Annotated in this window: 65 protein-coding genes and 1 pseudogene (2 of these 66 only partly in view); 53 read left to right on the forward strand and 13 right to left on the reverse strand. The window is 64.5% G+C overall.

The window, feature by feature from the left end:
* The 27 genes from rplD to JQ580_RS29290 all read left to right on the forward strand — a co-directional run.
* A protein-coding gene (gene rplD / locus JQ580_RS29160; protein ID WP_020508797.1) for a 50S ribosomal protein L4 crosses the window boundary here: on the forward strand, nt 1-532 show its 3' portion. It extends 89 nt beyond the left edge of the window; the window shows 532 of its 621 coding nt (coding positions 90-621); its start codon lies beyond the left edge, outside the window; the stop codon is at nt 530-532.
* On the forward strand, nt 529-831 hold the full coding sequence (locus JQ580_RS29165) for a 50S ribosomal protein L23 (RefSeq protein WP_063195096.1): 303 nt from the start codon (nt 529-531) through the stop codon (nt 829-831). The genes rplD and JQ580_RS29165 overlap by 4 nt, the downstream gene beginning before the upstream one ends.
* Before the next feature lie 12 nt (nt 832-843).
* Nucleotides 844-1,677 carry a 50S ribosomal protein L2 gene (gene rplB, locus JQ580_RS29170; RefSeq protein WP_212284086.1) on the forward strand — a complete coding sequence of 278 codons (834 nt, stop codon included), beginning with the start codon at nt 844-846 and terminating at the stop codon, nt 1,675-1,677.
* A 12-nt stretch (nt 1,678-1,689) separates the two neighbouring features.
* On the forward strand, nt 1,690-1,968 hold the full coding sequence (rpsS, locus tag JQ580_RS29175; RefSeq protein ID WP_008136357.1) for a 30S ribosomal protein S19: 279 nt from the start codon (nt 1,690-1,692) through the stop codon (nt 1,966-1,968).
* A 10-nt stretch (nt 1,969-1,978) separates the two neighbouring features.
* Nucleotides 1,979-2,365, forward strand: a complete 387-nt coding sequence (gene rplV / locus JQ580_RS29180; protein ID WP_008136353.1) for a 50S ribosomal protein L22 — start codon at nt 1,979-1,981, stop codon at nt 2,363-2,365.
* 17 nt (nt 2,366-2,382) lie between these two features.
* Nucleotides 2,383-3,108: a 30S ribosomal protein S3 gene (gene rpsC / locus JQ580_RS29185; RefSeq protein WP_008136351.1), complete on the forward strand. Its 726-nt coding sequence runs from the start codon at nt 2,383-2,385 to the stop codon at nt 3,106-3,108.
* Nucleotides 3,109-3,140: 32 nt separating this feature from the next.
* Nucleotides 3,141-3,554, forward strand: coding sequence for a 50S ribosomal protein L16 (gene rplP / locus JQ580_RS29190; protein WP_008136349.1), 414 nt, complete (start codon nt 3,141-3,143; stop codon nt 3,552-3,554).
* A 5-nt stretch (nt 3,555-3,559) separates the two neighbouring features.
* Nucleotides 3,560-3,766: a 50S ribosomal protein L29 gene (gene rpmC / locus JQ580_RS29195; RefSeq protein WP_026202715.1), complete on the forward strand. Its 207-nt coding sequence runs from the start codon at nt 3,560-3,562 to the stop codon at nt 3,764-3,766.
* A gap of 13 nt (nt 3,767-3,779) precedes the next feature.
* Nucleotides 3,780-4,028: a 30S ribosomal protein S17 gene (gene rpsQ / locus JQ580_RS29200; RefSeq protein WP_007603028.1), complete on the forward strand. Its 249-nt coding sequence runs from the start codon at nt 3,780-3,782 to the stop codon at nt 4,026-4,028.
* 83 nt (nt 4,029-4,111) lie between these two features.
* Complete coding sequence (gene rplN / locus JQ580_RS29205; RefSeq protein WP_007603030.1) at nt 4,112-4,480, forward strand: 50S ribosomal protein L14; 369 nt, start codon at nt 4,112-4,114, stop codon at nt 4,478-4,480.
* Complete coding sequence (gene rplX / locus JQ580_RS29210; protein WP_212284088.1) at nt 4,480-4,794, forward strand: 50S ribosomal protein L24; 315 nt, start codon at nt 4,480-4,482, stop codon at nt 4,792-4,794. Before rplN ends, rplX begins: the two co-directional genes overlap by 1 nt.
* On the forward strand, nt 4,787-5,344 hold the full coding sequence (gene rplE / locus JQ580_RS29215) for a 50S ribosomal protein L5 (RefSeq protein WP_018322267.1): 558 nt from the start codon (nt 4,787-4,789) through the stop codon (nt 5,342-5,344). The genes rplX and rplE overlap by 8 nt, the downstream gene beginning before the upstream one ends.
* Before the next feature lie 46 nt (nt 5,345-5,390).
* Nucleotides 5,391-5,696 carry a 30S ribosomal protein S14 gene (rpsN, locus tag JQ580_RS29220; protein ID WP_061026878.1) on the forward strand — a complete coding sequence of 102 codons (306 nt, stop codon included), beginning with the start codon at nt 5,391-5,393 and terminating at the stop codon, nt 5,694-5,696.
* A gap of 14 nt (nt 5,697-5,710) precedes the next feature.
* Nucleotides 5,711-6,109: a 30S ribosomal protein S8 gene (gene rpsH / locus JQ580_RS29225; protein WP_212284090.1), complete on the forward strand. Its 399-nt coding sequence runs from the start codon at nt 5,711-5,713 to the stop codon at nt 6,107-6,109.
* A 16-nt stretch (nt 6,110-6,125) separates the two neighbouring features.
* Nucleotides 6,126-6,659: a 50S ribosomal protein L6 gene (gene rplF / locus JQ580_RS29230; RefSeq protein WP_008136336.1), complete on the forward strand. Its 534-nt coding sequence runs from the start codon at nt 6,126-6,128 to the stop codon at nt 6,657-6,659.
* Nucleotides 6,660-6,670: 11 nt separating this feature from the next.
* The gene (gene rplR, locus JQ580_RS29235) at nt 6,671-7,033 is read left to right on the forward strand and encodes a 50S ribosomal protein L18 (RefSeq protein WP_007603036.1); all 363 of its coding nucleotides are present in this window, start codon (nt 6,671-6,673) and stop codon (nt 7,031-7,033) included.
* A gap of 44 nt (nt 7,034-7,077) precedes the next feature.
* Nucleotides 7,078-7,674: a 30S ribosomal protein S5 gene (rpsE, locus tag JQ580_RS29240; protein ID WP_018322271.1), complete on the forward strand. Its 597-nt coding sequence runs from the start codon at nt 7,078-7,080 to the stop codon at nt 7,672-7,674.
* A 24-nt stretch (nt 7,675-7,698) separates the two neighbouring features.
* A complete protein-coding gene (rpmD, locus tag JQ580_RS29245; RefSeq protein ID WP_094895379.1) occupies nt 7,699-7,905 on the forward strand; it encodes a 50S ribosomal protein L30 in 207 nt (68 codons plus the stop codon).
* Nucleotides 7,906-7,920: 15 nt separating this feature from the next.
* Nucleotides 7,921-8,406 (forward strand): 50S ribosomal protein L15, encoded by a 486-nt coding sequence (rplO, locus tag JQ580_RS29250; RefSeq protein ID WP_212284092.1) that lies wholly within the window; start codon nt 7,921-7,923, stop codon nt 8,404-8,406.
* Between the two features lie 150 nt (nt 8,407-8,556).
* The gene (secY, locus tag JQ580_RS29255) at nt 8,557-9,888 is read left to right on the forward strand and encodes a preprotein translocase subunit SecY (protein ID WP_018322274.1); all 1,332 of its coding nucleotides are present in this window, start codon (nt 8,557-8,559) and stop codon (nt 9,886-9,888) included.
* Between the two features lie 271 nt (nt 9,889-10,159).
* Nucleotides 10,160-11,065, forward strand: a complete 906-nt coding sequence (locus tag JQ580_RS29260; protein ID WP_212284094.1) for an adenylate kinase — start codon at nt 10,160-10,162, stop codon at nt 11,063-11,065.
* Between the two features lie 187 nt (nt 11,066-11,252).
* Nucleotides 11,253-11,621 carry a 30S ribosomal protein S13 gene (gene rpsM / locus JQ580_RS29265; RefSeq protein WP_014494511.1) on the forward strand — a complete coding sequence of 123 codons (369 nt, stop codon included), beginning with the start codon at nt 11,253-11,255 and terminating at the stop codon, nt 11,619-11,621.
* Nucleotides 11,622-11,744: 123 nt separating this feature from the next.
* Nucleotides 11,745-12,134 carry a 30S ribosomal protein S11 gene (rpsK, locus tag JQ580_RS29270; RefSeq protein ID WP_007603045.1) on the forward strand — a complete coding sequence of 130 codons (390 nt, stop codon included), beginning with the start codon at nt 11,745-11,747 and terminating at the stop codon, nt 12,132-12,134.
* A 111-nt stretch (nt 12,135-12,245) separates the two neighbouring features.
* Complete coding sequence (locus JQ580_RS29275) at nt 12,246-13,277, forward strand: DNA-directed RNA polymerase subunit alpha (protein WP_212284096.1); 1,032 nt, start codon at nt 12,246-12,248, stop codon at nt 13,275-13,277.
* 139 nt (nt 13,278-13,416) lie between these two features.
* Entirely contained in the window at nt 13,417-13,833 is a 417-nt protein-coding gene (gene rplQ, locus JQ580_RS29280; RefSeq protein WP_094971994.1) for a 50S ribosomal protein L17, read from the forward strand.
* Between the two features lie 368 nt (nt 13,834-14,201).
* A complete protein-coding gene (locus tag JQ580_RS29285; protein ID WP_212284098.1) occupies nt 14,202-14,990 on the forward strand; it encodes an SDR family NAD(P)-dependent oxidoreductase in 789 nt (262 codons plus the stop codon).
* Nucleotides 14,991-14,998: 8 nt separating this feature from the next.
* Nucleotides 14,999-15,295, forward strand: a complete 297-nt coding sequence (locus tag JQ580_RS29290) for a DUF1330 domain-containing protein (protein WP_212284100.1) — start codon at nt 14,999-15,001, stop codon at nt 15,293-15,295.
* 100 nt (nt 15,296-15,395) lie between these two features.
* On the opposite strand, the gene JQ580_RS29295 is transcribed toward JQ580_RS29290, so the two are convergent.
* Nucleotides 15,396-16,409: a zinc-binding alcohol dehydrogenase family protein gene (locus JQ580_RS29295; RefSeq protein ID WP_212284102.1), complete on the reverse strand. Its 1,014-nt coding sequence runs from the start codon at nt 16,407-16,409 to the stop codon at nt 15,396-15,398.
* A 134-nt stretch (nt 16,410-16,543) separates the two neighbouring features.
* Between JQ580_RS29295 and JQ580_RS29300 the strand changes: the two genes are divergently transcribed.
* A complete protein-coding gene (locus JQ580_RS29300) occupies nt 16,544-16,921 on the forward strand; it encodes a winged helix-turn-helix transcriptional regulator (RefSeq protein WP_212284104.1) in 378 nt (125 codons plus the stop codon).
* Nucleotides 16,922-16,974: 53 nt separating this feature from the next.
* On the opposite strand, the gene JQ580_RS29305 is transcribed toward JQ580_RS29300, so the two are convergent.
* Nucleotides 16,975-18,588: an OprO/OprP family phosphate-selective porin gene (locus tag JQ580_RS29305; RefSeq protein ID WP_212284106.1), complete on the reverse strand. Its 1,614-nt coding sequence runs from the start codon at nt 18,586-18,588 to the stop codon at nt 16,975-16,977.
* A gap of 313 nt (nt 18,589-18,901) precedes the next feature.
* Between JQ580_RS29305 and JQ580_RS29310 the strand changes: the two genes are divergently transcribed.
* Genes JQ580_RS29310 through JQ580_RS29320 form a run of 3 tightly spaced genes read left to right on the forward strand, consistent with a single transcriptional unit; the run spans nt 18,902 to nt 22,908 of the window.
* Nucleotides 18,902-20,308, forward strand: coding sequence for a DegQ family serine endoprotease (locus tag JQ580_RS29310; RefSeq protein WP_212284108.1), 1,407 nt, complete (start codon nt 18,902-18,904; stop codon nt 20,306-20,308).
* Nucleotides 20,305-21,633 (forward strand): replication-associated recombination protein A, encoded by a 1,329-nt coding sequence (locus JQ580_RS29315; protein ID WP_212284110.1) that lies wholly within the window; start codon nt 20,305-20,307, stop codon nt 21,631-21,633. The genes JQ580_RS29310 and JQ580_RS29315 overlap by 4 nt, the downstream gene beginning before the upstream one ends.
* Before the next feature lie 57 nt (nt 21,634-21,690).
* Entirely contained in the window at nt 21,691-22,908 is a 1,218-nt protein-coding gene (locus tag JQ580_RS29320) for an RluA family pseudouridine synthase (RefSeq protein WP_212284112.1), read from the forward strand.
* Nucleotides 22,909-23,043: 135 nt separating this feature from the next.
* Here the strand turns inward: JQ580_RS29320 and JQ580_RS29325 are convergent, their stop codons facing one another.
* Nucleotides 23,044-23,490, reverse strand: coding sequence for a hypothetical protein (locus tag JQ580_RS29325; RefSeq protein WP_212284114.1), 447 nt, complete (start codon nt 23,488-23,490; stop codon nt 23,044-23,046).
* Nucleotides 23,491-23,564: 74 nt separating this feature from the next.
* Between JQ580_RS29325 and JQ580_RS29330 the strand changes: the two genes are divergently transcribed.
* From JQ580_RS29330 to JQ580_RS29350, 5 genes are all read left to right on the forward strand, one after another.
* On the forward strand, nt 23,565-24,359 hold the full coding sequence (locus JQ580_RS29330; protein WP_212284116.1) for an ATP12 family chaperone protein: 795 nt from the start codon (nt 23,565-23,567) through the stop codon (nt 24,357-24,359).
* A gap of 57 nt (nt 24,360-24,416) precedes the next feature.
* Nucleotides 24,417-26,018: a flagellar hook-length control protein FliK gene (gene fliK / locus JQ580_RS29335; protein ID WP_212284118.1), complete on the forward strand. Its 1,602-nt coding sequence runs from the start codon at nt 24,417-24,419 to the stop codon at nt 26,016-26,018.
* On the forward strand, nt 26,015-26,278 hold the full coding sequence (locus JQ580_RS29340) for an EscU/YscU/HrcU family type III secretion system export apparatus switch protein (protein WP_094971983.1): 264 nt from the start codon (nt 26,015-26,017) through the stop codon (nt 26,276-26,278). Before fliK ends, JQ580_RS29340 begins: the two co-directional genes overlap by 4 nt.
* Before the next feature lie 33 nt (nt 26,279-26,311).
* A complete protein-coding gene (blaOXA, locus tag JQ580_RS29345) occupies nt 26,312-27,169 on the forward strand; it encodes a class D beta-lactamase (RefSeq protein ID WP_249134528.1) in 858 nt (285 codons plus the stop codon).
* Nucleotides 27,170-27,235: 66 nt separating this feature from the next.
* Nucleotides 27,236-27,883 carry a carboxymuconolactone decarboxylase family protein gene (locus JQ580_RS29350; protein WP_212284119.1) on the forward strand — a complete coding sequence of 216 codons (648 nt, stop codon included), beginning with the start codon at nt 27,236-27,238 and terminating at the stop codon, nt 27,881-27,883.
* Between the two features lie 162 nt (nt 27,884-28,045).
* Here JQ580_RS29350 and JQ580_RS29355 read toward each other — a convergent pair whose 3' ends face one another.
* Both JQ580_RS29355 and JQ580_RS29360 read right to left on the reverse strand, forming a co-directional pair.
* Nucleotides 28,046-28,639 (reverse strand): hypothetical protein, encoded by a 594-nt coding sequence (locus tag JQ580_RS29355; protein WP_212284121.1) that lies wholly within the window; start codon nt 28,637-28,639, stop codon nt 28,046-28,048.
* Nucleotides 28,640-28,813: 174 nt separating this feature from the next.
* Nucleotides 28,814-29,217, reverse strand: a pseudogene (locus JQ580_RS29360) (DUF4260 domain-containing protein).
* A 139-nt stretch (nt 29,218-29,356) separates the two neighbouring features.
* Between JQ580_RS29360 and JQ580_RS29365 the strand changes: the two are divergent.
* Both JQ580_RS29365 and JQ580_RS29370 read left to right on the forward strand, forming a co-directional pair.
* On the forward strand, nt 29,357-30,889 hold the full coding sequence (locus JQ580_RS29365) for an acyl-CoA carboxylase subunit beta (protein ID WP_212284123.1): 1,533 nt from the start codon (nt 29,357-29,359) through the stop codon (nt 30,887-30,889).
* A gap of 414 nt (nt 30,890-31,303) precedes the next feature.
* Nucleotides 31,304-31,651: a hypothetical protein gene (locus tag JQ580_RS29370; protein WP_212284125.1), complete on the forward strand. Its 348-nt coding sequence runs from the start codon at nt 31,304-31,306 to the stop codon at nt 31,649-31,651.
* A gap of 21 nt (nt 31,652-31,672) precedes the next feature.
* On the opposite strand, the gene JQ580_RS29375 is transcribed toward JQ580_RS29370, so the two are convergent.
* Both JQ580_RS29375 and JQ580_RS29380 read right to left on the reverse strand, forming a co-directional pair.
* Entirely contained in the window at nt 31,673-31,825 is a 153-nt protein-coding gene (locus JQ580_RS29375; RefSeq protein WP_212284127.1) for a hypothetical protein, read from the reverse strand.
* Nucleotides 31,826-31,897: 72 nt separating this feature from the next.
* On the reverse strand, nt 31,898-32,551 hold the full coding sequence (locus tag JQ580_RS29380; RefSeq protein WP_212284129.1) for a glutathione S-transferase family protein: 654 nt from the start codon (nt 32,549-32,551) through the stop codon (nt 31,898-31,900).
* A gap of 139 nt (nt 32,552-32,690) precedes the next feature.
* Between JQ580_RS29380 and JQ580_RS29385 the strand changes: the two genes are divergently transcribed.
* Both JQ580_RS29385 and JQ580_RS29390 read left to right on the forward strand, forming a co-directional pair.
* Nucleotides 32,691-33,005: a hypothetical protein gene (locus tag JQ580_RS29385; protein WP_212284131.1), complete on the forward strand. Its 315-nt coding sequence runs from the start codon at nt 32,691-32,693 to the stop codon at nt 33,003-33,005.
* 118 nt (nt 33,006-33,123) lie between these two features.
* Nucleotides 33,124-33,408 carry a twin-arginine translocation signal domain-containing protein gene (locus JQ580_RS29390; RefSeq protein WP_212284133.1) on the forward strand — a complete coding sequence of 95 codons (285 nt, stop codon included), beginning with the start codon at nt 33,124-33,126 and terminating at the stop codon, nt 33,406-33,408.
* Nucleotides 33,409-33,565: 157 nt separating this feature from the next.
* On the opposite strand, the gene JQ580_RS29395 is transcribed toward JQ580_RS29390, so the two are convergent.
* The 4 genes from JQ580_RS29395 to JQ580_RS29410 form a co-directional block, all read right to left on the reverse strand.
* Nucleotides 33,566-33,814, reverse strand: a complete 249-nt coding sequence (locus tag JQ580_RS29395) for a GCG_CRPN prefix-to-repeats domain-containing protein (RefSeq protein ID WP_212284135.1) — start codon at nt 33,812-33,814, stop codon at nt 33,566-33,568.
* Between the two features lie 272 nt (nt 33,815-34,086).
* A complete protein-coding gene (locus JQ580_RS29400; protein ID WP_212284137.1) occupies nt 34,087-35,097 on the reverse strand; it encodes an alpha/beta fold hydrolase in 1,011 nt (336 codons plus the stop codon).
* A gap of 224 nt (nt 35,098-35,321) precedes the next feature.
* On the reverse strand, nt 35,322-35,828 hold the full coding sequence (locus tag JQ580_RS29405) for a hypothetical protein (RefSeq protein WP_212284139.1): 507 nt from the start codon (nt 35,826-35,828) through the stop codon (nt 35,322-35,324).
* A gap of 69 nt (nt 35,829-35,897) precedes the next feature.
* Complete coding sequence (locus JQ580_RS29410) at nt 35,898-36,596, reverse strand: ArsR/SmtB family transcription factor (protein WP_212284141.1); 699 nt, start codon at nt 36,594-36,596, stop codon at nt 35,898-35,900.
* 166 nt (nt 36,597-36,762) lie between these two features.
* On the opposite strand from JQ580_RS29410, the gene JQ580_RS29415 reads away from it, so the two are divergent.
* The 3 genes from JQ580_RS29415 to JQ580_RS29425 are packed head-to-tail and all read left to right on the forward strand — an operon-like array spanning nt 36,763 to nt 38,307.
* Entirely contained in the window at nt 36,763-37,071 is a 309-nt protein-coding gene (locus JQ580_RS29415) for an NIPSNAP family protein (protein ID WP_094971969.1), read from the forward strand.
* Between the two features lie 24 nt (nt 37,072-37,095).
* Complete coding sequence (locus JQ580_RS29420) at nt 37,096-37,446, forward strand: antibiotic biosynthesis monooxygenase family protein (protein WP_212284143.1); 351 nt, start codon at nt 37,096-37,098, stop codon at nt 37,444-37,446.
* A gap of 51 nt (nt 37,447-37,497) precedes the next feature.
* Nucleotides 37,498-38,307: an isocitrate lyase/PEP mutase family protein gene (locus tag JQ580_RS29425; protein WP_212284144.1), complete on the forward strand. Its 810-nt coding sequence runs from the start codon at nt 37,498-37,500 to the stop codon at nt 38,305-38,307.
* Nucleotides 38,308-38,368: 61 nt separating this feature from the next.
* Here the strand turns inward: JQ580_RS29425 and JQ580_RS29430 are convergent, their stop codons facing one another.
* On the reverse strand, nt 38,369-38,797 hold the full coding sequence (locus JQ580_RS29430; protein WP_212284146.1) for a hypothetical protein: 429 nt from the start codon (nt 38,795-38,797) through the stop codon (nt 38,369-38,371).
* A 165-nt stretch (nt 38,798-38,962) separates the two neighbouring features.
* Here JQ580_RS29430 and JQ580_RS29435 point away from each other — a divergent pair, with 165 nt between their 5' ends.
* Nucleotides 38,963-39,607, forward strand: coding sequence for a trimeric intracellular cation channel family protein (locus tag JQ580_RS29435; protein ID WP_212284148.1), 645 nt, complete (start codon nt 38,963-38,965; stop codon nt 39,605-39,607).
* 37 nt (nt 39,608-39,644) lie between these two features.
* Here the strand turns inward: JQ580_RS29435 and JQ580_RS29440 are convergent, their stop codons facing one another.
* Complete coding sequence (locus JQ580_RS29440; RefSeq protein WP_212284150.1) at nt 39,645-40,871, reverse strand: c-type cytochrome; 1,227 nt, start codon at nt 40,869-40,871, stop codon at nt 39,645-39,647.
* A gap of 281 nt (nt 40,872-41,152) precedes the next feature.
* Between JQ580_RS29440 and JQ580_RS29445 the strand changes: the two genes are divergently transcribed.
* The 9 genes from JQ580_RS29445 to JQ580_RS29485 form a co-directional block, all read left to right on the forward strand.
* Nucleotides 41,153-44,644 carry an indolepyruvate ferredoxin oxidoreductase family protein gene (locus JQ580_RS29445; protein WP_212284152.1) on the forward strand — a complete coding sequence of 1,164 codons (3,492 nt, stop codon included), beginning with the start codon at nt 41,153-41,155 and terminating at the stop codon, nt 44,642-44,644.
* A gap of 262 nt (nt 44,645-44,906) precedes the next feature.
* A complete protein-coding gene (locus JQ580_RS29450; RefSeq protein WP_212284154.1) occupies nt 44,907-46,064 on the forward strand; it encodes a thiolase domain-containing protein in 1,158 nt (385 codons plus the stop codon).
* A complete protein-coding gene (locus JQ580_RS29455; protein WP_015685453.1) occupies nt 46,064-46,453 on the forward strand; it encodes a Zn-ribbon domain-containing OB-fold protein in 390 nt (129 codons plus the stop codon). The genes JQ580_RS29450 and JQ580_RS29455 overlap by 1 nt, the downstream gene beginning before the upstream one ends.
* Before the next feature lie 147 nt (nt 46,454-46,600).
* Nucleotides 46,601-47,461, forward strand: a complete 861-nt coding sequence (locus JQ580_RS29460; RefSeq protein WP_212284156.1) for a MaoC family dehydratase — start codon at nt 46,601-46,603, stop codon at nt 47,459-47,461.
* A gap of 167 nt (nt 47,462-47,628) precedes the next feature.
* Nucleotides 47,629-48,507 (forward strand): SDR family oxidoreductase, encoded by an 879-nt coding sequence (locus JQ580_RS29465; RefSeq protein ID WP_212284158.1) that lies wholly within the window; start codon nt 47,629-47,631, stop codon nt 48,505-48,507.
* A gap of 28 nt (nt 48,508-48,535) precedes the next feature.
* Nucleotides 48,536-49,489, forward strand: a complete 954-nt coding sequence (locus JQ580_RS29470; RefSeq protein ID WP_212284160.1) for a dihydrodipicolinate synthase family protein — start codon at nt 48,536-48,538, stop codon at nt 49,487-49,489.
* A 4-nt stretch (nt 49,490-49,493) separates the two neighbouring features.
* A complete protein-coding gene (locus tag JQ580_RS29475) occupies nt 49,494-50,288 on the forward strand; it encodes an NUDIX hydrolase (RefSeq protein WP_212284162.1) in 795 nt (264 codons plus the stop codon).
* Nucleotides 50,289-50,364: 76 nt separating this feature from the next.
* Nucleotides 50,365-51,279, forward strand: coding sequence for a DMT family transporter (locus JQ580_RS29480; RefSeq protein WP_212284164.1), 915 nt, complete (start codon nt 50,365-50,367; stop codon nt 51,277-51,279).
* 117 nt (nt 51,280-51,396) lie between these two features.
* A protein-coding gene (locus JQ580_RS29485) for a PAS domain S-box protein (RefSeq protein WP_212284166.1) crosses the window boundary here: on the forward strand, nt 51,397-52,759 show its 5' portion. 1,325 nt of this gene lie beyond the right edge of the window; 1,363 of the gene's 2,688 nt are visible here — the first part of the coding sequence; its start codon is at nt 51,397-51,399; the stop codon falls past the right edge of the window.

Below are 52,759 nucleotides of genomic sequence, written 5' to 3' on the forward strand. Positions count from 1 at the left end.
CATCATTGCACGTTGCGTGCAGTGGCAGCTCAACAAGCGCCAGGCCGGTACCCACAAGGCCAAGGGTCGCGCCGAGATCTGGCGCACCGGCAAGAAGATGTACAAGCAGAAGGGCACCGGCGGTGCTCGTCACGGCTCGGCCCGCGTGCCGCAGTTCCGCGGCGGCGGACGTGCCTTCGGTCCGGTGGTGCGTTCGCACGCCACCGATCTGCCGAAGAAGGTCCGCGCGCTGGCGCTGAAGCATGCGCTCTCGGCCAAGGCCAAGGACGGCGATCTCGTCGTGATCGAGAAGGCCGCGCTGGAAGCCGCCAAGACCAAGGCGCTGCTCGGTCACTTCTCGGGTCTGGGTCTGACCAACGCGCTGATCATCGACGGCGCCGAGCTCAACAACGGCTTTGCCGCTGCGGCCCGCAACATCCCGAACATGGACGTTCTGCCGATCCAGGGCATCAACGTCTACGACATCCTGCGCCGTCAGAAGCTCGTTCTGACTAAGGCCGCCATCGATGCGCTGGAGGCGCGCTTCAAATGACGAAGAACATCGAGGCCCGCCACTACGACGTGATCCTGTCGCCGGTCGTCACCGAAAAGGCGACGATTGCCTCGGAGCACAACAAGGTGCTGTTCAAGGTGGCCGCCAAGGCGACCAAGCCGCAGATCAAGGAAGCGATCGAGAAGCTGTTCGACGTCAAGGTCAAGAGCGTCAACACGCTGGTCCGCAAGGGCAAGACCAAGATCTTCCGCGGCAATCTCGGTTCGCAGTCGAACTCCAAGCGCGCGATCGTGACTCTCGAAGAGGGTCACCGGATCGACGTGACCACCGGTCTGTAAGGTCGCAAGACGATGGCACTGAAGACATTCAATCCCACGACGCCGGGCCAGCGCCAGCTGGTCATGGTCGATCGTTCGGCCCTCTACAAGGGCAAGCCGGTCAAGGCGCTCACCGAAGGCAAGCACTCCTCGGGCGGCCGCAACAGCACCGGTCGCATCACCGTGCGCTTCCGCGGCGGTGGTCACAAGCGGACGCTGCGCACCGTCGATTTCAAGCGTGAGAAGATCGACGTTCCCGCGACCGTGGAGCGGCTGGAATACGATCCGAACCGCAGCGGCTTCATCGCGCTGATCAAGTATCAGGACGGCGAGCAGGCCTACATCCTGGCGCCGCAGCGCCTGGCCGTGGGTGACACCATCATCGCCGGCAACTACGTCGACGTGAAGCCGGGCAACGTCATGCCGCTCGGCAACATGCCGGTCGGCACGATCATCCACAACATCGAGCTCAAGATCGGGAAGGGCGGCCAGCTCGCCCGTTCCGCGGGCACCTATGCCCAGCTCGTCGGTCGCGACCAGGACTACGTGATCATCCGCCTGAATTCGGGCGAGCAGCGCCTGGTGCACGGCCGTTGCCGCGGCACGATCGGCGCGGTGTCGAACCCGGATCACATGAACACCTCGATCGGCAAGGCCGGCCGCAACCGTTGGCTGGGCCGCAAGCCGCATAACCGCGGTGTTTCGATGAACCCGATCGACCATCCGCACGGCGGTGGTGAAGGTCGTACCTCGGGCGGCCGCCACCCGGTCACCCCGTGGGGCAAGCCGACCAAGGGCAAGAAGACCCGCAGCAACAAGTCGACCAACAAATTCATTCTCCTAAGCCGCCACAAGCGGAAGAAGTAAGGAACGCCGGACATGGTTCGTTCAGTCTGGAAAGGCCCGTTCGTCGAGGGTTCTCTGCTCAAGAAGGCAGATGCCGCGCGCGCGTCCGGCCGTCACGACGTCATCAAGATCTGGAGCCGTCGCTCGACGATCCTGCCGCAGTTCGTCGGCCTGACCTTCGGCGTCTACAACGGTCAGAAGCACGTTCCGGTGGCGGTCAACGAGGAAATGGTCGGGCACAAGTTCGGCGAGTTCTCGCCGACCCGGACCTTCCATGGCCACTCCGGCGACAAGAAAGCCAAGAAGGCTTGAGGATTAAACGATGAGCAAACCTAAGCGCGAACGGAGCCTCGCCGAGAACGAGGCCAAGGCGGTCGCCCGGATGCTGCGGGTGAGCCCGCAGAAGCTCAACCTGGTCGCCCAGCTCATTCGCGGCCGGAAGGCAGCTGCTGCGCTCGCCGATCTGCAGTTTTCGCGCAAGCGGATCGCGGTCGACGTGAAGAAGTGCCTGGAATCGGCTATCGCCAATGCCGAGAACAACCACGATCTCGACGTCGACGATCTCGTCGTGGCGCAGGCCTTCGTCGGCAACGGCCTCGTCATGAAGCGCTTCGCCGCCCGCGGCCGCGGCCGCTCGGGCCGTGTCTACAAACCATTTTCGCAGCTGACGATCATCGTTCGTCAGGTCGAAGCCGAAGCAGCCGCTTAAGGGCGCAGGAGAACACGATGGGTCAAAAGATCAATCCGATCGGTCTGCGTCTCGGCATCAACCGCACCTGGGATTCCCGCTGGTTCGCCGGCAAGCAGGAATACGGCAAGCTGCTGCACGAGGACGTCAAGATCCGTGAGATCCTGCACAAGGAGCTCAAGCAGGCGGCCGTCGCCCGGATCGTGATCGAACGTCCGCACAAGAAGTGCCGCGTCACCATCCACTCGGCTCGTCCGGGCGTGGTGATCGGCAAGAAGGGCGCCGACATCGACAAGCTGCGCAAGCGGGTCGCGGACATCACCTCGTCCGACGTCGTCATCAACATCGTCGAGATCCGCAAGCCGGAGCTCGATGCGACCCTGGTGGCCGAGTCGATCGCGCAGCAGCTCGAGCGCCGCGTCGCGTTCCGCCGTGCCATGAAGCGCGCCGTTCAGTCGGCGATGCGTCTCGGCGCTGAGGGCATCCGCATCAACTGCTCGGGTCGTCTGGGCGGTGCGGAAATCGCGCGCATGGAGTGGTACCGCGAAGGTCGCGTGCCGCTGCACACGCTGCGCGCCGACATCGATTACGGCGTTGCGACCGCGTTCACGACCTTCGGCACCTGCGGCGTCAAGGTCTGGATCTTCAAGGGCGAGATCCTCGAGCACGATCCGATGGCCCAGGACAAGAGAATGGCCGAAGGCGAAAGCAGCGGCGGTGGTGATCGCGGTGGCCGTGGGCGCCGCGACAACGCTGCGGCCTGACGCCAGCACAGAGAATTTGAGGGCTCAAAGCCATGATGCAACCTAAGAAGACGAAGTTCCGGAAAGCGCATAAGGGCCGTATCCACGGCGTTGCGTCTTCGGGTGCGACGTTGGCCTTCGGCCAGTTCGGCCTGAAGGCGACCGAGCCTGAGCGCGTCACCGCGCGCCAGATCGAAGCCGCCCGTCGTGCGCTGACCCGTCACATGAAGCGTGCGGGTCGCGTCTGGATCCGCGTATTCCCGGACGTTCCGGTGTCGAAGAAGCCGGCCGAAGTCCGCATGGGCTCCGGCAAGGGTTCGCCGGAATTGTGGGTCGCGCGCGTCAAGCCGGGCCGGGTGTTGTTCGAGATCGACGGTGTCAACACCCAGACCGCGCGCGAAGCGTTGACCCTGGCGGCCGCCAAGCTGCCGATCAAGACGCGCTTCGTCGAGCGCATTGCGGAGTAATGGCCATGGCCCAGATGAAGATCGAAGACATCCGTGCGATGAGCCCCGACCAGCAGGATGACGCTGTCCTGAACCTGAAGAAGGAGCGCTTCAACCTGCGCTTCCAGCGCGCCACCGGGCAGCTCGAGAACACCTCGCGCCTGCGCGAGGCCCGTCGTGACATCGCCCGGATCAAGACCGTCGCCGCGCAGACGCGCGCGAAGAAGAAGTAAGAGGCTTACGAAGATGCCGAAACGTACTTTGCAGGGCGTGGTCGTCAGCGACAAGCAAGCCAAGACCATCGTGGTGCGCGTTGATCGCCGCTTCACGCACCCGATCTACAAGAAGACGATCCGCCGTTCGAAGAATTACCACGCGCACGACGAGAGCAACGAGTTCAAGCCGGGCGACATGGTGTGGATCGAGGAATCGAAGCCGATTTCGAAGTTGAAGCGCTGGGTCGTGATCCGGGGCGAACACAAGAAAAGCGCCTGATCTCTCGGCTTTAGCCGACCGACTTCAGGTAAATGTTGAGCGCCGGCTGGGCTGGCGCAAATTGAAGAGGACGAGGTGCATCAATGATTCAGATGCAGACCAACCTCGACGTGGCCGACAATTCTGGCGCACGCCGTGTCATGTGTATCAAGGTGCTCGGGGGCTCCAAGCGCCGCTACGCCACGATCGGCGACATCATCGTCGTTTCGATCAAGGAAGCAATTCCGCGTGGCAAGGTGAAGAAGGGCGACGTGATGAAGGCCGTCGTGGTGCGCGTCCGCAAGGACATTCGCCGCGCCGACGGTTCGGTCATCCGCTTCGACCGCAACGCCGCCGTCCTGATCAACAACCAGTCCGAGCCGGTCGGCACCCGTATCTTCGGGCCCGTGCCGCGCGAGCTGCGCGCGAAGAACCACATGAAGATCATCTCGCTCGCGCCGGAGGTGCTGTGATGGCTGCGAAGATCCGCAAGGGCGACAAGGTTATCGTACTGACCGGTCGCGACAAGGGCCGCACCGGCGAAGTGTTCGAAGTGCGTCCCGACGCCGGCACGGCGCTGGTGCGCGGCATCAACATGGTCAAGCGTCACCAGAAGCAGACGCAGGCCCAGGAGGGCGGCATCATCTCGAAGGAGTCGCCGATCCAACTGTCCAACATCGCGTATGTCGGCAAGGACGGGAAGCCGACCCGCGTCGGATTCAAGATTCTGGCGGACGGCAAGAAGGTCCGCATCGCCAAGAGCTCGGGAGCTGAGATCGATGGCTGAGGCCGCTTACACCCCGCGTCTGCGCGCGGAATACGATGCGAAGATCCGCACGGCTATGACCGAGAAGTTCGGTTATGAGAACGTGATGCAGGTTCCGCGCCTGGATAAGGTCGTGCTGAACATGGGTGTTGGCGATTCCGTCAACGACCGCAAGAAGGCCGAGACCGCTGCTGCCGAGCTGACCCAGATCGCCGGCCAGAAGGCGATCGTGACCTATTCGCGTATCGCGATCGCGACCTTCAAGCTGCGTGAAAACCAGCCGATCGGCTGCAAGGTCACGTTGCGCAAGGCCCACATGTACGAGTTCATCGATCGCCTGGTGACGGTCGCGCTGCCGCGCGTCCGCGACTTCCGCGGCCTGAACCCGAAGAGCTTCGACGGCCGCGGCAACTACTCGCTCGGCATCAAGGAGCACATCATTTTCCCCGAGATCGACTTCGACAAGGTCACGGAAGCCCGCGGCATGGACATCACCGTCTGCACCACGGCCAAGACCGACGAAGAGGCGAGGGCCTTGTTGACCGCTTTCAATTTCCCGTTCCGGCAGTGAGACGCTGAGCTAAAGCCTCTCAAACGCGGATACCCAGGAGCCAAGCATGGCAAAGAAGAGTTCAATCGAGAAGAACAACCGGCGCAAGAGGATGGCGAAGAACGCCGCTCCCAAGCGCGCCCGGTTGAAGGCGATCATCGCCGACAAGACGCTGCCGATGGAGGAGCGCTTCGCCGCGACCCTGAAGCTTGCGGAAATGCCGCGCAATTCGTCGGCGACCCGCATCCGCCTGCGTTGCGAGCTGTCGGGTCGTCCGCGCTCGAACTACCGCAAGAACAAGCTGTCCCGTATCGCGCTGCGCGAACTTGGCTCCAAGGGCATGGTCCCGGGCCTCGTGAAGTCCAGCTGGTAAGGAGGGTCGTTTAGATGTCTACGCACGATCCAATCAGCGATCTGATCACTCGTATCCGCAACGCGCAGATGCGCTCCAAGTCCAAGGTCTCGACGCCTGGCTCGAGGATGCGCGAGAACGTGCTCGAGGTCCTCAAGAGCGAGGGCTACATCCGCGGTTACGCCACGCTCGAGCATTCCTCGGGCCGCAGCGAGATCGAGATCGAGCTGAAGTATTTCGACGGCGAGCCTGTCATCCGCGAGATCGAACGTGTTTCCAAGCCTGGGCGTCGCGTTTACGCCTCGGTGAAGAGCCTGCCGCGGGTCAACAATGGGCTCGGCATTTCGGTGTTGTCGACGCCGAAGGGGATCATGGCCGACCACAGCGCGCGCGAAGCGAATGTGGGCGGTGAAGTCCTCTTCACGGTGTTCTGAGAAGGATTTTTGATCCATGTCACGTGTTGGCAAAAGGCCTGTGCCGGTTCCGTCGGGTGTGACCGCGACCGTCGATGGGCAGACCGTCAAGATGAAGGGCCCGAAGGGCCAGCTTCAGTTCGTCGTTCATGACGACGTCGAGGTGAAGCTCGAGAACGGCCAGGTGAAGGTGAACCCGCGGGTCGAGACCAATCGTGCGCGGGCGCTGTACGGTACCGCTCGCGCCCAGGTCGCGAATCTGGTCGAAGGCGTCACCAAGGGCTTCGAGAAGAAGCTCGAGATCACGGGCGTCGGTTACCGCGCCGCGATGCAGGGCAAGAACCTGCAGCTCGCGCTCGGCTACAGCCACGACGTGGTCTATGCGATCCCGGAAGGGATCACGATCACGGTGCCGAAGCCGACCGAGATCACGGTGACCGGCAGCGACATCCAGCGCGTCGGCCAGGTCGCCGCCGAGATTCGCTCCTATCGTCCGCCGGAGCCCTACAAGGGCAAGGGCGTGAAGTATGTTGGCGAATTCATCTTCCGCAAGGAAGGCAAGAAGAAGTAACGGAGCCGGTCATGTCGAAAGCCAAGGTTACGAATGCCCGGCGCAAGCGCAGTGTACGGCTGAAGCTGCGCCGCTCCGGTGGCGGCCGTCCGCGCCTGTCGGTGTTCCGCTCGTCCAAGCACATCTACGCCCAGGTCATCGACGACCTGAAGGGCGAGACGCTGGCCTCTGCCTCGTCGCTCGAGAAGTCGATGCGCGACGGCGGCAAGACCGGCGCCGACATCGATGCGGCGAAGGCGGTCGGCAAGCTGCTGGCCGAGCGCGCCGCCGAGAAGGGCGTCAAGGAAGTCGTGTTCGATCGCGGCAGCTACCTCTATCACGGGCGCGTCAAGGCTCTGGCCGATGCAGCGCGTGAGAGCGGGCTGAGCTTCTAACAGAATTTGAGGATTGAGGCGCAAGCCTCTGAAGGATTGGAAAAATGGCAGAACGCGAACAACGTGGTGGACGCGATCAACGCGGCGGCGGCGGACGTGAACGCAGGGAGCGCGAGGAGCGCGACAGCGAGTTCGTCGATAAGCTCGTCCACATCAACCGCGTTGCCAAGGTCGTCAAGGGCGGCAAGCGCTTCGGTTTCGCCGCGCTGGTCGTGATCGGCGACCAGAAAGGCCGCGCCGGCTTCGGTCACGGCAAGGCGCGCGAAGTACCGGAAGCGATCCGCAAGGCCACCGAGTCCGCCAAGCGCAATCTGACCCGCGTGTCGCTGCGCGAGGGCCGTACGCTGCATCACGACATCGCCGGTCGTCATGGCGCTGGCCGTGTCTACCTGCGCGCGGCTCCCGCCGGTACCGGCATCATCGCCGGCGGCCCGATGCGCGCCGTGTTCGAGACGCTGGGTGTCCAGGACGTGGTCGCCAAGTCGATCGGCTCGTCGAACCCCTACAACATGGTTCGCGCGACCTTCGACGCGCTGAAGCATCAGGATTCGCCGCGTTCGGTCGCAGCCCGCCGCAACATCAAGGTGTCCACTCTGCAGTCGCGCCGTATCGGTGGCGATGCCGAGGCGGCTGCCGACTAACGGAAAGCTCTGGAGTAGATTCTCATGGCCAAGGACGCCGCTAAGTCCAGCAAGACGATCAAGCTCGAGCAGACCGGCAGCGCGATCCGCCGCCATCACTCGCAGCGCTCGACGCTGATCGGGCTCAAGCTCAACAAGATCGGTCGCACCAGCGAACTGCAGGACACCCCGGCAGTGCGTGGCATGATCGAGAAAGTTCATCATCTCGTTCGCATCGTCGACGAGAAGTAAACAAGGAGAAGGGCGATGAAGCTCAGCGATATCGCCGACAACGCCGGCTCGCGCAAGAAGCGTATGCGCGTCGGCCGTGGCATTGGTTCGGGCAAAGGCAAGCAGTCCGGCCGCGGCGGCAAGGGTCAGACCGCGCGTTCGGGCGTGCGCATCAAGGGTTTCGAAGGCGGCCAGATGCCGATGCATCGCCGTCTGCCCAAGCGCGGCTTCAACAACATCTTCCGCGTGGAGTTCGCCGAGATCAATCTCGACCGGCTCCAGGAAGCGGTCGATGCCAAGAAGATCGACGCCGGCAGCGTCGTGACGATCGAGAGCCTGGTGAAGGGCGGCGTGCTGCGCCGGCCCAAGGGTGGCCTGCGGCTGCTCGGCCGCGGCGAGCTCAAGTCCAAGCTCAACATCGAAGTCCACGGCGCCACCAAGACCGCGATCGCCGCGGTCGAAAAGGCCGGCGGCTCGGTGAAGATCCTCGCCCCTGCCAAGGAAGAAGGCGAGGCGGCGTAACAACTGCGTCATTGGCCCGCGGCTCGCGGGCCTTTACGCGTGAGGGACGTGGACTTATCGAAGCCGAGCCCCAGATAATGTCCGGTGTCCGGTATAATGTAGCCCGGCCGCGGGCATGACGGCGCAATAGGCGGCGGGAGAAAGTCCAAGATGGCCTCTGCAGCGGAACAACTGGCAGCCAATCTCAATTTCGGTGCGTTCGCCAAGGCTGACGAACTGAAGAAGCGCATCTGGTTCACCCTGGGTGCGTTGCTCGTTTATCGGCTCGGGACCTACATCCCGCTCCCCGGCATCGATCCCAATATCTGGGAGCAGGTGTTCCGCTCCCAGGCGGGCGGCATCCTCGGCATGTTCAACATGTTCGCCGGCGGCGGCATCCACCGCATGGCGATCTTCGCGCTGAACATCATGCCGTATATTTCGGCCTCGATCATCATCCAGCTCCTCACCACCGTCTCGCCGCAACTCGAGGCGCTGAAGAAGGAAGGCGAGTCCGGCCGCAAGCTGCTGAACCAGTACACCCGCTATCTCACCGTGATCCTGGCCGCGTTCCAGTCCTACGGTATCGCGGTGGGCCTCGAGGGTGCCGGCAACGTCGTCAGCGACCCCGGCCTGTTCTTCCGTCTGTCCACTGCGATCACGCTGACCGGCGGCACCATGTTCCTGATGTGGCTGGGCGAGCAGATCACCTCGCGCGGCATCGGCAACGGCATCTCGCTGATCATTCTCGCCGGCATCGTCGCCGAGCTGCCCGCCGCGCTCGCCAACATGCTCGAGCTGGGTCGGCAGGGCGCGATGTCGACCGGCCTGATCCTGGTCGTCATCATCATGGCGGTCGCCGTGATTGCTTTCATCGTGTTCATGGAGCGCGCACAGCGCCGTCTCCTGATCCAGTATCCGAAGCGCCAGGTCGGCAACAAGATGTTCGAGGGCCAGTCCTCGCATCTGCCGCTCAAGCTCAACACCTCCGGCGTGATCCCGCCGATCTTCGCGTCCTCGCTCCTCCTGCTGCCGACCACGGTGGCGAACTTCAATGCCGGCAGCGGACCGGAATGGTTCCAATGGATCACCACCCAGCTCGGCCACGGCCGTCCGCTGTTCCTGATCATGTATCTGGCGCTGATCGTGTTCTTCGCCTTCTTCTACACCGCGATCGTGTTCAACCCGACCGAGACCGCGGACAATCTGAAGAAGCATGGCGGCTTCATCCCGGGCATCCGTCCCGGCGAACGCACCGCGGAATACATCGACTACGTGCTGTCGCGCATCACCGTGCTCGGTGCGATCTATCTGGCGATCGTCTGCTTGATCCCGGAAATCCTGATCTCCTACGCTTCGGTACCGTTCTACTTCGGCGGCACCTCGCTGCTGATCGTGGTCAGTGTCACCATGGACACGGTGGCGCAGGTGCAGGGCTATCTGCTGGCGCATCAATATGAAGGCCTGATCCGCAAGTCGAAACTGCGCGGGCGCCGTCGCTAGAGGCCTCTCGAGGCGGCGCGTCTGCGCCGCCGATTCGCCGTGCGCCAGCGGCGCACGGCTTGCAGCAAGCGCAGCACGGACCTTTCGATCGTATCGACAGAGCAGCTCGTACTGCGACGCAATCACTGATTTCAAAGGCCTTCTTGGCGTCTGCCCGTCTGCTCCCCTATGATATGGGTAGCGGTGCAACGCCGATTATGGTTTGCACTGGTCTTGGACTTCAAACACAGGTGCGCGACGTATCGCTCACCAATCCGGGGGGCATACGCCGATGAGAATTATACTTCTTGGACCGCCGGGGTCGGGCAAGGGGACCCAGGCGCAGCTGCTGGTGGAGCGCTATGGCATCGTCCAGCTCTCGACCGGCGAGATGTTGCGTGCGGCCGTGGCGGCCGGAACGCCGGTCGGACTGAAGGCCAAGGAGATCATGGCCAGCGGCGCTCTCGTGCCCGACGAGGTCGTGGTCGGAATCATCTCCGATCGGATCGACCAGCCGGACGCCCGCAACGGCTTCATCCTCGACGGTTTCCCGCGTACCGTGCCGCAGGCCGAGGCGCTGGACGAACTGCTCAAGCGCAAGCACCTCAAGCTCGACGCCGTGATCGAGCTCCGCGTCAACGAGAGCGCGCTGCTGCACCGTGTCGAGACCCGCGTCGCCCAGATGCGTGAGCGCGGGGAGGAGGTCCGACTCGATGACACCCCTGAGGTCCTGACCAAGCGGTTGGCCAACTACCGCAACCAGACGGAACCGCTGATTCACTACTATTCCGAGCGGCGCAAGCTCTCGACCATCGACGGTATGATGGCCATCGACGAGGTCACCCGCGCCATCCATCGCCAGCTCGTGGCGCTGGGAGCGATCGGGCCGAAGACCCAGGCCACGAGCGCAGCCAAGCCGGGGCCGGCCAGGAAGGGCAGGGCGAACAAGACCGCAGCCAAGAAGCTGGCCAAAAAACCGGCGAAAGCGGCCAAAAAGCTGGCCAAATCGGCGAAAAAGGCCGTCAAGACAGCTGCCAAGGCGGCGGTGAGGGGATCCAAGAAGATGGCCAAGAAGGCTGGCAAAAAGGCCGCCGGAAAGACCGTCAAGAACGCCGCGAAAAAGTCGCCGCCAAAGACCGCCAGGAAGGCTGCCAAAAAGGCCGCAAAAAAGGTCACGAAAAAGCGAGGCAAGCGCTAGCAGCGGTTGACGAAAGCCCCTGGAATCCCCTAATAAGCCCCGCATCCAAGTCGGATAGTTTCAAACGATGCCGGGCCCCAGGAAGACCGGGGGTGGGCGTCGTGTTCGCGTTTGTGAACACCTGCCCGAGAAACCAAGCACTTAAAGACCGGTTCCTGACGAGGGATCGGCAACAGGAGAGAAGGCCGTGGCCCGTATTGCCGGCGTGAACATCCCGACCAACAAGCGCGTGCTGATCGCGCTCCAGTATATCCATGGCATCGGCCAGAAGATCGCTGGCGAGATTCTCGAAAAGGTGAAGATCCCCGAGGATCGTCGCGTCAATCAGCTGAGCGATGCCGAAGTGCTCCAGATCCGCGAAGTGATCGACCGCGACTATCTCGTCGAGGGCGACCTGCGTCGTGAGGTCGGCATCAACATCAAGCGTCTGATGGACCTCGGCTGCTATCGCGGCCTGCGTCATCGTCGCGGCCTTCCGGTGCGCGGCCAGCGCACCCACACCAATGCGCGTACGCGCAAGGGTCCGGCCAAGGCCATCGCCGGCAAGAAGAAGTAAGTTTTCGAATCCAAATCGCGGCGTGTGGCGAACAGGGGCGACCCGTTCGCCGCACGTCTTTCGTTCCACAGGTGTAGCCGCTGGCACTACGGCGGCGTTTGAGATCTTCAGGAAAGGTACTCTATGGGCAAGGAAGCCACCCGCGTTCGTCGTCGTGAGCGCAAGAACATCGCCTCCGGCGTCGCGCACGTGAACTCGTCGTTCAACAACACGACCATCACCATCACCGACGCGCAGGGCAACACGATTGCCTGGTCTTCCGCCGGCACGATGGGCTTCAAGGGCTCGCGCAAGTCGACCCCGTACGCCGCGCAGGTTGCCGCCGAAGACGTGTCCAAGAAGGCGCAGGAACACGGCATGCGCACGCTGGAAGTCGAAGTCGCGGGTCCCGGTTCGGGCCGCGAATCGGCTCTCCGCGCGCTTCAGGCCGCAGGCTTCACCGTCACCTCGATCCGTGACGTGACCACGATCCCGCACAACGGTTGCCGTCCCCGCAAGCGTCGGCGCGTTTGATACGAAATTGCGGGCGCATCGGCGTCCGCGATTCTTTTTTGCAAAGCCGCGGGAATGATCTGCGGCCTTTCTCCAACGCCAGTATCTGCAATCGCAGTATAGCTGGCCTGTATGGGTGAAACAGTGACGATCCAGAAAAATTGGCAAGAACTGATTCGACCGAACAAGCTCCAGGTCACGCCCGGCAGCGATTCGAACCGTTTCGCGACCATCGTCGCCGAGCCGCTCGAACGCGGCTTCGGCCAGACCCTCGGCAACGCGCTGCGCCGCATCCTGCTCTCCTCGCTCCAGGGCGCAGCGGTGCAGTCGGTGCACATCGACGGCGTGCTGCACGAGTTCTCCTCGATCGCGGGCGTTCGTGAGGACGTCACCGACATCGTGCTCAACATCAAGGACATCTCGATCAAGATGCAGGGCGAAGGCCCCAAGCGCATGGTCGTGAAGAAGTCCGGCCCGGGCGTCGTCACCGCCGGCGACATCCAGACCGTGGGCGACGTCGTCGTGCTGAACCCGGACCTGCAGATCTGCACCCTCGACGAGGGTGCCGAGATCCGCATGGAGTTCACGGTCGCCACCGGCAAGGGCTACGTGCCCGCCGAGCGCAACCGTCCCGAGGATGCGCCGATCGGCCTGATCCCGGTCGACAGCCTGTACTCGCCGGTCCGCAAGGTCTCCTACAAGGTCGAGAACACCCGTGAGGGCCAGATCCTCGACTACGACAAGCTGACCATGACGATCGAGACCAACGGCGCGCTGACGCCGGATGATTCGGTGGCCTATGCCGCTCGCATCCTCCAGGATCAGCTCAACGTGTTCGTCAACTTCGAAGAGCCGCGCAAGGAAGTCGCCCAGGAGATCATCCCGGACCTCGCCTTCAACCCGGCCTTCCTCAAGAAGGTGGACGAGCTCGAGCTGTCGGTGCGTTCGGCCAATTGCTTGAAGAACGACAACATCGTCTACATCGGCGACCTCGTGCAGAAGAGCGAAGCGGAAATGCTCCGCACTCCGAACTTCGGCCGCAAGTCGCTCAACGAGATCAAGGAAGTGCTGGCCCAGATGGGTCTGCATCTCGGCATGGAAGTGCCGGGCTGGCCGCCGGAGAACATCGACGAGCTCGCCAAGCGCTTCGAGGATCACTACTGAGTTCGGCGAATGGGGACTGGCGAATAGCGGAAGTCGCTGCTCGCCATTCACCACTCGCTATCTGGGCGAACGCAGGCAGCCCACCTGAGCAACATGTCCGACGAACCGTCGCGGCAGTTTTTACGTAAGGAATAGTCACATGCGTCACGGCAAGGTTCATCGGAAGCTCAATCGTACGGCCGAGCATCGCCGCGCGATGTTCGCCAACATGTGCGCTGCGCTGATCAAGCACGAGCAGATCGTCACCACACTGCCGAAGGCGAAGGAATTGCGTCCGATCGTCGAGAAGCTCGTCACCCTCGGTAAGAAGGGTGGGCTGGCGATGCGCCGCCAGGCGATCTCCGAGATGCGCGACAAGGACCAGGTCAGGAAGCTGTTCGACGTGCTGGCGGCTCGCTACAAGGACCGTCAGGGCGGCTACACCCGCATCATCAAGGCCGGCTTCCGCTACGGCGACAACGCCCCGATGGCCGTGATCGAGTTCGTCGATCGCGACGTCGACGCCAAGGGCCAGGATTCCGGTCCGGTGCAGGAGAAGGAAGCCGAGGCGGCGTAAGCCGGTCGGTATTCGAGTTTCAGAAAGCGGCGCCCCTTGGGCGCCGTTTTTTTGTATGCCGTGGCCGTTGGCCCCTGACCGCTTCCCATTGCCTGCAAAGCGGGCGACTTCGTGAGGCCTTGGCGCCAAGGGCAATCGCCAAATCGAACGTGCGATTACGCAAGGCATCGTGTGCTGCGGGGCAAGCTCAACTCGCCGCTGGTGTATGCTCCCCATTGCAGCGCATCCAGCGTCGACAAGAAGGGGCGCTGCGCTTTGCCCGGCTTGCGGCGTGCGGTCATCGCGGCCGATCCTCACGCCTCAGTGAGGGTCGGTTGAAGCTGCTTGCGCAGTGCACGATATTTCCGCCAACCCTCATGGAGCCACGCATGAACATCGACCTTTCCGGAAAGACCGCCCTCGTGACCGGCTCGACTGCCGGCATCGGCCACGCCATTGCCAACGGCCTCGCGGCCTCCGGCGCCAGTGTCGTGATCAACGGCCGGGGCCAGGACAAGGTCGACGCCGCCGTGCGCAAGCTGGAAGCGACGGGCGCGAAGGTGCGCGGAATCGCTGCCGACGTCTCGACTGCCGCGGGCTGCAAGGCGCTGGTTGCGGCGTTGCCGGACGTCGACATCCTCATCAACAACGCCGGCATCTTCGAGCCCAAGGATTTCTTCGACATCCCGGACGAGGACTGGAGCCGCTTCTTCGAGGTCAACGTCATGAGCGGCGTGCGGCTGTCGCGCGCTTATCTCAAGGGCATGCTGAAGCGCAATTGGGGCCGCATCGTCTTCATCTCATCGGAGTCCGGGCTCAACATTCCCGTCGAGATGATCCACTACGGCATGAGCAAGACCGCCCAGCTCTCGGTCGCGCGCGGCCTGGCGCAGCTCACTCGCGGCACGGGTGTTACTGTCAACTCCGTGCTGCCCGGACCGACGATGTCGGAGGGCGTCGAGACTTTCGTGAAGGATCTCGCCAAGCAGAACGGGCAGTCGGTCGATGAGGCCGCCGCCAATTTCGTCAAGCAGCATCGCCCGAGCTCGCTTTTGCAGCGCTTCGCCAGCGTCGACGAGATCGCCAACATGGTGGTCTATGTCGCCTCGAAGCAGGCGTCCGCGACCAACGGTGCGGCGCTGCGCGCGGAAGGCGGCATCGTCAATACGATCGCCTGAGGCCAAGCATGGCGGCCTATGTGATTTCCGAAGTCGAGATGCGCGATCCCGACGCATTCGAGGCCTATCGCACGCTTGCCGCGAGGACGATCGCGCAGTACGGCGGGCGTTATCTCGTCCGCGGCGGCAAGGCCGAGCTTGCTGAAGGCCACCTACCAGCGAAGGCCATCGTCGTCGTCGAATTCGCGTCGATGGCGAGGCTGAAGGAGTGGTACGCCTCGCCGGAATATGCGGAGGCGCTGAAGGTGCGGCAGACGGCGCTGGAGCGGCGTCTGGTGTTCGTCGAAGGCGCAACCGAAGCGTAGCTGCCGTTGGTTGAGCAAACGAGGCGCGCCCACCGGTTGCGGGTCGAGAAATGGTGGGCACGGCGCAAGTGCGCGTTTGCCCACCCTGCGAGACCTTTGCCTACCACCCCTCCAGCACGATCTTGCCGCGCGATTTTCCGCTCTCGAGCAGCGCATGCGCGCGCTTGAGGTTGGCGGCGTTGATCGTGCCGAAAGTCTGATCGAGCGTGGTACGCAGCACGCCCTTGTCGATGAGGTCTGCGACGTCGTTCAGCAGATGATGTTGCGCGATCATGTCTGCCGTCTGGAACGAGGAGCGCGTGAACATCGATTCCCAGTGGACCGAAATCGCCTTGCCCTTGAACGTACTCATGTTGAACTCCGGGGGATCGTCGATCAGGCCGAACCGGCCTTGCGGCGCCATCAATTCGGCGATCGCCTTGTAGTGCTGGTCGGTGAAGGTGAGGCTCGCCACCAGCGCGACCGGCGGCAGCTTCAAATTTTCGATCTGCTCCTTCATCGGTTGGCCATGATCGATCACCGCGTGTGCGCCCAGATCGAGACACCATGTCTGCGATTCCGGACGCGTCGCAGTCGCGACCACCGTGAGACCGGTGAGGCGGCGGGCAAGCTGGATCAGAATCGAGCCGACGCCGCCGGCGCCGCCCGTGATCAGCAGCGTGCGCGGATCGACGCTCTTGCCGGGCACCGCGCCGAGTCGATCGAACAGCAATTCCCAGGCGGTGATGGAGGTGAGGGGAAGGGCGGCTGACTGGGCAAACGAGAGCGACCTCGGCTTGAGGCCTGTGATGCGTTCGTCGACCAGATGGAATTCGGCATTGGTGCCCTGGCGCAGGATCGAGCCGGCGTAAAACACCTCGTCGCCCGGCTTGAACAGCGTGACCTCGGGACCGACCGCATCGACCACGCCGGCCGCGTCGTAGCCCAAGATCTTGGTCTCGCCCTCGGGCGGCGCTGCGCGCTTGCGCACCTTGTAATCGACCGGGTTGGCCGAGATCGCCTTCACGGCGACGCGGATGTCGCGTCCCTTTGGCTCGGGCTTGGCGGTCTCGAAATCGATCAGCGAATCCGCGTCCTCGATCGGAAGCGATTTCTTGTAGCCGACGGCTTTCATGGCTTGTCTCCATCCAGATGGCGCGCAGCCACGGCAGGGGCGCCTGACCTGCTAACTGTCCCGCTGGCTCCCTTTTGGCAAGTACTGTAAATTCGGGGATATAGTCCCTGTTTGGATACCATTGGAAAATACGCATGAAACGGCGCGATTTTGCGCGGCGCCCGGGCTGCTCGGTCGAGGCGACGTTGGATCTGATCGATGGCAAATGGAAGGGCGTGATCCTCTATCACCTGCAGAGCGGCACCCAGCGCTTCGGCGAACTGCGCCGCCGGATGCCCGGCATCACCCAGCGCATGCTGACAAAACAGCTTCGCGCGCTGGAGGAGGACAAGCTCGTCATCCGCAAGGTCTATGCGGAGGTGCCGCCGCGGGTGGAGTATTGTCTCTCCGAGTTGGGTGAGAGCCTCAAGCCGGTGATCGACATCCTGAAGGCCTGGGGCGAGAGCCATCAGCAGCGGCTGTCCTGCGCAGCGCCGCCGGTGGTGGTGAGAAAGCCGAAGCGCGCGGCGTAATTCCCGCATGGTCCCGGGCTCGCGCTTGCGCGCGCCCGGGATGACGGGCGATGCTAGAACGCGAACTGCGTGCGCATCGCGACCGCGTCGAACTTCGAGCCGGCATCGGCGGTCGAGACCGGCGAAGCCTGCCGCGACACCGTGCCATGCAGGTAGTCGAGCATGAAGCGGACGTTGCCGTTGACGTACCAGTTGAGCGCCAGCGTGTAGACGGTCTGCCGCCCGCCTGCGATCCCGGTCGCTGTGCCCAGCTGACTGTTGAGGTCGACCGTCGAGAACCGTCCTGCGATTTCCCACGCGCCCCAGCCGCCGCCTTCGAGCGAGAACGGGTGCGCCGGCTTGACGCCGCCATAGGCCGCGTTGGCGGCGTTGTAGCTGCGGCCTTCGCCCGTGAGCACGTAGCCGGCCTGCGCATAACCGCCCTGGAATTTCAGGCTGGGTGCGCCGACCAGTGGCACGCCGGTGTTGGCGGTTCGGTCGATATTGTACCAGAAGTACTCGCCCTGAACGATGAGTGGACCATAGGTCGCTGCGGCTTCGACGCTGTAGACCTGCGCGCCTGAGGCATTGGCGATCGCGCCGGTGGAGATCAGCGTGGTCGGGTCGAGACGCAACTCCGGACGATCGCTGAGCGTGACCGTTTGTGTGTTGGCGATGAGATTGCGCGGCGGCTGGATCAGCCACTGGGCGTCGGCGCCGATATGCACCGAATAGTCCTTGCCGCTGATGGGATTGCCGGCAACGCGCGCGACTGCGCCATATTGCTCGCTCGTGCCTGCCGGCGCCGCGCTTGAAGCCGAGTGGATCGCGCCGGTCGTCGGCCCCGTGACGTAGCCGCCGATCCAGAGTTGGTCGTTGTACCATCGCGTACCGGCCGCTGAGCGGAAGTCGCCGGCCGCGATATTGGTCGCGATGATGCCGGCCGAGGCGCGTTCCATGAACATGATGTCGTTGGAGCTGGTGGCTTCATCCAGCGTGTAGGGCAGGTCCATGATGCCGGCTTCGACTGCCATCTTGCCGCCGAACGGCTTCAAGCCGGTGAAGCTGAGATAGGCGTTCTCGACGCCCGAGACGCCGCCGCCCGGCAGCGAGCCCGGTGCCGTGCCGCCAAAGCCGTCGGAGGAGCCGCCGAAATCGTAGATGAGCGCGAAGTTCCAGTCGTTGAGGAACTTGCCGGTGACGCCGATGCGCGCGCGGCGGACGTTCTGGCCGCTGTCGAGCTTCTGCGGCACGGTGGCTGCCGTGTTGGGGCGATAGTCGTAGCCTCCGACATCGTAATGGAGGCGGCTGGTGATGGCGACGCAATTGGCTTGGTCGGCGGTGCAGATCGTGGGGCGGTTGTTCGGCATGGTCACGACCACACCGGACGCCGGTGCCGGCCCCTTGACCGGGATCGCCGCGTTCGCGTTGGCCACCACCGCCTTGGCTTCCGAGCGCGCTTCGGCCTTCGCCTCGGCCTTGGCTTCGACTCGCGCCTTCGCGGTGGCGGCGGTGTTCGCCGCAGTCTGGCTCTGGAGCTTGTCGAGCTTCTGCTCCAGCATCTTCAGCTGTTGCTTGAGCAGCGCGATCTCCTGCGCGCTGCTGTTTCCCGATTGAGCTTGGGCCTGCGAGGCCGCCAGCGCGCCGGCGAGACCAATCGCCGTGGCCGCAATTCTTGTCCTGCTCACGTCACGCCTCCATCGTTTCACGAAACTTCCCCAAGTCGACTGCGGGAGAGCCTAGGTGTGATCGATGACTACCCCGCGACGCCGCGTCCCGTTGAGCGGGTTCCGCTGATGCAAATTCGCCGCACCCGAATCCGCGCGGCCTCACAATGCGGGATGAGGTACATCATGCCAATCGACCCCTCGGGAAAATTGTCGATTCGCACGCCGAGCTTGCATTGCGGACACACCGGAAAGGGGGCCGAATTGCCGGCCGGCGCCCTTCTATTGGCGGGCGAACGCGCCTATATTCCGTCGTCTTTTCCGAGAGGTATGAATGCTTCGATCGACCTGGATCGCCGTCGTCACGGCGGTGTGCACAGCGTTTTCTTTCCACTTCGATCCGGCTGCGGCGCAGGACCGTCGGGTCCCGTCGTCGCCGGCTGAATTGCGGCTGTCCTATGCCCCGATCGTGCAGCGGGTGCAGCCGGCCGTGGTCAACGTCTATGCCGCCAAGGTGGTGCAGAACCGCAACCCGCTGCTGGACGATCCGGTCTTCCGCCGCTTCTTCGGCGTGCCGGGCCAGCAGCCCGAACAGATGCAGCGCTCGCTCGGCTCCGGCGTCATCGTCGATGCCTCCGGCCTCGTCGTCACCAACGTCCACGTCATCGAGGGCGCCGACCAGGTCAAGGTGTCGCTGTCGGACAAGCGCGAGTTCGAGGCGGAGATCCTGCTGAAGGATACGCGCACCGATCTTGCCGTGCTGCGCTTGAAGGACACCAAGGAGAAATTTCCGACGCTCGATTTTACCAATTCCGATGAATTGCTTGTCGGCGACGTCGTGCTCGCGATCGGCAATCCCTTCGGCGTCGGCCAGACCGTGACCCACGGCATCATCTCGGCGCTGGCGCGCACGCAGGTCGGCATCACCGACTATCAGTTCTTCATCCAGACCGATGCGGCGATCAATCCCGGCAATTCCGGCGGTGCGCTGGTCGACATGAGCGGCAAGCTCGCCGGCATCAACACCGCGATCTATTCGCGCTCCGGCGGCTCGCAAGGCATCGGCTTTGCGATTCCATCCAACATGGTGCGTCTCGTCGTCGCCTCCGCCAAGAGCGGCGGCAAGGCGGTGAAGCGTCCCTGGCTCGGAGCAAAATTACAGGCGGTGACGCCCGAGATCGCCGAGAGCCTCGGTCTGCGTTCGCCGATCGGCGCGCTGGTCGCGAGCGTTGTGTCGAATGGTCCCGCGGCAAAGGCCGGCCTGAAATCCTCCGATCTCATCATCGGGATCGACGGCCAGGTCGTGGATGATCCCAACGCCTTCGACTATCGCTTCGCCACCCGTCCGCTCGGCGGCACCGCGCAGATCGACGTGCAGCGCGGCGGCAAACCGCTCAAGCTGACGATCGCGCTGGAGACCGCCCCCGATGTGGGCCGCAACGAACTGGTCGTCACCGCGCGATCCCCGTTCCAGGGCGCCAAGGTCTCGACCATCACGCCTGCGGTCGCCGACGAGTTGCATCTGGACGCCGACACCGAAGGCGTCGTGATCACCGATCTCGCCGGCGACAGCGCAGCCGCGAATGTCGGCTTCCAGAAAGGCGACATTATCCTGGCCGTCAACAACCAGAAGATCAGCAAGACCGGCGACCTCGAAAAGGCCGCGGGGGAGCGCCCGCGGATCTGGCGCATCACGCTGGTGCGCGGCGGTCAGCAGATCAACGTCACGCTGGGCGGATGAGTCCGAAGCGACCACAAGCGCCAACTCTCTTTGCCGCGGCGGGGCTCGACCACGAGGCCCCGCATCCGCTGCCGGACCGGCTGCGCCCGCGCACGCTGTCGGAGGTCGTCGGCCAGGACCACATCCTCGGCCCCGACGGTGCACTGACGCGCATGCTGGAGACGCGCACGCTGGGGTCGCTGGTGTTCTGGGGGCCGCCCGGCACCGGCAAGACCACGGTGGCGCGGCTGCTGGCGGACGCGACCGACCTGCATTTCGAGCAGATCTCCGCCGTGTTCTCGGGCGTCGCCGATCTGAAGAAGGCGTTCGACGCCGCGCGTGCCCGCCGCGAGATGGGCAAGGGCACGCTGCTGTTCGTCGACGAGGTGCACAGATTCAATCGCGCCCAGCAGGATTCGTTTCTGCCCGTGATGGAAGACGGCACGGTGGTGATGGTCGGCGCCACCACCGAAAACCCGTCCTTCGAGCTCAACGCGGCGCTTCTGTCGCGTGCGCGCGTCTTGGTGTTTCGCTCGCTCGATGCTGCCGCGATCGAGAAGCTGTTCGCGCATGCCGAGGCGGTCGAGGGCAAGAAGCTGCCGCTCGATGCGGAGGCGCGCGCGGTGCTGGTACGCATGGCCGATGGCGATGGAAGGGCGTCGCTGACGCTCGCTGAAGAGGTCTGGCGCTCGGCGCGGGCGGACGAGATTTTCAATGCCGCGCAGCTGCAGGAGATTTTGCAGCGCCGCGCGCCGATCTACGACAAATCGGCCGATGGCCATTACAATTTGATCTCGGCGCTGCATAAGTCGGTGCGCGGCTCCGATCCCGATGCCGCCCTGTATTATCTCTGCCGGATGCTGGATGCCGGCGAGGACCCGCTGTTCCTGGCCCGCCGTGTCGTGCGCATGGCGGTGGAGGACATCGGTCTTGCCGATCCGCAAGGACTCGTCATCGCCAATGCGGCCAAGGACGCCTTCGATTTCCTCGGCCATCCCGAGGGCGAGCTCGCGATCGCGCAGGCGGTCGTCTATCTCGCCACCGCGCCGAAATCGAACGCGGTCTACACCGCCTTCAAGGCTGCGATGCAGACGGCCAAGCACGCCGGCTCGCTGCTGCCGCCCAAGCACATCCTCAATTCGCCGACCAAGCTGATGAAGTCCGAAGGCTACGGCGCCGCGTACGAATACGACCACGACACTCCCGACGCCTTCTCCGGCCAGGACTATTTTCCGGAAGCCCTGGGCCGCCAGACCTTCTACGATCCGCCCGAGCGCGGTTTCGAGCGCGAGATCAGGAAGCGACTGGACTATTGGGCCAAGCTGCGCAAGGAGCGGGGCGGCTAAGGTCCAAATCGCCATTTCGCAGTGACGCGAGGCCTCTTTTGGGCTAGGCAGGCAGCCATGAGCCGCCGCATCAAGAGAATGAACCCAAAGCCCCGTTCGCGGGACGAGCGCGACGAGTCGCGTCCGTTCAAGGCGCGCACCGCGAAGGCGGCCGGACCACGGCCGGGCAGCAAGCCTGGGGCGAAGCCGCCGCGGTTTGCTGCAGAGCGCCCCGAGCGGCGCGTGGCCAAAGCCGCTCCACAAGAGCGTCCGGCGCCCGAGAAGCCCGTCGAGGCGCTGCTGCCGACCAAGGTGCAGACCGTCAAGGTTACGGCCGACGAGAACAACATGCGCGTCGACCGCTTCCTCGAGGCGCGCTTTCCCGGCCTGTCGTTCTCCCACATCCAGCGCGTCGTGCGCAAAGGCGAGTTGCGCGTCGACGGCAAGCGCGTCGATAGCAAGGACCGGCTGGAGGAGGGCCAGAGCGTCCGCATTCCGCCGCTGAAGCTGGACACGCCGAAGGCTGCGAGCCCGCTCTCGGAAGCCGCGCAAAAGACGCTCGCCGCGCTGAAGGAGATGACGCTATACGAGGACGATGACGTCCTCGTGCTCAACAAGCCGTTTGGGCTTGCGGTGCAAGGCGGCTCCGGCACGACGCGGCACATCGACCAGATGCTGGAGGTGATGCGCGACTCCAAGGGGCAGAAGCCGCGGCTCGTGCACCGGATCGACAAGGACACGTCTGGCTGCCTTCTGATCGCGAAGACCCGTTTCGCGGCCTCGCATCTGACCGGGGCGTTCCGCTCGCGGTCGGCGCGTAAGACCTATTGGGCGCTGGTGCCGGGCCTGCCGAAGCCGAAGCAGGGCCGCATCTCGACCTTCCTTGCCAAGGAAGAGAGCGAGGACGACACCATCATGCGCATCGCCCAGCACGGCGACGAAGGCGCCAGCCACGCGGTGACCTATTACGCAGTGGTCGAGACCGCCGGCAACAAGCTGACCTGGGTGTCGCTGAAGCCGGTGACAGGCCGCACACACCAGCTGCGCGCCCACATGGAGCATATCGGCCATCCCATCGTCGGCGATCCCAAATATTTCAACATCGAGAATTGGAAACTGCCGGGCGGCCTGCAAAACCGGCTGCATCTCTTGGCGCGCCGCATCGTCATTCCGCATCCGCGCGGCGGCGTGATCGACGCCACCGCGCCGTTGCCGCAGCACATGCAGCAGTCGTGGAATCTGCTGGGGCTGGATGCGGCCCGCTTCGACCCGATCGAGAACGCGCCGGAGGAGTAGAAGCTGAGCGCGCTGGTAACCCCGTCATTGCGAGGAGCTCTTGCGACGAAGCAATCCAGACTGCCTCAGTTGAACGATTCCGGATTGCTTCCCTACGCTCGCAATGACGCTGTGGAGGCAGCGATGTGCGCCGCCTCACTTCCGGAACTGCTCCAGGAACATCCGCAAGGAGTCATGCGGGCTCTCGATGTCCGTGATCAGCCAACCCTCCGGGCCGTTGACCAGGACGAAGTTCAACCCGACCTTCCGGCCGCGATTGTCGAAATTCGCCGCGACATAGGTCTTGTCGTATTGCCTGCGCACGACTGCGATCGTAACCGGGCCGAGCTGCCAGCTCGGGCTCTGCACCAGGAAGTCGTAGGGCTCGACCCGCGGCGCGCTCCAGGCCTTGCGCAGGCTCGGATCGAAGAACTGCCGGGTGGTGGCCGCATCGCGCGGCAGGCCCTTTGACAGCTCCGGCGCGCCGTTGCCGTAATGGGCGTAGACGTTGCGGACCAGCGATTCCGGGGTGCGAAAGCCTGCCTCCGCCGCGGCCAGCCCCAGCCCGGCGAGCAGGGCCGCCATGCCCGCAAGTTCCCTCATGCCCGCGCTCGCTTTATCGGCTGCCGCTCTTACCTTAAAAGCCTAGCATTCAGCGACCGGGACCGAAAACTCACATGCGCGAATTGTTCGAAGAAGCAGCAGGCCAGCCTCCGCCGGATCCGCGGGAATCGGCGCGCGCGTCGGCTCGCACGCCGCTCCGCAAGCGCTTCTACCAGGAAGCCGGCGTCACCGAGGCCGAAGGGGGCTTCGCCATTACGCTCGACGGCAAGCCGATCCGCACGCCCTCCCGCCGCCAGGTGGTGATCCCCTTGCGCGACCTCGCCGATGCCGTGGCCGCGGAGTGGGCGGCCCAAGGCGAAACGATCGATCCCATGACCATGCCGCTGACGCGGGTGGCCAACAGCGTGGTCGAGGGCGTAGTCGATCGCGTCGATCTGGTCAGAGACGACCTCGCGAAATATTTCGAGTCCGATTTGCTGTTCTATCGCGCCGGCTACCCCGAAGGGCTGGTCGCCCGCGAGGCCGCGCATTGGGATCCCGTGCTGTTCTGGGCCGCGGAGGCGCTGGGCGCGCATTTCATCCTGTCCGAGGGTGTCATGCACGTGAAGCAGCCCGACGAGGCGCTTCAGGCCGCGCGCGCCGCGCTGCCTGGCGACGCCTGGTCGGTCGCCGCACTCCACGTGGTGACGACCCTGACGGGCTCGGCGCTGCTGGCGCTGGCACTGGCGCACGGCGCGCGCGACGCCGGCCAGGTCTGGGCGGCCGCCCATGTCGATGAGGACTGGAACATCGAGCAATGGGGCTTGGACGAGGAGGCGGCTGCTCGTCGGGCCACGCGCCTCCGGGATTTCGACGCCGCCGTGGCGGTTCTGGCGGCGGTAAAGGCGTCCGGAGCCGAAGGTCCTTAACGAGAGGTTTACGACGGCGGCCTTATGGTGTGGCCAGCGCTGCATGGGCCCCCTGAGATGCCGACGCCGGTCACTTCCATCCTTCCCGTCGGTGCCGCCAGCCCCGTGGCTGATGCGACGACTCCCGATCTGGTGCTGCAGGCCGGCGGCGTCGTCGATGCCAGGGTCGTCAGCGTGATGGCCGACAATCTGGTGCGGATCGCGATCGCCAACCTCTCGATGGACGTGATGTCGGAGGTGGCGCTGACGCCCGGGCAGAATCTCCAGCTGGCGGTGTCGCAGAACGACGGCACCATCCGGCTGGCCGTCATGAGCGGGGCAGGCGAGGCGGCGCCCGACCAGGTCACATTGACGCCGCGTGCGGCGTCGCTGGTGGAAAGTCCGCCGCTGGCGCCGTTCCCGACCGGGCCCCGCAACACGCTGACGCCCTTGGAGCAGGTCGCGGTCACCGCGGCCTCGACCGAGGCCGCCACGAAGCAGGGCAGCCAGGCGCCGCTGTTCGCCAATCTGGCCTCCGTCGTCACCGGCAGCGATCTGCCTGCGGGCTTGAAGCAGGCGGTGCTGGACGTGCTGGCGCAGCAAACGCCGCTCAATCCCGGGCTCGATGGCGCCGATGTCGAATCCGCGTTCCAGAAGTCCGGCTTGTTCTTCGAAGCTTCTCTGGCCGCGGGCGCGAGGCCGCCGGCCGGCACGGCGCCCGACCTGAAGGCGGCGCTGCTGGTGCTGCGTCAGACGCTGACCACGCTGGAGACTGCCGCGCCACAAGCCGTCGCAAGTCCGGCCGCGACCCCGGGGACACCGCAGGTCGCCGCCGTGCCTGCCCAGGCCACAGGCGAGGCCGTGCAGCCGGCATCCGCTTCCGGCCCCGAGATCGCGCAGACGCCTCGCAACGCCAATCTCGCGGCCGCGGTGCTGGCGGACGTTGCCGGCAACGCTCAACAGGCCGCGATGCCGCGCACCATGTCCGCCGGCCTTGCCGCGAGCCTGCTGCAGGAGGCCATGGAAAACCTGCCGCGCCTGACCGGCAATGTTCCCGGCTCCAACAAGGCGGTGCCCAACGGCCATAGCTTCGAAGCAGCCGCACACGCGACGCCACCACCGTTCCGCGGAGCATTGCCCTCGCCACAGGCGATTGCCTCGCCCTCGCTCGCGCCGGACACGCCGCTCTCCGCAACCGTACATCGCCTGCTCGACGACACTGATGCCGCGATCGCGCGGCAGACATTGTTGCAGATCGCTTCACTGCCCGATCGCACCGACGCCAGCGGCCATCGCATCGACCCCGCCGCGACGCAGTGGAATTTCGAGATTCCCTTTGCAACGCCGCAGGGCACCGCGATGGCGCAGTTCGAGATTTCGCGCGATGGCGCTGGCGAATCCGCCGATCCCGTGAAGCGGGCCTGGCGCGCGCGATTCACGCTCAATGTCGAGCCGGCCGGCCCCGTGCACGCGCTGATCACGCTGAACGGCGACAAGACCTTCGTGCGGATGTGGGCGGAGCGGCCGGCGACGGTGCAGCAGCTCCGCGCCGGCATCGGTGAGCTCAACCACGCCTTGACGCGGGCAGAGCTCAAGCCCGGCGACATCCTGGTCCGCGAGGGCACGCCGCCGCAACCGGCGCCGGCCCGCGCCGGCCACTTTCTGGATCGGGCGACATGAGCGACCCATCCAAGCTCGCCATCGCGCTGCATTACGAAAAGGGTACGAACGCGCCCGTCGTGGTCGCCAAGGGCAAGGGCTCGATCGGCGAAAAGATCGTCGAGATCGCCAAAGCCCACGACATCCCGATTGAGGAGAACGAGGTTTTGGCCGGCGCGCTGTCCAAGGTCGAACTCGGCGAAGAGATCCCGCCCGATCTCTACAAGGCGGTCGCCGAAGTGCTGGTGTTCGTGCTGCGGCTTTCGGGGCGGGGACGATGACGCCCGTCATCGTTTCACCATGATAGCGGTCGCATGGTCGCGGCGAAGTTCATCCCACGACGGACGTTTCGTTTGATCACCCGCCGCTCCACTCTCGGTCTTTTCGCCGCCGCCGCCACATTGCCTTCGCGCGCGTTCGCCCATGTCGCACCGCCGCGCACTGAGATCCGTGAAAGTCTCGCCAAGCGCTTCACCGACCTCGGCACGTCAGGAACCTTCGTCGGCTACAAGGTGGAGGACTATCTGGTCGTCGCCAGCGACAAGGAACGCTCCGGCGAAAGCAAGCTGCCGGCTTCGACCTTCAAGATCCCGAACTCGCTGATCGCGCTGGAGACCGGCGTCGTCACGGATCCCGACAAGGATGTGTTTCCCTGGGATGGAGTGAAGCGCCCGATCGAGGTCTGGAATAAGGATCACACGCTGCGCAGTGCGATCGCGGTCAGCGCGGTGCCGGTCTATCAGGAGATCGCGCGCCGGATCGGGCAGGAGCGCATGCAGAAATACGTCGACGAGTTCGACTACGGCAACCGCGACATCGGCGGCGGCATCGACCAGTTCTGGCTCACCGGAGCCCTGCGCATTGATCCGGTCGAGCAAGTCGATTTCGTCGATCGGCTGCGCCGCCGATCGTTGCCGATTTCGAAGCGCAGCCAGGACCTCGTCGCTGACATCCTGCCGGTGACCAAGGTTGGCGACAGCATCATTCGCACCAAGTCCGGCCTGCTGGGGGCCGAGCGCGGCGAGCCGTCACTCGGCTGGATGGTGGGCTGGGCCGAAAAGGGCGGGACGCATACCGTGTTCGCGCTCAACATGGATTGCAAGGAGCCGCGCCTCGTCGGCGAGCGCATGCCGCTGACGCAAGCCTGCCTTGCCGAGATCGGCGCGATCTAGCGCTGTCGCCTTGGCGCTCCTCGACTAGCATCCTTCCGGCCAAGAATGAAAACCGGGAGGAACACAATGAACTCAATGCCACTGTGGCTGTCGTCGCTCACCTTTGCCGCAGCCGGCGGCTGGCTCGCCGCCACCATGTTCGCGGCCCCCGCCACCAGCAAGGAGCCGCGCTTTCCGCAGCTCACGATGGACCAGCTCGACGCCAGGCAGAAGCCGCTCGGCGAGCAGATCATGAAGGTGTCGAGCGTCGGCATCGGCGGACCCTACAATCCGATGATCCGCAGCCCCGTGCTCGGCCAGCGCCTATTCGACCTGTTCTACTATCTGCGCTGGGAAACCTCCGTTCCCACCAAGCTCAACGAGTTCGCGATCCTGCGGCAGTGGCGCTCGCAGGTCGAATGGTTTGCGCATGCGCCCCTGGCGGCCAAGGCCGGACTGTCGGCGGATATCATCTCGGAGCTGAAGGCCAACAAGCGGCCGTCGAAGATGGCCGAGGACGAGGCGGTGGTCTACGATTTCGTCACCGAACTCACCACGACCAAAAAGGTCTCCGACGAGACCTATGCGCGCGCGAAGAAGGTCTTCAATGACCAGCAGATCGTCGATCTCACCGCGGTCGCCGGCAATTACGTGATGGTCGCGATGCTGCTCGCGATGGCCGAGGAAACGGTGCCGCCGGACAAGCAGGAGCCGTTCAAGCCGGGCGAGCCGTAGGGCGGACGAAGCCGGCCTCGTGCCCCGGACGCGGCGCAGCACGAAGTGATGCGCTGCGGAGCCGGGGTCCACGCGGCAGTGACCTGCATGGAGAGGTGGGTCCCGACTCTGCGCAGCAGCGCAAGCGCGCTGCAGCGCCTCCGGGACACAGAAGTATCTGCATCAGGCGCTGTCGGTCTTCTTCGCCGTCAGCGCCTGGTCGATCGCAAAGCCGCCGATCTCACTCATCGCCTGCGAGACCACGTCACCCTTGCGGGCAAAGCCGGCAGAGAGGACATCGAACTGCGTCCGCGCCAGCCGCAGCACCTCGATCGGCACCGAAACCGCGGTCGCGTTGAAGCTGTCGACGGAGGCGCGCAAGCCGTCCAGCTCGGTGGTGAGCTTGCCGATATGGCTCTCGGCACTCTGCATCAGGCCGATCAGCCTGCCGCGCTCGGCGTCAAAGGCGGCACGCTCGGCTGCGGCTGTCGCGGTGATCTCGGCAAGCTGCGACTGCAACGCCTCGATCTGGCCGACCATGGCATCGGAGGCGAGCTCGGCGGCCTCGCGCAGTTCGGCGTTGCGCGTGCTCTCGATCTGCTCCTCGTGATAGAGCCGCTCGGCAGACATCGCCCGCTGTGTCAGCGACTCGATCAGGCTTGCGGCGCGCAGCAGCGTCTCGCCGTTCCGCCCCGACACCATGCTGGCCATTCGCCGCAGGAAGTCGATGGTTTCGGACGACGAGTTTGGCGGCAGGGGGACGACCGTTGCGGACATCTAGTGATGCTTGCGTGGTGCTCGAGCCAAGGCGTAGTGACCGCCGCCGTACCAACTGGGCTCACGCAACATCCGGCGCCCGATCGTAAGCCGGAGCAAGCCTGAATCGGCAAGCCCGGTCAACCGGCCGGGCGGCCATATTTTCGGGGCGGGCTTCGTTTGCCGCGGCGCGGATCAGGCGTCCTTCTGCCGGCCGATCCGGCCGAGATGGGTGAAGCCGAAGCCTGCGGAATATTTCAGGCCATAGCCCAGCGCCCGGTCGATCCGATATGGGCAAGCCATATCAAGGCGATGGACAGGGTGAGGGGCGAGGCGAGGCCGAAGCCCAGCGTCAGGAGCGTCACCGGGGCCATGTAGCTGTGGGCAGCGTTGTAGACCATCGCGCCGAATTTGGCGTCGGAGAGGTATGCCAGGAAGCTTAGATCGGGCACGAAAAAGAGCAGGGCGAACACGAGCCAGGAGCCGTCCCAGGCCGCGTAGAGCATCACCATGCCCGCGAACAGGGTGAGGCCCTCCAGCCGCAGCAGGATGTTGACGCCGCCGGTCGCAGCGCCAGCCTTGGCCGTTCCTTGGTCCATCGTCGCCTCCCAAGCAAAACCTTGTAATTCCTTGCGCTTTGGCGCTGGCTCAACGCAGCCCTGCGGCGCCGAAAGCCGCTTCCCGGCCCGCAAAATGCCGTGTTAGAACCCCGCATCACTTAAGAACTGGCGGGAGCAAATGAAACACATCCTGGACGCCCTTGAAGATCGTCGCGCCGGCGCAAAGCTCGGCGGCGGGGAGAAGCGCATCGAGGCGCAGCACGCCCGCGGCAAGCTGACCGCGCGTGAGCGCATCGAGCTGCTGCTCGACAAGGGATCGTTCGAGGAATTCGACATGTTCGTCGAGCACCGCTCCACCGAGTTCGGCATGGAGAAGAACAAGGTGCCCGGCGACGGCGTCGTCACGGGGTGGGGCACCGTCAACGGCCGCAAGACGTTTGTCTTCGCCAAGGATTTCACCGTGTTCGGCGGCTCGCTCTCCGAGACCCACGCGCTGAAGATCACCAAGCTGCAGGACATGGCGATGAAGGCGCGGGCGCCCATCATCGGCCTCTATGACGCGGGCGGCGCCCGCATCCAGGAGGGCGTCGCCGCGCTCGCCGGCTACTCTTACGTGTTCCGCCGCAACGTACTCGCCTCGGGCGTGATCCCGCAGATCTCCGTCATCATGGGCCCATGCGCCGGCGGCGACGTCTATTCGCCCGCGATGACCGACTTCATCTTCATGGTGAAGAACACCAGCTATATGTTCGTCACCGGCCCCGACGTGGTGAAGACCGTCACCAACGAGGTCGTCACCGCCGAGGAACTCGGCGGCGCCTCGGTGCACGCCACGCGCTCCTCGATCGCCGACGGCGCCTTCGAGAACGACGTCGAGACGCTTCTGCAGATGCGTCGTCTGATCGACTTCCTGCCGTCCAACAACAGTGATGGCGTGCCGGAATGGCCGAGCTTCGACGATATCGAGCGGGTCGACACGTCGCTCGACACGCTGATCCCCGACAATCCGAACAAGCCCTACGACATGAAGGAGCTGATCCTGAAGGTGGTGGACGAGGGCGATTTCTTCGAGATCGCCGACATGTTCGCCAAGAACATCGTCACGGGCTTCGGCCGCATCGCGGGACGCACCGTCGGCTTCGTCGCCAACCAGCCGATGGTGCTGGCCGGCGTGCTCGACTCTGATGCCTCGCGCAAAGCGGCGCGCTTCGTCCGCTTTTGCGATGCCTTCAACATCCCGATCGTCACCTTCGTCGACGTGCCGGGCTTCCTGCCCGGCACCGCGCAGGAATATGGCGGCCTGATCAAGCACGGCGCAAAGCTCTTGTTCGCCTATTCGCAGTGCACCGTGCCGCTGGTGACCATCATCACCCGCAAGGCCTATGGCGGCGCCTTCGACGTCATGGCCTCCAAGGAAATCGGCGCCGACATGAACTATGCCTGGCCGACCGCCCAGATCGCGGTGATGGGCGCCAAGGGCGCGGTCGAGATCATCTTCCGCAGCGACATCGGCGACCCCGACAAGATCGCAGCGCGCACCAAGGAATACGAAGACCGCTTCCTGTCACCCTTCATCGCCGCCGAGCGCGGCTACATCGACGACGTCATCATGCCGCACTCGACGCGGAAGCGGATCGCACGGGCGCTGTCGATGCTGAAGGACAAGAAGGTGGAGACCCCGGCGAAGAAGCACGACAATCTGCCGTTGTGAGGGAAGGGCACGCCGGTGGCAAGTTGGCGTCGTCGATGGAGATCATGGCGGCGCGCCATTGGATCGTGCGGCCCAATAGCGGGCAGGTTGTCCGCATTCCTGGCGATGGACATACGTGCGTTGCCCAGGACGGCGAGATGACCGTCACCGCCCTGGCTCGATCTGGTTACAGCGGGCCGGATAGTCTCCGGTACGAAGCAGTCACGGATCGAAGGCGGGACAGGGTGGCTGTTCGCGTCAAGGTCTTGCCCGGCCTCGGAAACGATTTCGATGCGGTCCGCCCTGGCGATTCTCCGCGCGAGCCCGCGATGTCGCTTGGGCCTATTCCTGCATGTGTCGTCCCGGTGTCTTAGGCGGTCGCGTGCTCTCTAATTAAAGTTCGTTTGTTCCCTGAACTGTTCGCTCGCAAATCTGATGACCGAAAACGATCCGACCGACGAAATCTCCGACATCGAAGATCGCATCGAGCGGCTGGCCGAGATCGCCGAGCGCTGCCGCAAGTACATCCTGGCGTCCAAGATCGCGATCGCCGGCGGGGCGGCGCTGCTGGTGGTGACGATCCTCGGCGTGTTCGGCTTCGGTCAAACTGCCGCGCTCGGATCGATCGCGCTGGTACTGGGCGGGATCGTCTCGCTCGGCTCGAACGTCAGCACGTTGCGGCAAACGGACGATGCCATCAGTGCTGCGGAGGCGCGGCGCGCGGCGTTGATCGGGAGCATCGACCTGCGTGTGGTCGCCGATGCGCCGCTGAAGCTGGTGTGACGCATCCGGCGCCGGTTCGCATCACGCGGCGGTCTTGAGCGTCAGCTCCGACAATTCGGTGCGGCATTCGGCGGCGAAGGCCTGAAGCTGTTCGGCGGTCTGCCGGTCGAGGATGGCTTTGGCCAGCCGCTCGGCGCGGGCGATCTGTCGCTTGAGATATTCGATGCGGATCATAGGTCACCTTTCGAACTGCGTCCTTTCGGTGGTGACTGTATGCCGGACGCGGACTTGACTATGTGAGGCGGATCACGTTTCACGCGCTCTATCCGCCGCGGCGAAATGCGCCATCTGGTCGGCATGGGCCTTGGCGAAAGCGGGGCGGCCGGTGGCACGCGCGACGTAGGCGCGGCAGGCGGGGCTGTCCGCCAGGCCGCCGAAGCCATCGACGACGCGGAGCACGTCCGCCATCAGGATATCGGCGACCGAGAAGGAGCCTGCCAGCCATTCGCGGCTGGCGAGCACCGGCTCGAGACGCTTCAGCCGAAGCTTGAGGAAGTCGTCGACGAATTTCCAGGCCGCGGTGTCGGTCGGATGTCCCATGAACTTTGACATGCCCCAGGGCAGGCTGGCCATCTCCACCGAATTGAGCGCCGCGAAGACCCATTCCGTCGCCTCGGTGCGACCGCGCGGAGCGGATGGCATCAGCTTCGCGCTGAGCCCGCCGAGATGCAGCAGGATCGCGCCGGTCTCGAAGATCGAGATGTCGCCATCGGTCAGCCACGGCACCTGGCCGAACGGCTGGTGCGCGAAATGTGCGACGCCGCGATCGTCGAACGGGGCGCTAGCAACGCGGTAGGGCAAGGCGGCTTCTTCGAGCGCCCAGCGCACGCGCAAGTCGCGCACGAACCCGCGCGGCGCCTGGGGAACCCAGTTGAAGGTGGTCAGGGTCAGGTCGGCCATTTGCTGTCTCCATGGTTCGAAATGTCCTGGTTCGAACAAAGGACGAGCGAAGGGCGCGCGTTCCGACACTGGTGCCAACTCTTTTTGCCGCCGGTCACCTGAGCGGCTAAGCTTGCCTCAAACACCAGGAGGAAATCCGATGCCGGCAGCTTTCTTCGTCGTCCGTGCCACCGTCGCCGATCCCGCCCGGCGCGCCGCGTTCGACAGATGGTACGAGATCGAACATGTGCCCGACGCGGTGAAGGCATTCGGCGCGAGCAAGGCGTGGCGGTTCTGGAGCCTCGACGATCCCTCGCTGCATCAGGCGATGTATCAGTTCGATGACGAGGCCAAGCTTGCGGCGATGCTGAAGGGCGATGCGCTCAAGCAACTGGTCGCCGATTTCAACCGCGACTGGCCCGACGTCAAGCGCTCGCGCGAGACGCTCGTGCTGGCGCAGGAGTTTTCCAGATAGATAGGGTGCACCGAATGTTTGGCTCACAACGAATCTGAACACGCGATTCAGCCTTGGTTCACATCGCGACCGCGACACTTCCTCCGCATCACTTGCCAGGTAGCCGAGAGGATATGTCATGGAGCGCCGGAACTTTTTGAAACTTGCATTGAGTGTGACGGCGGGCGCCGCCGTCTTTGCTGCGACCGCGCAGGCCGCGCCATTGTCGCCGCAGTCGGTCGGCGATCCCGCGCGCATGCCGCAAGGCAATCCCGACGCTCATCCTGCCGTCACCACCAGCGAGGAAGCCGCCAAGCTGACGCCCGAACAGGTGCACTGGCGTGGTCATCACCGCCACTGGGGCTGGCGCCGCCGTCATTGGCGCCGGCATTACCGGCGCTGGCACCGTCGCCATGGCTGGTAAGCCCTGCAAGGCGTGAATTGGACGGGGATCGCAGCCGCGGTCCCCGTTTCGATTCAAGGCTGCTCACATGTCAGAACACAAGGATCGGCACGGCAAGCCCGAAACGAAAATGGCCGCGCAGGCTGAACCCGCGCGGCCATTATGCGATGCAAGAAGATCAGAACGGGCGGCAGCGGCCGGCATACCAGCGGAAGCCATAGGGGCACACCCGTGCGCTGGGTACCACGACGACGGGCGGGGCGACCACCACAGGGGCGGGGCGCACGACGACCGTCCGGCCCATCGGGCGGCAGCCACCATAGGGGCCACGATACCAGCCCGGGCCGCAACCCTGCGCGGCGCTGGCGGCCTCGCTGAAACCGACGACCGCGCTGGCGAGCATGGCGGCGGCGAACAGGTATTTCATGTGATCTTCCTTCTCGTCCTAGGAGCAAGTCATTAGCGGCTTGGCGCTTGTGGCGCACAATGAATCAAGAGACACGATTCGACATGTTAAAATTTTGCAACCATGCCGACCCGGGGCGATCCAAACCTGCCAATCATGACCTGAATGCGGCATGAACGTTCTGCGCGTACGGCTTCATGCGACGCGGATGGCGCTGGAGCCCGTCAGATGAATCGGGACGGGCTCCAGGTTCTTGTTTGACGCGTTGTCTTGATGCGAACGCTGACAACGCTCTACCGGCCGAGAAAGCCCAGCACCAACTCCTTGTACTTGTCCGGAGCCTCCAGGAAGACCAGGTGACCGGTGTCCGGAATGACCTCAGCTCGCGCATTTGGCATCTTCGCCGCAAAAGCCTTCGCCAGCTCGGCGTTCTGACCCATCCTGGGCCGTAGTGCCTCCGGCGCGTTCGGCCGGCCCGGCGCGTTGTGATCGTCGGCGCCCATGATGAACAGCGTGGGTTCGGTGACGAGAGGAATCTCATGCGCGACCGGCTCGCGATAGATCATCTGGCCGGAGCTGGCGAAGGCGCGCAGCCAGCGCGGGTAGTCGGGGCTGCCCTTGATGTTGAAGCGGGCGTCGATGTACGGCGTGATCGCATCAGGGGGCAGCTTGATTGCGTAGTTGGTTTGCAGCTGCTTGCGATAGCCGTCGGCGGTGAGCTTGTCCTCGGTCGCAATGATCGCCTCGGTCGGTGTCGGTGGCACGTAGAGGCGGTAGTCCTCCAGCCCGATCGGCGCCGTCAGCACGAGGTGGGCGACGCGGTCGGGGTAGGCGCGGGCGATGCGCACGCCCAGCATTCCGCCGAGTGAATGGGCGATAATGTCGGCCTTGTTGATTTCCAAATGATCGAGCAGCGCGATGGTGTTGCGCGCCAGCGTGTCGAAATGCAGTTCGCCCGCGGGCTTGGAGGATTTGCCGAAACCGATCTGGTCCGGGACCACGACGCGGTAGCCGGCCTCGTTCAGCATCGTGATGACAGGGGCCCAATAGCTCGACGGGAAATTGCGCCCATGCAGCAGCACCACGGTGCGGCCGTTCGGCTGTGCAGGCGCGACGTCCATATAGGCCATGCTGAGCTGCTCGCCGTCGTTGACGATCGGCAACTGGCGCACGGGGTAGGGATAGGCAAAACCCTCGAGCGCGATGCCATAGGGCTCGCGTGGGGGCGTGTCTGCGGCGCGCGCGGTGGTGAGCAGGGAAGCAAGGAGAGCGGCCGCGAGGGCGGCCGGGAGGGTGCGGATCATGGTGGCTCTCTAACGGTCAGGGAATGATCGTTCGCATAAGCGCGTGGACGGCCGGGTCAAGCGCGGCCACGGTGAGAGTAGGCGTTCACACGCAAACGTGCGACGTCACACGAATGGCGTGATCAGTCCTTCCCGTCGCGGAACAGCGTGGCAAACTGCTTCTCGCCGGTGCGCGTCAAGGGCATTGTTGTGCCGGTGGCGGCTGGAGGAAGCGTCTGGATGCATCATTCGATCTTCGGCGAGGTCTCGAAATTGCCGTCGGTATTCATCGTGTACAGATGCTTCAGGCGGCCGCCTTCGCCGAGCAGGTAATAGTGATTGCCGATGACGCCGGTCTCGTTGCGCGCGCCGCGAAAGACGATGAGCCGGCTGCTGGCGCGGCTGACCACGGCGTCGAAATCGTCGCCGACCTCACGCCAGCCGGACACCGTGAACAATTGGGTGATGCGGCCGGTGCGGGCATCCAGCAGTACGGGGGCGACGCAGGCCGAACCGCAGGGCAGCTTGACGACGTAATAGTGGCCGGCCGCGCTGACCTTGTCGTCGCCGATGGCTTGATCAAACTGCTCGCGAACGTCGCGCAAATATTGGTTGTGCAGGCGCGGCCTTGCCGGTTTTCCGGTGAAGACCTTGGCCGGATAGTCGGCGAATTTGGGAACGACATCCGCATGGGCCGGCAGGATGTACCCCGCAATGAGCAGGGCAGGAAGCAGACGTAGCAGGCGGTGCATGGGGGTCTCGAAAGCGTTCTCGCCCCGATTGGTCGCCCGGCCAGGCGAATGGTTCAAGCGTTGCGAGGGCTAGCCGGCATCACTGCCGAACAGCGCCGCAAACTGCTTTTCGCCGGTGCGGGTGAAGTTCACCACGCGGCTGCCCGGCGTGGTGTCGCGCGCGGCCCATTTCAGCTCGGCGAAACGCTGCATCATGGCGGCGCCGAGCGTGCCGGCGAGATGATGGCGGCGCTCGCTCCAGTCGAGGCAGGCCTTGCACACCGGCCGCCGCGGATGGGTGAGCATGCCGCGCGAGATCTGCAGGTGCTTGGCAAGGAAGCGTTCGCCTTCGGCCGTCAGCTCGATGTCCTGCTTCTTCTGCCGGATCAGGTTTCGAATGCGCAGGCTATCGAGCATCTGTACGCCGAGATCCCCGGCGAGATGGTCGTAGCAGATCCGCGCGCGGCGCAGCGCCGGATCCTTCGGCCCGGTGCGCACGCGCATGTGGCCGGTGCGCGCGGCAAGGCCTGCGAGGCCTTCGAGCACGCTGGCAACGTCGTCGTCGGTGAGGCGGTAGTAGCGGTGCCGGCCCTGCTTCTCCGGCTCGACCAGCCCGCCCGTCTCGAGCTTGGCCAGATGCGAGCTCGCGGTCTGCGGCGTGATGCCGGCCTCCTGCGCCAGTTCGCTCGCCGTGAGCGCGCGGCCGTTCATCAGAGCGGTGAGCATGTTGGCGCGTGCGGGATCGCCGACCAGCGAGGCGACCAGGGCAATGTCGGGACCTGATTTCATGCTTCGATGGTAGCCGAAGCATTCCAGTCGGGCAAGGCGCTAATACTTCAACTCGTCGTCATTGCGAGGAGCGCAGCGACGAAGCAATCCAGACTGTCTCCGAAGAGAGATTCCTGGATTGCTTCGCTGCGCTCGCAATGACGATGCGGAAACACAGGAGCCCATCATGTCCGTCACCGTCTTCATTCGTTACCAGATCGACCCGTTCAAGCGCGCGCAGTTCGAGGACTATTCGAAGCGCTGGCTCACCATCATCCCGAAATGCGGCGGCGACCTGATCGGCTATTTCATGCCGCATGAGGGCACCAACAACATCGCCTCCGCGCTGATCAGCTTCGAGAGTCTGGCCGCCTATGAGGCCTATCGCGCGCGGCTGCGGCAGGATGCGGAGGGCATGGCGAACTTCCATTTCGCCGAGGAACACAAGTTCATCCTCGCCGAAGAACGCACATTCCTGCGCAAGGTGGTATTGTAGGCGAAGCAGCAGCAGGAGATGCCCATGATCGCCGTGATCTTCGAGGTCTGGCCGAAGCCGGAACACCGGCAGGACTATTTCGACCTCGCAGCCGATTTGAGGCCGATCCTGCAAACCATCGACGGCTTCATCTCGGTCGAGCGTTTCGAGAGCCTGACCGACAAGGGGAAGATCCTGTCGGTATCGTTCTGGCGCGACGAGGCCGCCGTGCAGGCCTGGCGCAACACGATGGAGCATCGCCGCACCCAAGCGAAGGGCAGGGCGCAGATCTTCGCCGACTATCATCTGCGCATCGCCAGCGTTGTCAGGGACTACAGCATGAATGATCGCGAGCAGGCGCCGAAGGACAGCCGCGCGGTGCACGACGCGCACTAGCGCGTTGAGCAGTGTGCGCCTATGTCTGCGCGGCCAACAGGGGAGAGAAACATGCACGTCACGACCGCCGACAAGCGCGCGAGCTTCAAGAAGCTGCACGAAAGCGGCTGCTTCATCCTGCCGAATCCGGTCGATATCGGAAGTGCCAAGGCGTTGCAGCATCTCGGTTTCAAGGCGCTTGCGTCATCGAGCGCGGGCTTTGCCTGGACCATCGGCAAGGCCGACAACCACGTCACCGTCGAGGACGTCTGTCAGCATCTGGCAGCATTGAGCTCGGCCGTTGACATCCCCGTCAACGCCGATTTCGAGGGCGGCTTTGCGGTCGAGGCGGACAGGGTCGCGGACAATGTCGAGCGCTGCGTGCGCACCGGCGTCGCGGGCCTCTCAATCGAGGATTCCACTGGCGACAAACACAATCCGATCTACGAGAGCGCGCTCGCGGTCGAGCGCATCAAGGCCTCGCGCAGGGCGATCGGTGACAGCGGCGTGCTGCTGGTCGGCCGCTGCGAAGCCTTTTTGTGGGGCGTGACCGACTTGAAGTTCGTCATCGACCGGCTCACCGCTTACGCCGATGCCGGCGCCGATTGCCTCTATGCGCCGGGCCTGAAGACTCGCGAAGACATCGCGGCCGTGGTGAAGGCTGTCGCACCAAAGCCGTTCAACCTCCTGATCGGCGCCTCCGGCCTGTCGTTGCAGGAAGCCGGGGATCTCGGCGTACGCCGCATCAGCGTCGGTGGCTCGCTCGCCCGCGCCGCCTGGGGAGGCTTCATGCGCGCGGCCAAGGAAATGGCGGAGAAAGGCACGTTCACAGAGCTCGGCAGCGGCTACCCCGGCGGCGAGCTCAACAAGATGTTCAGCTAAACGAAAGCGGCGGGACCGTTCGGTCCCGCCGCTATCGGATATCGCCAAGCCTACTTCACGCTTACTTCGTGCTGTCAGACGGCCTCTGCGTATCCGGCGCCGGCTTCGCCGCCGGCGTATCCGGAGCGGGCGCAGTGGGCCGGCTCGGGGCTGCGCCGGTGGTCACGCCCGGCTCGGTGTTGTTACGCGGCGTCACGTCGCGCATGCCGGGAGGCGCAGCCGGATTGGTCGCAGGCGCCTGCTGGGCGGTTTGCGTCGGCGGCGTCGTGCTCGCCTGGTTGCCGTTGGTGGTGTTGTTCAGGCCGTAGAACACGGCACCCAGCACAAGCGCGATCGCGACGGCGAACATCGCAACCTTGCCGCTGGAGGCGGGGCCTTCACCAAGCTCTGGGTCGACCTGTAGGTCGGCATCCCGGCGCGCCGCACGTACATACTTATCGTCGGCGAGGTTCGGGCGGTACGGATCGTTGGGAAAACGGTCGTCAGCCATCGGTTGGGTCTCCTCGTTTAAGACACCAGGACAACCCGTAGATGCGAGATTCTGTTCCGCCCGCGTCATGTTTTGGTCGCATGTTGCCCTGCCGGCAGGAATCGGGAACCTGTCTGTCAGAGAATCGAATGTGGGTTCCAGGACCGCGACAAGGGGAACAAGCCGATGTGGAGCCTGCCGCCGACCGATAGCGTGCTGCATCTTCTGGCGATCGTCGCCATCACGGCGGAGGGAATGACGGCGGCGTTGGCAGCCGGCCGACGCAGCATGGACTATGTCGGCGTGTGTCTGCTCGCCTGTGTAACCGCGCTCGGCGGCGGCACGCTGCGCGACCTGTTTCTCGGTCACTATCCGCTGCTGTGGGTGGCCAACCCGATCTACCTCGCGCTGCCCGGCGGCGCGGCGCTGCTGACGATCCTGATGGCGCGGCTGGTGCATCGGCTGCACCTTGCCTTCGTCGTGCTCGATGCCATCGGCCTCGTCGTCTTCACCATGATCGGCTGCAATGTCGGCTGGCAGATGGATGCCTCGCTGCCGATCGTGATCGTTTCGGGCATGGTGACGGGCTGCGCCGGCGGCGTGTTGCGCGACGTGCTCTGCAACGACGTGCCGCTGCTGTTTCGATCCGAACTCTACGCCAGCGTCTCGGTGGTGACGGGACTGTTCTATGCCACCGCCTTCAGCCTCAACCTCAATGCCGAGCTCTGGACGGCCCTGACGTTCGTGCTCGGCCTCAGCTTCCGCCTGCTCGCAGTGCGCTACAAATGGGAGATGCCGAAATTTGTGTTCACCGGGGACGAGGAGAAGTAGTTGTTTTCTCCCTTCTCCCGGCAAGCGGGGAGAGGGATCAATCGACAACCTTCCTCGCCTTCGCCACCTGCGCCGGCGTCACCAGCGGTGCGGCGTTGCCCCAGGAATTGCGGATGTAGTTCGTCACCGCCGCGATATCCTCATTCGACAACTGCCCGGCATAGGGCGGCATCTCGCCGGTGTTGGGTGCGCGCGGGGTGGTCACGGTGTGGGCGCCGTCGAGGATGATGCGCAAGGTGGAGGACGGATTGACCGATTGCAGCAGCGCATTGCCGGGCAACGGCGGATAGATCCGCGGCGCGCCCGAGCCATCCACTTCATGGCAGGCGATGCAGAGCTTTGCGTAGACCGCCTGGCCGGCCTTCATGTCGGCCGCATCAGGCGGCGTCACGATGGTCTCGCGCCGCGCCGGAGGCAGGCTTTTCAGGTACACCGCGATCGCGCGCACATCGGCATCGCTCATCTTCGAGGTCGAGTTGACGACGACCTCTGCCATCGGTCCGCCGGCATGGCTCTTTCCATTGCGCCCGCTCTGTAGATATTCGGTGATGTCGGTCTCGCTCCACGACTGTAACCCCGTGCGGGGGGCGCCATCGAGCCGCGGCGCGTACCAGCCATCGACCTCGCTGCCCGAAAGCGCCTGCGCGCTCTTGTCGGCGCCGAAATAGTTCTTCGGCGTGTGGCAGGCGCCGCAATGACCGAGCCCGGTGACGAGATAGCCGCCTCTGTTCCAGGCCACGCTCCTGCTCTGGTCCGGCTCGAACAGGCCGGGCTTGAAATACACGGCGTTCCAGACCCGCATCAGGCCGCGATAGCCGAACGGCCAGCGCAGCTCCGGCGGCTTGTTGCGGCTGATGACGGGCGCAAGCGTGCCGAGATAGGCGCGGATCGCCAGCGTGTCGTCCTTGGTCATCCTGGTGAAGTAGGGATACGGAAAGGCCGGGTAATAGGTCGAGCCGTCGGGCGCGATACCGCTGCGCACCGCGCGCACGAAATCGGCATCCGTCCAGGCGCCGATCCCGGTGTTGCGGTCCGGGGTCAGGTTCGGCGTGTAGATAGCGCCGAAGGGCGTGTCGATACGCTTGCCGCCCGCGAACGGTTTTGCCGGATCGGCGGTATGGCAGCCCGCACAGTCGCCTGCATCGACCAGCGTCCTGCCATAGGCGATCAGTTCCGGCGATGGCCCGGCGGCGCGGGCTGCGCTCGCAACCGCACTGCACAACGCCAGACCGACAAGAGCGGCGCCTGCCAGAATCGTCCGCATCGAAAGTCTCTCCTGCGACCAATCGCCCGCACCGGCACCACGGGCCATCAGTTCGTTTCGCGACGGTGGGGTATGGTGACACAAATTGAAAACGGCACGCGTGTTTCAGGCCACGAAGTTGCGATTTTTACCCGGCGTCCCCTTTGATCCAGATTTGTGATGCGGATCGTGAAATATCCGACATAGAGTGGCGAGATTGGTCGGCGCGCCCTAACTAAAAATATTGGGACGGCAACGGCTTAGGTCATCAAGACCTGAACAGGGCGTGGAAAGAGGACAGCATGGGCATCAACCAGGGTCCGATCAGTCTCGATCAAAAATACACCCAGGAAACCGGGCACGTCTTCACCACGGGCATTCAGGCGCTGGTCCGCCTGCCCATGGCCCAGATCCGCCGCGACCGTGCCGCGGGGCTGAACACCGCGGGCTTCATCTCCGGCTATCGCGGCTCGCCGCTCGGCGGCTACGACCAGCAGCTCTTCGCCGCCCGCAAGCATCTCGAGCAGTACAACATCAAGTTCCAGCCCGGCGTGAACGAGGACCTCGCGGCGACCGCGGTCTGGGGCTCGCAGCAGCTCAACCTCTCGCCCGGCGCCAAATATGACGGCGTGGTCGGCATCTGGTACGGCAAGGGCCCCGGCGTCGATCGCTGCGGCGACGTATTCCGCCATGGCAATGCGGCCGGCTCCGCCAAGAATGGCGGCGTGCTGTGCCTTGCCGGTGACGACCACGGCGCGAAATCCTCCACCGTCCCGCATCAGTCCGACCATGCCTTCATGTCGGCGCTGATGCCCTACCTCTATCCCTCGAGCATCCACGAGATGATCGAAATGGGCCTGCTCGGCATCGCGATGTCGCGCTATTCGGGCTGCTGGGTCGGCATGAAGGTGATCACGGAAACGGTGGAGACCACCGCCGAGATCGATCTCAGCGACGAGATGAAGCCGTTCATCATCCCGACCGATTTCGAGATGCCGCAAGGCGGCCTCAACCTGCGCTGGCCCGATGACCGCTTCGAGCAGGACCGCCGTCTGCAGGACTACAAGGGTTTTGCCGCGATCGCCTTCGCGCGCGCCAACAAGGTCAACCGCATCACCATGGATTCCCCGAACGCCCGGTTCGGCATCATGGCCTCGGGCAAGAGCTACGAGGACGTGCGCCAGGCGCTGCGCGAGCTCGGCATCACCGAAGAGGTTGCCGCCAAGATCGGCCTTCGCCTCTACAAGATCGGCATGCCCTGGCCGCTGGAGCCGGAAGGTGTGCGCCAGTTCGCGGTGGGGTTGGAAGAGATCTTCATCATCGAGGAACGCCGCGAGATCGTCGAGAACCAGGTCAAGCAGGAGCTGTTCAACTGGCGCGACGACGTCCGCCCGCGCATCGTCGGCAAGATGGACGAGCACGACAAGCGCTTCCTGACGTTCTCGGCCGAGCTCAGCGTCGCCTCGCTTGCGACTTCGTTGACCGAGCGACTTCTCCGACTTGATCTCAATCCTGAAGTCGCGGAGATGCTCCGCGCCAAGGCCGACTGGTTCAATGGCCGTCAGGCGACCCAGATGCAGGCGGTCGCGCCGGTCTCCCGCACCCCCTATTTCTGCTCCGGCTGTCCCCACAATACCTCGACGAAAGTCCCCGAAGGCAGCCGCGCGCTCGCCGGCATCGGCTGCCACTTCATGGCGCTGTGGATGGACCGCTCGACCGAGACCTTCACGCATATGGGCGGCGAGGGCGTGCCGTGGGTCGGTATCGCGCCCTTCACCAACGAGAACCACATCTTCGCCAATCTCGGCGACGGCACCTATTTCCACTCGGGACTGCTCGCCATTCGCCAGGCGGTCGCGTCCAAGACCAACATCACCTACAAGATCCTCTACAACGACGCGGTCGCCATGACCGGCGGCCAGCGCCATGACGGCGATCTGTCGCCGCAACAGATCACCTTCCAACTCCACGCCGAAGGCATCCGCGAGATCTACCTGGTCTCGGAAACGCCCGATGCTTATCCCTCCGACAGCATCGCGCCCGGCGTGAAGCTCTATCATCGCGACGAGCTGCAGAACGTCATGAAGATGTGCCGGGAGCACCAGGGCACGTCGGCGATCGTTTTCGTCCAGACCTGCGCCGCCGAGAAGCGCCGCCGCCGCAAGCGTGGCCTGATGGAGGATCCGGCGCGCCGCGTCATGATCAACCCGGCCGTCTGCGAAGGCTGCGGCGACTGCTCGGTGCAGTCGAACTGCATCTCGGTCGAGCCGCTGGAGACCGAGTTCGGCCGCAAGCGCGCCATCAACCAGTCGTCCTGCAACAAGGACTATTCCTGTGTGAAGGGCTTCTGTCCGTCCTTCGTCACCGTGGACGGCGGCAAGCCGCGCCACCGCGCGCCCGCCGAGCTCGCCGATATCGGCGCGCTGCCCGAGCCGGCCTCACGCCCGACGCTCGACAAGCCCTACAACATCGCGGTCGGCGGTGTCGGCGGCACCGGCGTCCTCACCATCGGCGCGCTGCTCGGCATGGCCGCCCATATCGAGGGCAAGGCCTCGATGATCCTCGACATGTCGGGTCTTGCACAGAAGGGCGGCGCGGTGCTGAGCCATGTCCGCCTGTCCGATCACCCGGCCGAAGTGACCTGCTCGCGCATCGTCACCGGCACGGCCGATCTCGTGCTCGCCGCCGACGAGGTCGTCGCGGTGGCCAAGGACACGATCTCGCTTTGTGATACCAGCCGCACCCGCGGCATCATCAACAGCCACGTCATTCCCACCGCCGACTTCGTCCTCAACCGCGACTTCAACTTCCAGACCCGCAAGCTGAATGGATTGCTGGAGACGGCACTGCACAAGGATTCGGTGTTCTTCGACTTCAGCAAGCCGGCCGAGCAACTGCTCGGCGATGCCATCGCCACCAATATGATGATGATGGGCTATGCCTACCAGAAGGGCCTGTTCCCGCTGTCAGCGGAAGCGATTGAGCAGGCCATCGAGATCAATGGTGTCTCGATCAAGATGAACAAGGAAGCCTTCCGCCTCGGCCGCCTCGCGGTCGCAGATCCCAAGCGGCTCGCCGACATGCTGAAGGGCACGGACGAGGTCGTGGCTCCGAAGACGCTGGACGCCATGACGCTCGACGAAGTCATCGAGCATCGATCGAAGCATCTCACGGCTTACCAAAATGGCCGTCTCGCCAAGCGTTACCGCAAGCTGGTCGACCAGGTGCGCGATGCAGCCAAGCAGGGCGGGTATGACGATGCGTTGCCGCGTGCGGTCGCGATCAACTACGCCAAGCTGCTGGCTTACAAGGACGAATACGAGGTCGCGCGTCTCTTCACCGACGGTGCCTTTGAAAAGCAGCTCCGCGACCAGTTTGAGGGCGACTTCACGTTCAATTTCAATCTTGCCCCGCCGATCCTCGGTGGTGGCCTCGACGCGCTGGGACGCCCGAAGAAGCGCGCCTTCGGCCCGTGGATGCTCAATGTCTTCGGCGTGTTGGCGAAGCTCAAATTCCTGCGCGGCACGCCGCTCGACATCTTCGGCCGCAGCCCCGACCGCAAGCTCGAGCGCGACTTGATCGCCGGCTACGAGAAGGATGTCGCAACCGTGCTCGGCCTGTTGTCGCCTGCCACCATCGACACCGCGGTGGAATTGCTCTCGCTGCCCGACCGCATCCGCGGCTACGGCCCGGTGAAGGAGAAGGCGGTCGCGGATGCAAAGGCGCGTTATGCGCAGCTCGCCGCGGATTTGGCCAGTCCGCCGCCGGCCCCGAGGCAGATCGCGGCGGAGTAGTCGGTCTCTTAGGTCTGGCAAGCGGATTAGCGAAGCGTCATCTGCGACGTTTGCAGGCGTAGAATTCTCATGTGAAATCAGTCCCCATTCTACTGTGCATGGGGTTGTTTTCGCAAAATTGGGATCGCCGCACCCGGAGTGAACTCCCCACTTGCGCCAACCCGCTACCCTCTCGCCCTGCGGAATATTTACGCGCTTGCCAATCAGCCCACCGCGGTTCAGAAAAACGGAGCAATAAGAAACGCCAGCGGAGACCTCTGTTTTGACCATCAAGGGCAAGGCCTACATTGCCGGGATCTACGAACACCCGACCCGGCATGCGCCGGACAAATCCACCGCCCAGCTCCACGCCGAGGTCGCCAAGGGCGCGATCGAGGATGCCGGGATCAGCAAGGACGACATCGACGCCTATTTCTGCGCCGGTGATGCGCCCGGCGGCGCCTGGCCGATGGTCGATTATCTCGGTCTCAACACCAAGAAGCTCCGCCACGTCGATTCCACCGAGACCGGCGGCTGTTCCTACATCATCCATCTTGGCCATGCCGCTGAGGCGATCGCTGCGGGCAAGTGCTCGATCGCGCTGATCACGCTGGCCGGCAAGCCGCGTACAGGTGCAATGCCGCCGCGGGCGCAGGGCGCCGAAGCCGATTTCGAGACCGCTTACGGCGCGACGACGCACAATGCCTATGGCATGTGTGCCATGCGCCACATGCACGACTATGGCACCACCAGCGAACAGCTCGCCTGGATCAAGGTCGCGGCCTCCCATCATGCGCAGTACAATCCGCATGCGATGCTCAAGGACGTCGTCACCGTCGAGGACGTGCTCAACTCGCCGATGATCTCCGATCCCCTGCACCGCATGGATTGCTGCGTCGTCTCCGATGGCGGCGGAGCGCTGATCGTGACGACGCCCGAGATCGCCAAGAGCCTGAAGAAGCCGCTGGTCAAGTTGATCGGCCATGGCGAAGCCATGAAGGGCCCGCGCGGCGGCAAGGATCTCGATCTCACGTACTCCGCCGGTGTCTGGTCCGGCCCGCGTGCGTTCGAGGAAGCCGGCGTCACGCCGCAGGACATCAAATACGCCTCGATCTATGACAGCTTCACCATCACGGTGCTGATGCAGCTCGAAGATCTTGGTTTCTGCAAGAAGGGCGAGGGCGGCAAGTTCGTCGCCGACGGCAACCTCATTTCGGGCGTCGGCAAGCTGCCGTTCAATACTGACGGCGGCGGCCTCTGCAGCAACCATCCCGTCAACCGCGGCGGCATGACCAAGATCATCGAGGCTGTGCGGCAATTGCGCGGCGAGGCGCACCCGAAGGTCCAGGTCAAGAATTGCGATCTCGCCATCGCCCACGGCACCGGCGGCCTTCTCGGTGTTCGCCACGCCGCCTCGACGGCCATTCTGGAGCGCGTGTGATGAGCGAAGCAAAGAAATACCCGGCCCCGGTGACCAATCCGGAAACCGCTGCGTTCTGGGACGCCGCGAAGCAGGGCAAGTTCATGATCAAGCGCTGCACGGCCTGCGGCGAAGCGCATTACTTCCCGCGCTCGATCTGCCCGTTCTGCTACTCGGACAAGACGGTGTGGGAGGAGGCGTCGGGCGAGGGCACCATCTACACTTGGAGCCTGATGCGGAAATCGCCGACCGGGCCCTACGCGATCGGCTACGTCACGCTAAAAGAGGGGCCCTCGGTGCAGACCAATTTCGTCGACTGCGATCTTGAGAAGCTGAAGATCGGCCAGAAGGTGAAGGTGGTGTTCAAGCCGACCGACGGCGCGCCGCTGCCGTTCTTCACGGTGGCATAGGGCGGTCCTCATCCTGAGGAGCTTGCGAAGCAAGCCTCTCGAAGGATGGCCACGACAAAGAAAGCGTATCGGGCATCCTCATGGTTCGAGACGGCGCAAGAGCGCCTCCTCACCATGAGGATGAGAACCACCGGAGGAAATAAAGAAATGTCCGCCAGATACGAAGAGCTCAAAGGCCTCAAAAACATCGGCCAGAAATACGCCTACACCGATCGCGACGTGATGCTCTACGCTTATGGCATCGGCCTCGGTGCCGATCCGATGGATGAGAAAGAACTCGCCTTCGTCAACGAGGGCACGCTGACGCCGCGGCCGCTGAAGGTGGTGCCGACGTTCGCATCCGTCGCCGCGTGGGGCTCGGGTCCTGGCGAGATGAACCTCAACCGCGTCATGGTGGTCGACGGCGAGCGCGACATCACCTTTCACCAGCCATTGCCCGTGGCCGCCGACATCACCGCCGACTCCACCGTCGTCGAGGTCTACGACAAGGGCAAGGACAAGGGCGTCGTCATCGTTCACCAGACCGTGCTGAAGAACGAGAAGGGTGAGAAGCTGGCAACGTTGGTGGCCTCGCGCTTTGCCCGCGGTGACGGCGGCTTCGGCGGGCCGAGCCTGACCCAGCCCGATCCGCACAAGATCCCGTCGCGCGCCCCCGACAAGACCATCGACATCACCACGCGTCCCGACCAGGCGCTGGTCTATCGACTCTGCGGCGATCGCAACCCGTTGCATTCCGATCCGGAGTTCGCAAAGAAGGCCGGCTTCCCGCGCCCGATCCTGCACGGCATGTGCACCTACGGCATCACCTGCCGCGGCGTGCTTCAGACCTATGCCGATTATGATGCGAGCGCGTTCCGCCAGCACGTCGCGCGGTTCTCCTCGCCGGTCTATCCCGGCGAGACCGTGACCATGGACCTCTGGAAGGACGGCAACGTCATCTCGTTCGAAGCCAAGGTGAAGTCGCGCGGGGTCACGGTGATCAAGAACGGCAAGACGGTGCTGGGTTAGGCCAGTCTCGTGCCCCGGACGCGGCGCAGCGCTTCTTCAGCGGTGCGCTGCAGAGCCGGGGCCCAAGGGCCGTGGCAAAGAACTGGGTCCCGGCTCTGCGGAGCGGCACTTCGCGCCGCACCGCGTCCGGGACACGAGAGAACAAAAGCAATCAGGGAGAAGCCACCATGGGATTACTCGATGGCAAGGTTGCGCTGATCACCGGCGCGGGCGGCGGGCTCGGTGAGGCCTACGCAAAGCTGTTCGCGCGGGAAGGGGCCTCGGTTGTCGTCAACGACCTCGGCGGACCCCGTGACGGCTCCGGCGCCGACAAGTCCATGGCGCAGCAGGTCGTGGACGCCATCGCGGCCGAGGGCGGCAAGGCGGTTGCCAACAACGCCGACATCTCCACCATGGAGGGCGGCCAGTCGGTGTTCGACGACGCCATCAAGCATTTCGGTCGTGCCGACATCCTCGTCAACAACGCCGGCATCTTGCGCGACCAGACCTTTGCCAAGGCCAGCGAGGCCGACTGGGACAAGGTCATCAAGGTGCATCTGAAGGGCACCTTTTGTTGCACCATGCCAGTGTTTCGCTGGATGCGGGAAAATGGCGGCGGTGTCATCGTCAACACCTCCTCGACCTCGGGCCTGATCGGCAATTTCGGCCAGTCCAATTACGGCGCGGCCAAAGGCGGCATCTGGGGCCTGTCCAACGTGCTGGCGATCGAGGGCCGCAAGTATAACATCCGGATCTGGACGCTGGCCCCGGGCGCCTTGACCCGCATGACCGCAGACCTGCCCCGCTATAAGGAGAACCCGGGCGCCGCGCTGGGGCCGGACGGCATCGCGCCGGCCGTGCTATACATGGTCAGCGACTTGTCGGGCGACCAGACCGGCAAGGTGCTGGGCGTGTCCGGGCCCCGCGGCGTGCGCGAGATGCGGATGATGGAAATGGAAGGCTGGAAACCGCCGCACACGGGCTGGAACGCCCGGGACATCGCCGATCACGCCAAGGAGATCTTTTTCTCCGAGGAGCAGATCAAGATGGGCGCGCGGCGGTTTTAGCCATCGACAGAGAGAAATAAGGACCACGATGAAACTCACCGCCGATGCCAAGGGCACCTTCGCAATCGCGCCGACGCCGTTCCACGACGACGGCCGGATCGACGAGCGCTCGATCGACCGCCTGACCGATTTCTACGAGGAGGTCGGCTGCGACGGCGTCACGGTGCTCGGCATCCTCGGTGAGGCGCCGAAGCTCGACGCCGCCGAGGCCGAGCAGGTCGCGGTGCGCTTCATCAAGCGCGCCAAGAAGATGCAGGTAATCGTCGGCGTTTCCGCGCCTGGCTTTGCCACCATGCGCTCGCTGGCGAAGGCCTCGATGGACGCAGGTGCTGCCGGCGTCATGATCGCGCCGCCGCCATCCTTGCGCACCGACGACCAGATCGTCGGCTATTTCAAGCAGGCGGCCGAAGCCATCGGGCCCGACATTCCATGGGTGCTGCAGGACTATCCGCTGACCCTGCAGGTGGTGTTCACCCCCGCCGTGATCCGCAAGATCGTCATGGACAATCCGAACTGCGTGATGCTCAAGCACGAGGATTGGCCGGGTCTGGAGAAGATCACGACGCTGCGCGGCTTCCAAAAGGACGGCTCGCTCCGTCCGCTCTCGATCCTGTGCGGCAATGGCGGCACGTTCCTGGATTTCGAGATGGAGCGCGGCGCCGACGGCGCCATGACCGGCTACGCCTTCCCGGAGCTTCTGATTGACGTGGTGAACCTCTCCAAGGCCGGCAAGCGCGACGCCGCGCATGACCTGTTCGACGCGCATCTGCCGCTGATCCGTTACGAGCAGCAGCCCGGCGTCGGCCTGACCATCCGCAAATACGTACTGCAGAAGCGCGGCATCATCGCCTCCAGCGCCCAGCGCAAGCCGGGTGCGACCATCACCGCGACGGCGAAGGCGGAGGTCGAGTACCTGCTGTCGCGCGTTGCCCGGGTCGACAAGCGCGCCAATCTCGGCCCGCAATCCAGCGCCGCGGGTTAGTTGCATGGCCGAGACACCAGCGTCACGCCCGGCCTCGACGATCCTCCTGCTGCGCGACGGCGAGAAGGAGATTGAGGTCTTCATGATGGTCCGCCATCATCAAATCGAGTTCAACTCGGGCGCGCTGGTGTTTCCCGGCGGCAGCGTCGATGCCGGCGATAACGAGATCGTTGCGCGCGCCGACCTCTATTCGGGCGGCGAGGGCCTGAGCGAAGCGGATCGTGGTTTTCGCATCGCGGCGATTCGCGAGACCTTTGAGGAGAGCGGCATCCTGCTGGCGCGCGCGAAGGGAACGGGCACGCCTGTCGATGCCAAGCGTGCCGGCGAGCTTGCCGATGCGCATCGCATCGCGCTCAACGAGCACAAGATCAGCTTCCTGAAAATTCTCGATGACAACGGCCTCCAGCTCGCGCTCGACACGCTGGTTCCCTACGCGCACTGGATCACGCCGGAAGGCATGCCCAAGCGTTTCGATACCTGGTTCTTCCTTGCCGCGGCGCCGCCCGATCAACTCGGCGCCCATGACGGCCGGGAGTCCACCGATTCGATCTGGGTCTCGCCGCGCGAGGCCGTGGAGGGCGGCGAGAGCGGCCGCTTCAAATTGCCGTTCCCGACCACGCGCAATCTGATCCGCCTCGCCAAGCAGGGCAGCGTTAGCGCTGCGCTGGACCATGCCAGGGGCCTGTCGATCGTCACGGTGATGCCCGTCATGACCAAGACCGAAACCGGCCGCCAGCTCCGCATCCCCCGCGAGGCCGGCTATGACGGCGAAGTGTTTGAAGTCGGGGCTGTGGGTTAGAACACTTCGACGTCTGCCGAAGTATTTAGGCTCGGGGTCGCGCTAGGTTCCGTCCAGTGTGAAGGACGGAGCGGCCATGGACGTCAGGCAGGACACCAACATTGCCGTCGAGCTCGCGCTCCTCGTTGCCCTCGCAACGCTCTGGGGCGGCTCCTACACCTTCATCAAGCTCGGCGTCGCCACCATTCCCCCCATCACCTTGATCGCAGCGCGGACCGCGATCGCAGGCCTCCTGTTGCTCGTCGTGATGTGGGCGCGCGGCATCAGGATGCCCACGAGCGCCGCGATCTGGCAGCGCTTCGCCTTCCAGGCCGTGCTCAACAGCGTCATCCCCTGGACCCTGATCGCCTGGGGCGAGCGCCATGTCGACGCCGCGCTCGCCACCATCCTCAACTCGGCCGGCCCGATCTTTACCTTCCTGCTCACGGCCGTCGTCACCCGCCACGAGGCAACGAGCCCGCGAAAGCTATTCGGCGTGATCGCGGGCATGGCCGGCATTTTGCTGATCGTCGGCGTCGATGCCTTTCACGACATCGGTAGCGGCCTCCTTGCCGAGGCGGCCATCGTCGCCGCCACGATCTGCTACGCCTGCGCCGCGATCTTCGGCCGTAGCTTCAAAGGCCTCGATCCCATGGCGCCCGCGGCCGGCTCGCTGCTGGCCGGGGCGGCAGTCCTGATCCCGGCCTCGCTCGTGGTCGAGCAGCCCTGGACGCTGTCGCCGTCGCCGAGTTCGGTGCTGGCATTGCTGGCGCTGGCCGTGTTCTCGACCGCCGCGGCATTTGCGATCTACTTCCGCCTGATCCAGACCCTGGGCTCGGTCGGCACCACCGCGCAGGCCTATCTTCGGGTGCCGATCGGGGTCGCGATCAGCGTCGCCTTCCTCGGCGAGAGCCTGAGCCGGACCGCCTGGATCGGGCTCGCCTGCGTCGTCCTCGGCGTCGCCGCCATGACGATTCCGGCCCGACGGCAGGCAAGCGTCAAACCGTCATAGATCCGGGAAAGCGCTCCGAGGTCCAATATTAAGGATATTCGGCGGCCCGAGGCATGTTTCCCCAGGGCGGCAATACGTCGTATATTGAGCCTCCAGTATCCCGGTCCTCACAGCCCAATGTCCGCCGAATTGACGCCGACCCCTGAGAAAAAGCGAATATTCTCGCTCTCCATCGGCCAGCTCACTTTCGGCAGCTTCCTGTTGGTGCTGGCGGTGATCATCGTCACCTCGGCCGCGAGCGTGATCGCGATCCGGCACATCGACACGACCTTCGCCGAGCTGCAGCGGCTCCAGAGCGTCGGCGACCTCGCCGAGGACATCGATCGCCGCATGAACGAATTGCGGCTTGCCGCGCGCGACTTCGTCACCGACCCCGGCGCCGGCATCCAGTTCAAGCAGGTGGGTGAGGCAGCCTCGACGCTCAGTGACATCCTGAAGAAGACCCGCATCGAGCTCGCGCCCGAGCAGCAGGACATGATCGACGGGGTCACCGAGCGGCTCGCGACCTATCGCAATGGCCTGGAGCGGATCTCAACCCTGATCGATCGCCGCGCCCAGCTGCTCGCCGGCCTGCCGCCGCTCCGCGACCAGTTCGATCTCGCCGTCTCCGGGACCGCCGACCGTGAGCTGGCCTCGCGCCTGTCGGAGGCGCAGAGCCGGATCGCGCTCGGGCTGCTGGCGCGCAACCCGTCCGCGGCGGAGCAGGCCGCGCAGACCATGCGGGCCCTGAACATCGGCGATGCCGGGTTGAAATCGGCGGTGAACAATTATGCCGAGGCCATTATGGCCGTTGCCGTCCGCGAGCGGCAGATCGCCGACATCGACCGCGAGGTGCTGGGCACCGAGGGCAGGCTGATCGGCCGCGTCACCGAACTGCTGCGCGAGGTCAGCGACCGGCGTGGCCACGTGCTGTCGCGCGATTTTGCCAGGACGCTGACGGAAGCGCGATGGCAGAGCATCGTGCTCGGCAGCATCGGCGTGCTGATCGGCATCGGCGCTGCGTTGTTCGTGGTGCGCAGGACGGTGCGTCCGCTCGCCCAGATCGCACGCTCGATTCGCGCGCTTGCGGCGGGCCGGAAGGACACCTCGATCCCGTCGGCCGACCTCGACAATGAGATTGGCGACATCGCCCGCGCCGCCGAGGTGTTCCGCCGCGCGCTCGAGGAGGCAGACACGGCGCGTGAGGCGGCGGTGCGCGCGCTCACCGAGCAGCGGCTCGCCGAAGAGAGCTACCGGAAACTGTTCGAGGGCTCGATCGACGGCATCTACGTCACCACACCAGCCGGCGATCTCCTCAACGCCAATCCGGCGCTGGCGCGGATGATGGGCTATGACAGCCCGCAGCAGCTGATCGACAGCATCAACGACATCGCCCACACCATTTACGTCCATCCCGAGGCACGCGTCGAATACCAGCGGCTGATGACGCGCGACGGCATGGTGCGCGAATTCGAGTACCAGGTGCGTCAGCGCAGCGGCA

It is taken from the genome of Bradyrhizobium sp. SZCCT0148, assembly GCF_018129985.1.
Classification (GTDB): Bacteria; Pseudomonadota; Alphaproteobacteria; order Rhizobiales; family Xanthobacteraceae; genus Bradyrhizobium; species Bradyrhizobium japonicum_H.

Bases quoted from the DNA above. Each gene is read 5' to 3' on its own strand.
- JQ580_RS29165 (WP_063195096.1), top strand. From the start codon at position 529: ATGACGAAGAACATCGAGGCCCGCCACTACGACGTGATCCTGTCGCCG.
- rplB (WP_212284086.1), top strand. From the start codon at position 844: ATGGCACTGAAGACATTCAATCCCACGACGCCGGGCCAGCGCCAGCTG.
- rpsS (WP_008136357.1), top strand. From the start codon at position 1,690: ATGGTTCGTTCAGTCTGGAAAGGCCCGTTCGTCGAGGGTTCTCTGCTC.
- rplV (WP_008136353.1), top strand. From the start codon at position 1,979: ATGAGCAAACCTAAGCGCGAACGGAGCCTCGCCGAGAACGAGGCCAAG.
- rpsC (WP_008136351.1), top strand. From the start codon at position 2,383: ATGGGTCAAAAGATCAATCCGATCGGTCTGCGTCTCGGCATCAACCGC.
- rplP (WP_008136349.1), top strand. From the start codon at position 3,141: ATGATGCAACCTAAGAAGACGAAGTTCCGGAAAGCGCATAAGGGCCGT.
- rpmC (WP_026202715.1), top strand. From the start codon at position 3,560: ATGGCCCAGATGAAGATCGAAGACATCCGTGCGATGAGCCCCGACCAG.
- rpsQ (WP_007603028.1), top strand. From the start codon at position 3,780: ATGCCGAAACGTACTTTGCAGGGCGTGGTCGTCAGCGACAAGCAAGCC.
- rplN (WP_007603030.1), top strand. From the start codon at position 4,112: ATGATTCAGATGCAGACCAACCTCGACGTGGCCGACAATTCTGGCGCA.
- rplX (WP_212284088.1), top strand. From the start codon at position 4,480: ATGGCTGCGAAGATCCGCAAGGGCGACAAGGTTATCGTACTGACCGGT.
- rplE (WP_018322267.1), top strand. From the start codon at position 4,787: ATGGCTGAGGCCGCTTACACCCCGCGTCTGCGCGCGGAATACGATGCG.
- rpsN (WP_061026878.1), top strand. From the start codon at position 5,391: ATGGCAAAGAAGAGTTCAATCGAGAAGAACAACCGGCGCAAGAGGATG.
- rpsH (WP_212284090.1), top strand. From the start codon at position 5,711: ATGTCTACGCACGATCCAATCAGCGATCTGATCACTCGTATCCGCAAC.
- rplF (WP_008136336.1), top strand. From the start codon at position 6,126: ATGTCACGTGTTGGCAAAAGGCCTGTGCCGGTTCCGTCGGGTGTGACC.
- rplR (WP_007603036.1), top strand. From the start codon at position 6,671: ATGTCGAAAGCCAAGGTTACGAATGCCCGGCGCAAGCGCAGTGTACGG.
- rpsE (WP_018322271.1), top strand. From the start codon at position 7,078: ATGGCAGAACGCGAACAACGTGGTGGACGCGATCAACGCGGCGGCGGC.
- rpmD (WP_094895379.1), top strand. From the start codon at position 7,699: ATGGCCAAGGACGCCGCTAAGTCCAGCAAGACGATCAAGCTCGAGCAG.
- rplO (WP_212284092.1), top strand. From the start codon at position 7,921: ATGAAGCTCAGCGATATCGCCGACAACGCCGGCTCGCGCAAGAAGCGT.
- secY (WP_018322274.1), top strand. From the start codon at position 8,557: ATGGCCTCTGCAGCGGAACAACTGGCAGCCAATCTCAATTTCGGTGCG.
- JQ580_RS29260 (WP_212284094.1), top strand. From the start codon at position 10,160: ATGAGAATTATACTTCTTGGACCGCCGGGGTCGGGCAAGGGGACCCAG.
- rpsK (WP_007603045.1), top strand. From the start codon at position 11,745: ATGGGCAAGGAAGCCACCCGCGTTCGTCGTCGTGAGCGCAAGAACATC.
- JQ580_RS29275 (WP_212284096.1), top strand. From the start codon at position 12,246: ATGGGTGAAACAGTGACGATCCAGAAAAATTGGCAAGAACTGATTCGA.
- rplQ (WP_094971994.1), top strand. From the start codon at position 13,417: ATGCGTCACGGCAAGGTTCATCGGAAGCTCAATCGTACGGCCGAGCAT.
- JQ580_RS29285 (WP_212284098.1), top strand. From the start codon at position 14,202: ATGAACATCGACCTTTCCGGAAAGACCGCCCTCGTGACCGGCTCGACT.
- JQ580_RS29290 (WP_212284100.1), top strand. From the start codon at position 14,999: ATGGCGGCCTATGTGATTTCCGAAGTCGAGATGCGCGATCCCGACGCA.
- JQ580_RS29295 (WP_212284102.1), bottom strand. From the start codon at position 16,409: ATGAAAGCCGTCGGCTACAAGAAATCGCTTCCGATCGAGGACGCGGAT.
- JQ580_RS29300 (WP_212284104.1), top strand. From the start codon at position 16,544: ATGAAACGGCGCGATTTTGCGCGGCGCCCGGGCTGCTCGGTCGAGGCG.
- JQ580_RS29310 (WP_212284108.1), top strand. From the start codon at position 18,902: ATGCTTCGATCGACCTGGATCGCCGTCGTCACGGCGGTGTGCACAGCG.
- JQ580_RS29315 (WP_212284110.1), top strand. From the start codon at position 20,305: ATGAGTCCGAAGCGACCACAAGCGCCAACTCTCTTTGCCGCGGCGGGG.
- JQ580_RS29320 (WP_212284112.1), top strand. From the start codon at position 21,691: ATGAGCCGCCGCATCAAGAGAATGAACCCAAAGCCCCGTTCGCGGGAC.
- JQ580_RS29325 (WP_212284114.1), bottom strand. From the start codon at position 23,490: ATGAGGGAACTTGCGGGCATGGCGGCCCTGCTCGCCGGGCTGGGGCTG.
- JQ580_RS29330 (WP_212284116.1), top strand. From the start codon at position 23,565: ATGCGCGAATTGTTCGAAGAAGCAGCAGGCCAGCCTCCGCCGGATCCG.
- fliK (WP_212284118.1), top strand. From the start codon at position 24,417: ATGCCGACGCCGGTCACTTCCATCCTTCCCGTCGGTGCCGCCAGCCCC.
- JQ580_RS29340 (WP_094971983.1), top strand. From the start codon at position 26,015: ATGAGCGACCCATCCAAGCTCGCCATCGCGCTGCATTACGAAAAGGGT.
- blaOXA (WP_249134528.1), top strand. From the start codon at position 26,312: ATGGTCGCGGCGAAGTTCATCCCACGACGGACGTTTCGTTTGATCACC.
- JQ580_RS29350 (WP_212284119.1), top strand. From the start codon at position 27,236: ATGAACTCAATGCCACTGTGGCTGTCGTCGCTCACCTTTGCCGCAGCC.
- JQ580_RS29355 (WP_212284121.1), bottom strand. From the start codon at position 28,639: ATGTCCGCAACGGTCGTCCCCCTGCCGCCAAACTCGTCGTCCGAAACC.
- JQ580_RS29365 (WP_212284123.1), top strand. From the start codon at position 29,357: ATGAAACACATCCTGGACGCCCTTGAAGATCGTCGCGCCGGCGCAAAG.
- JQ580_RS29370 (WP_212284125.1), top strand. From the start codon at position 31,304: ATGACCGAAAACGATCCGACCGACGAAATCTCCGACATCGAAGATCGC.
- JQ580_RS29375 (WP_212284127.1), bottom strand. From the start codon at position 31,825: ATGATCCGCATCGAATATCTCAAGCGACAGATCGCCCGCGCCGAGCGG.
- JQ580_RS29380 (WP_212284129.1), bottom strand. From the start codon at position 32,551: ATGGCCGACCTGACCCTGACCACCTTCAACTGGGTTCCCCAGGCGCCG.
- JQ580_RS29385 (WP_212284131.1), top strand. From the start codon at position 32,691: ATGCCGGCAGCTTTCTTCGTCGTCCGTGCCACCGTCGCCGATCCCGCC.
- JQ580_RS29390 (WP_212284133.1), top strand. From the start codon at position 33,124: ATGGAGCGCCGGAACTTTTTGAAACTTGCATTGAGTGTGACGGCGGGC.
- JQ580_RS29395 (WP_212284135.1), bottom strand. From the start codon at position 33,814: ATGAAATACCTGTTCGCCGCCGCCATGCTCGCCAGCGCGGTCGTCGGT.
- JQ580_RS29400 (WP_212284137.1), bottom strand. From the start codon at position 35,097: ATGATCCGCACCCTCCCGGCCGCCCTCGCGGCCGCTCTCCTTGCTTCC.
- JQ580_RS29405 (WP_212284139.1), bottom strand. From the start codon at position 35,828: ATGCACCGCCTGCTACGTCTGCTTCCTGCCCTGCTCATTGCGGGGTAC.
- JQ580_RS29410 (WP_212284141.1), bottom strand. From the start codon at position 36,596: ATGAAATCAGGTCCCGACATTGCCCTGGTCGCCTCGCTGGTCGGCGAT.
- JQ580_RS29415 (WP_094971969.1), top strand. From the start codon at position 36,763: ATGTCCGTCACCGTCTTCATTCGTTACCAGATCGACCCGTTCAAGCGC.
- JQ580_RS29420 (WP_212284143.1), top strand. From the start codon at position 37,096: ATGATCGCCGTGATCTTCGAGGTCTGGCCGAAGCCGGAACACCGGCAG.
- JQ580_RS29425 (WP_212284144.1), top strand. From the start codon at position 37,498: ATGCACGTCACGACCGCCGACAAGCGCGCGAGCTTCAAGAAGCTGCAC.
- JQ580_RS29430 (WP_212284146.1), bottom strand. From the start codon at position 38,797: ATGGCTGACGACCGTTTTCCCAACGATCCGTACCGCCCGAACCTCGCC.
- JQ580_RS29435 (WP_212284148.1), top strand. From the start codon at position 38,963: ATGTGGAGCCTGCCGCCGACCGATAGCGTGCTGCATCTTCTGGCGATC.
- JQ580_RS29440 (WP_212284150.1), bottom strand. From the start codon at position 40,871: ATGCGGACGATTCTGGCAGGCGCCGCTCTTGTCGGTCTGGCGTTGTGC.
- JQ580_RS29445 (WP_212284152.1), top strand. From the start codon at position 41,153: ATGGGCATCAACCAGGGTCCGATCAGTCTCGATCAAAAATACACCCAG.
- JQ580_RS29455 (WP_015685453.1), top strand. From the start codon at position 46,064: ATGAGCGAAGCAAAGAAATACCCGGCCCCGGTGACCAATCCGGAAACC.
- JQ580_RS29460 (WP_212284156.1), top strand. From the start codon at position 46,601: ATGTCCGCCAGATACGAAGAGCTCAAAGGCCTCAAAAACATCGGCCAG.
- JQ580_RS29465 (WP_212284158.1), top strand. From the start codon at position 47,629: ATGGGATTACTCGATGGCAAGGTTGCGCTGATCACCGGCGCGGGCGGC.
- JQ580_RS29470 (WP_212284160.1), top strand. From the start codon at position 48,536: ATGAAACTCACCGCCGATGCCAAGGGCACCTTCGCAATCGCGCCGACG.
- JQ580_RS29475 (WP_212284162.1), top strand. From the start codon at position 49,494: ATGGCCGAGACACCAGCGTCACGCCCGGCCTCGACGATCCTCCTGCTG.
- JQ580_RS29480 (WP_212284164.1), top strand. From the start codon at position 50,365: ATGGACGTCAGGCAGGACACCAACATTGCCGTCGAGCTCGCGCTCCTC.